At 53.4% G+C, this 47,653-nt stretch carries 47 protein-coding genes and 1 pseudogene; 28 read left to right on the top strand and 20 right to left on the bottom strand.

Translation table 11 applies throughout. From position 1 onward, the window contains the following. Positions 1 to 366, bottom strand: a 366-nt coding sequence (locus tag HQL65_04270; protein MBF0135432.1) for a tRNA (N(6)-L-threonylcarbamoyladenosine(37)-C(2))-methylthiotransferase MtaB, incomplete at its 3' end; no start/stop codon positions are given. 98 nt (positions 367 to 464) lie between these two features. Between HQL65_04270 and HQL65_04275 the strand changes: the two genes are divergently transcribed. The 4 genes from HQL65_04275 to HQL65_04290 all read left to right on the top strand — a co-directional run bounded on the left by HQL65_04275 (position 465) and on the right by HQL65_04290 (position 4,441). Continuing rightward, positions 465 to 674, top strand: a complete 210-nt coding sequence (locus HQL65_04275) for a hypothetical protein (GenBank protein ID MBF0135433.1) — start codon at positions 465 to 467, stop codon at positions 672 to 674. Then, positions 664 to 1,122, top strand: coding sequence for a PIN domain-containing protein (locus tag HQL65_04280; protein ID MBF0135434.1), 459 nt, complete (start codon positions 664 to 666; stop codon positions 1,120 to 1,122). The genes HQL65_04275 and HQL65_04280 overlap by 11 nt, the downstream gene beginning before the upstream one ends. Before the next feature lie 77 nt (positions 1,123 to 1,199). Continuing rightward, on the top strand, positions 1,200 to 2,594 hold the full coding sequence (locus HQL65_04285; GenBank protein MBF0135435.1) for a CCA tRNA nucleotidyltransferase: 1,395 nt from the start codon (positions 1,200 to 1,202) through the stop codon (positions 2,592 to 2,594). Between the two features lie 128 nt (positions 2,595 to 2,722). Continuing rightward, on the top strand, positions 2,723 to 4,441 hold the full coding sequence (locus HQL65_04290) for a sigma 54-interacting transcriptional regulator (GenBank protein ID MBF0135436.1): 1,719 nt from the start codon (positions 2,723 to 2,725) through the stop codon (positions 4,439 to 4,441). Here HQL65_04290 and HQL65_04295 read toward each other — a convergent pair. Then, positions 4,426 to 5,370 carry a chemotaxis protein CheV gene (locus HQL65_04295; protein MBF0135437.1) on the bottom strand — a complete coding sequence of 315 codons (945 nt, stop codon included), beginning with the start codon at positions 5,368 to 5,370 and terminating at the stop codon, positions 4,426 to 4,428. The two genes, HQL65_04290 and HQL65_04295, sit on opposite strands and share 16 nt — an antisense overlap. 249 nt (positions 5,371 to 5,619) lie before the next feature. Here HQL65_04295 and HQL65_04300 point away from each other — a divergent pair, with 249 nt between their 5' ends. The 5 genes from HQL65_04300 (at position 5,620) to HQL65_04320 (ending at position 11,032) form a co-directional block, all read left to right on the top strand. After that, entirely contained in the window at positions 5,620 to 6,822 is a 1,203-nt protein-coding gene (locus HQL65_04300; GenBank protein MBF0135438.1) for an aldo/keto reductase, read from the top strand. A 111-nt stretch (positions 6,823 to 6,933) separates the two neighbouring features. Further along, positions 6,934 to 7,923 carry a hypothetical protein gene (locus HQL65_04305; GenBank protein MBF0135439.1) on the top strand — a complete coding sequence of 330 codons (990 nt, stop codon included), beginning with the start codon at positions 6,934 to 6,936 and terminating at the stop codon, positions 7,921 to 7,923. Positions 7,924 to 7,972: 49 nt separating this feature from the next. Further along, positions 7,973 to 8,995 (top strand): DUF362 domain-containing protein, encoded by a 1,023-nt coding sequence (locus HQL65_04310; protein MBF0135440.1) that lies wholly within the window; start codon positions 7,973 to 7,975, stop codon positions 8,993 to 8,995. A gap of 21 nt (positions 8,996 to 9,016) precedes the next feature. Then, complete coding sequence (locus tag HQL65_04315) at positions 9,017 to 10,522, top strand: 4Fe-4S binding protein (protein MBF0135441.1); 1,506 nt, start codon at positions 9,017 to 9,019, stop codon at positions 10,520 to 10,522. A 267-nt stretch (positions 10,523 to 10,789) separates the two neighbouring features. Continuing rightward, positions 10,790 to 11,032 carry a hypothetical protein gene (locus HQL65_04320; GenBank protein ID MBF0135442.1) on the top strand — a complete coding sequence of 81 codons (243 nt, stop codon included), beginning with the start codon at positions 10,790 to 10,792 and terminating at the stop codon, positions 11,030 to 11,032. A gap of 39 nt (positions 11,033 to 11,071) precedes the next feature. On the opposite strand, the pseudogene HQL65_04325 reads toward HQL65_04320, so the two are convergent. Further along, positions 11,072 to 11,344: pseudogene (locus HQL65_04325) on the bottom strand (antitoxin). A gap of 1 nt (position 11,345) precedes the next feature. Then, positions 11,346 to 11,627 carry a BrnT family toxin gene (locus HQL65_04330; protein MBF0135443.1) on the bottom strand — a complete coding sequence of 94 codons (282 nt, stop codon included), beginning with the start codon at positions 11,625 to 11,627 and terminating at the stop codon, positions 11,346 to 11,348. Positions 11,628 to 12,167: 540 nt separating this feature from the next. On the opposite strand from HQL65_04330, the gene HQL65_04335 reads away from it, so the two are divergent. The 3 genes from HQL65_04335 to HQL65_04345 are packed head-to-tail and all read left to right on the top strand — an operon-like array spanning position 12,168 to position 15,220. Beyond that, complete coding sequence (locus HQL65_04335; GenBank protein ID MBF0135444.1) at positions 12,168 to 12,374, top strand: hypothetical protein; 207 nt, start codon at positions 12,168 to 12,170, stop codon at positions 12,372 to 12,374. A gap of 24 nt (positions 12,375 to 12,398) precedes the next feature. Beyond that, positions 12,399 to 13,760, top strand: a complete 1,362-nt coding sequence (locus HQL65_04340) for an AAA family ATPase (protein MBF0135445.1) — start codon at positions 12,399 to 12,401, stop codon at positions 13,758 to 13,760. Beyond that, the gene (locus HQL65_04345; protein ID MBF0135446.1) at positions 13,757 to 15,220 is read left to right on the top strand and encodes a hypothetical protein; all 1,464 of its coding nucleotides are present in this window, start codon (positions 13,757 to 13,759) and stop codon (positions 15,218 to 15,220) included. The genes HQL65_04340 and HQL65_04345 overlap by 4 nt, the downstream gene beginning before the upstream one ends. Before the next feature lie 121 nt (positions 15,221 to 15,341). Here the strand turns inward: HQL65_04345 and htpG are convergent, their stop codons facing one another. Further along, on the bottom strand, positions 15,342 to 17,303 hold the full coding sequence (htpG, locus tag HQL65_04350) for a molecular chaperone HtpG (GenBank protein ID MBF0135447.1): 1,962 nt from the start codon (positions 17,301 to 17,303) through the stop codon (positions 15,342 to 15,344). A gap of 215 nt (positions 17,304 to 17,518) precedes the next feature. On the opposite strand from htpG, the gene HQL65_04355 reads away from it, so the two are divergent. Beyond that, positions 17,519 to 17,932, top strand: coding sequence for a hypothetical protein (locus tag HQL65_04355; GenBank protein MBF0135448.1), 414 nt, complete (start codon positions 17,519 to 17,521; stop codon positions 17,930 to 17,932). A 127-nt stretch (positions 17,933 to 18,059) separates the two neighbouring features. Here HQL65_04355 and HQL65_04360 read toward each other — a convergent pair whose 3' ends face one another. From HQL65_04360 to HQL65_04375, 4 genes are all read right to left on the bottom strand, one after another. Next, complete coding sequence (locus HQL65_04360) at positions 18,060 to 18,581, bottom strand: hypothetical protein (protein ID MBF0135449.1); 522 nt, start codon at positions 18,579 to 18,581, stop codon at positions 18,060 to 18,062. Between the two features lie 3 nt (positions 18,582 to 18,584). Further along, positions 18,585 to 19,598, bottom strand: a complete 1,014-nt coding sequence (locus HQL65_04365; protein MBF0135450.1) for a hypothetical protein — start codon at positions 19,596 to 19,598, stop codon at positions 18,585 to 18,587. Further along, positions 19,595 to 20,584: a toll/interleukin-1 receptor domain-containing protein gene (locus HQL65_04370; GenBank protein MBF0135451.1), complete on the bottom strand. Its 990-nt coding sequence runs from the start codon at positions 20,582 to 20,584 to the stop codon at positions 19,595 to 19,597. Before HQL65_04370 ends, HQL65_04365 begins: the two co-directional genes overlap by 4 nt. A gap of 293 nt (positions 20,585 to 20,877) precedes the next feature. After that, positions 20,878 to 22,593: a hypothetical protein gene (locus tag HQL65_04375; GenBank protein MBF0135452.1), complete on the bottom strand. Its 1,716-nt coding sequence runs from the start codon at positions 22,591 to 22,593 to the stop codon at positions 20,878 to 20,880. Positions 22,594 to 22,797: 204 nt separating this feature from the next. On the opposite strand from HQL65_04375, the gene HQL65_04380 reads away from it, so the two are divergent. Together HQL65_04380 and HQL65_04385 are read left to right on the top strand one after the other, a co-directional pair. Beyond that, the gene (locus HQL65_04380; protein MBF0135453.1) at positions 22,798 to 24,699 is read left to right on the top strand and encodes a polysaccharide biosynthesis protein; all 1,902 of its coding nucleotides are present in this window, start codon (positions 22,798 to 22,800) and stop codon (positions 24,697 to 24,699) included. A gap of 54 nt (positions 24,700 to 24,753) precedes the next feature. Continuing rightward, on the top strand, positions 24,754 to 25,905 hold the full coding sequence (locus HQL65_04385) for a hypothetical protein (protein ID MBF0135454.1): 1,152 nt from the start codon (positions 24,754 to 24,756) through the stop codon (positions 25,903 to 25,905). 24 nt (positions 25,906 to 25,929) lie between these two features. On the opposite strand, the gene lgt is transcribed toward HQL65_04385, so the two are convergent. The 5 genes from lgt to HQL65_04410 all read right to left on the bottom strand — a co-directional run bounded on the left by lgt (position 25,930) and on the right by HQL65_04410 (position 31,075). Further along, positions 25,930 to 26,751, bottom strand: coding sequence for a prolipoprotein diacylglyceryl transferase (gene lgt, locus HQL65_04390; GenBank protein MBF0135455.1), 822 nt, complete (start codon positions 26,749 to 26,751; stop codon positions 25,930 to 25,932). 18 nt (positions 26,752 to 26,769) lie between these two features. After that, entirely contained in the window at positions 26,770 to 27,390 is a 621-nt protein-coding gene (locus tag HQL65_04395) for a hypothetical protein (GenBank protein MBF0135456.1), read from the bottom strand. A 69-nt stretch (positions 27,391 to 27,459) separates the two neighbouring features. Further along, positions 27,460 to 29,370 (bottom strand): Gldg family protein, encoded by a 1,911-nt coding sequence (locus tag HQL65_04400; GenBank protein ID MBF0135457.1) that lies wholly within the window; start codon positions 29,368 to 29,370, stop codon positions 27,460 to 27,462. Positions 29,371 to 29,374: 4 nt separating this feature from the next. Beyond that, on the bottom strand, positions 29,375 to 30,112 hold the full coding sequence (locus HQL65_04405) for an ABC transporter permease subunit (GenBank protein ID MBF0135458.1): 738 nt from the start codon (positions 30,110 to 30,112) through the stop codon (positions 29,375 to 29,377). 12 nt (positions 30,113 to 30,124) lie between these two features. Continuing rightward, a complete protein-coding gene (locus HQL65_04410; GenBank protein ID MBF0135459.1) occupies positions 30,125 to 31,075 on the bottom strand; it encodes an ABC transporter ATP-binding protein in 951 nt (316 codons plus the stop codon). Positions 31,076 to 31,419: 344 nt separating this feature from the next. On the opposite strand from HQL65_04410, the gene HQL65_04415 reads away from it, so the two are divergent. Continuing rightward, positions 31,420 to 31,800: a response regulator gene (locus HQL65_04415; GenBank protein MBF0135460.1), complete on the top strand. Its 381-nt coding sequence runs from the start codon at positions 31,420 to 31,422 to the stop codon at positions 31,798 to 31,800. 46 nt (positions 31,801 to 31,846) lie between these two features. On the opposite strand, the gene HQL65_04420 is transcribed toward HQL65_04415, so the two are convergent. Beyond that, the gene (locus tag HQL65_04420) at positions 31,847 to 32,359 is read right to left on the bottom strand and encodes a hypothetical protein (protein ID MBF0135461.1); all 513 of its coding nucleotides are present in this window, start codon (positions 32,357 to 32,359) and stop codon (positions 31,847 to 31,849) included. Between the two features lie 295 nt (positions 32,360 to 32,654). On the opposite strand from HQL65_04420, the gene HQL65_04425 reads away from it, so the two are divergent. Genes HQL65_04425 through raiA form a run of 6 tightly spaced genes read left to right on the top strand, consistent with a single transcriptional unit; the run spans position 32,655 to position 37,006 of the window. Next, a complete protein-coding gene (locus HQL65_04425) occupies positions 32,655 to 33,827 on the top strand; it encodes a homoserine O-acetyltransferase (protein MBF0135462.1) in 1,173 nt (390 codons plus the stop codon). A gap of 38 nt (positions 33,828 to 33,865) precedes the next feature. Continuing rightward, positions 33,866 to 34,507, top strand: a complete 642-nt coding sequence (gene metW, locus HQL65_04430; GenBank protein ID MBF0135463.1) for a methionine biosynthesis protein MetW — start codon at positions 33,866 to 33,868, stop codon at positions 34,505 to 34,507. Further along, positions 34,504 to 35,049 (top strand): hypoxanthine phosphoribosyltransferase, encoded by a 546-nt coding sequence (hpt, locus tag HQL65_04435; protein ID MBF0135464.1) that lies wholly within the window; start codon positions 34,504 to 34,506, stop codon positions 35,047 to 35,049. The genes metW and hpt overlap by 4 nt, the downstream gene beginning before the upstream one ends. Positions 35,050 to 35,053: 4 nt before the next feature. Continuing rightward, positions 35,054 to 35,779, top strand: coding sequence for a phosphoglycolate phosphatase (locus HQL65_04440; protein MBF0135465.1), 726 nt, complete (start codon positions 35,054 to 35,056; stop codon positions 35,777 to 35,779). Next, positions 35,776 to 36,657, top strand: a complete 882-nt coding sequence (locus HQL65_04445) for an ATP phosphoribosyltransferase (GenBank protein ID MBF0135466.1) — start codon at positions 35,776 to 35,778, stop codon at positions 36,655 to 36,657. The genes HQL65_04440 and HQL65_04445 overlap by 4 nt, the downstream gene beginning before the upstream one ends. Positions 36,658 to 36,700: 43 nt before the next feature. Continuing rightward, positions 36,701 to 37,006, top strand: coding sequence for a ribosome-associated translation inhibitor RaiA (raiA, locus tag HQL65_04450; GenBank protein ID MBF0135467.1), 306 nt, complete (start codon positions 36,701 to 36,703; stop codon positions 37,004 to 37,006). Positions 37,007 to 37,352: 346 nt separating this feature from the next. Here the strand turns inward: raiA and HQL65_04455 are convergent, their stop codons facing one another. From HQL65_04455 to yajC, 5 genes are all read right to left on the bottom strand, one after another. After that, positions 37,353 to 37,724 carry a response regulator gene (locus tag HQL65_04455; GenBank protein ID MBF0135468.1) on the bottom strand — a complete coding sequence of 124 codons (372 nt, stop codon included), beginning with the start codon at positions 37,722 to 37,724 and terminating at the stop codon, positions 37,353 to 37,355. A gap of 15 nt (positions 37,725 to 37,739) precedes the next feature. Next, positions 37,740 to 38,141 (bottom strand): hypothetical protein, encoded by a 402-nt coding sequence (locus tag HQL65_04460; GenBank protein ID MBF0135469.1) that lies wholly within the window; start codon positions 38,139 to 38,141, stop codon positions 37,740 to 37,742. Further along, entirely contained in the window at positions 38,131 to 39,066 is a 936-nt protein-coding gene (gene secF / locus HQL65_04465) for a protein translocase subunit SecF (GenBank protein ID MBF0135470.1), read from the bottom strand. Before secF ends, HQL65_04460 begins: the two co-directional genes overlap by 11 nt. Before the next feature lie 209 nt (positions 39,067 to 39,275). After that, entirely contained in the window at positions 39,276 to 40,871 is a 1,596-nt protein-coding gene (secD, locus tag HQL65_04470; protein MBF0135471.1) for a protein translocase subunit SecD, read from the bottom strand. A gap of 32 nt (positions 40,872 to 40,903) precedes the next feature. Beyond that, a complete protein-coding gene (gene yajC, locus HQL65_04475; protein ID MBF0135472.1) occupies positions 40,904 to 41,338 on the bottom strand; it encodes a preprotein translocase subunit YajC in 435 nt (144 codons plus the stop codon). Positions 41,339 to 41,599: 261 nt separating this feature from the next. Here yajC and HQL65_04480 point away from each other — a divergent pair, with 261 nt between their 5' ends. From HQL65_04480 to HQL65_04505, 6 genes are all read left to right on the top strand, one after another. Next, positions 41,600 to 41,881, top strand: coding sequence for a type II toxin-antitoxin system RelE/ParE family toxin (locus HQL65_04480; GenBank protein MBF0135473.1), 282 nt, complete (start codon positions 41,600 to 41,602; stop codon positions 41,879 to 41,881). Between the two features lie 11 nt (positions 41,882 to 41,892). Then, a complete protein-coding gene (locus HQL65_04485; protein ID MBF0135474.1) occupies positions 41,893 to 42,204 on the top strand; it encodes a HigA family addiction module antidote protein in 312 nt (103 codons plus the stop codon). 205 nt (positions 42,205 to 42,409) lie between these two features. Continuing rightward, on the top strand, positions 42,410 to 43,972 hold the full coding sequence (gene lnt / locus HQL65_04490; protein MBF0135475.1) for an apolipoprotein N-acyltransferase: 1,563 nt from the start codon (positions 42,410 to 42,412) through the stop codon (positions 43,970 to 43,972). A gap of 36 nt (positions 43,973 to 44,008) precedes the next feature. Continuing rightward, a complete protein-coding gene (locus HQL65_04495; protein MBF0135476.1) occupies positions 44,009 to 44,797 on the top strand; it encodes a BON domain-containing protein in 789 nt (262 codons plus the stop codon). A gap of 381 nt (positions 44,798 to 45,178) precedes the next feature. Further along, positions 45,179 to 46,780 (top strand): DUF3369 domain-containing protein, encoded by a 1,602-nt coding sequence (locus tag HQL65_04500; protein MBF0135477.1) that lies wholly within the window; start codon positions 45,179 to 45,181, stop codon positions 46,778 to 46,780. Positions 46,781 to 47,534: 754 nt separating this feature from the next. Beyond that, the coding region (locus HQL65_04505) for a transposase (GenBank protein MBF0135478.1) at positions 47,535 to 47,653 on the top strand (119 nt) is incomplete at its 3' end.

Below are 47,653 nucleotides of genomic sequence, written 5' to 3' on the forward strand. Positions count from 1 at the left end.
ATCTGGATTGTCCAACAAGGAAAACAGGCGATTTTTTTCCGTGTTGCCCAGGACCAGGGTCACCCCGGGAATTTGCGCCAGCGTTTCAGGATCGCGCTGCGCGTAACATCCCGTGATCACGATCCGGGCACCGGGATGTTCCCGCACGGCCCGGCGAATGGCTTGGCGGGCCTGCCGCTCACTCTCGCCCGTCACCGAACAGGTGTTGAAGATCACCAGATCCGCTGTTTCGCCGGATTTGGCCAGGCCATACCCCGCCTTGCGCCCGGCCTGACACAGCCCGTCGCTTTCGAACTGATTGACGCGGCATCCCAAGGTGACGAAAACCAATTTTTTGTCTGTTCTTTGATCCGGATTCGTGAGCATCGATTGATCCAGGCAATTTTGACCAGAATATGTCAAACTGCCATGCAGGCTTTGGAAGAGTTCTGGAAATATTCTTTCAGGGGAGAAAGGGGGATAAAATGCAGGCCATACGTGAAATTATCGAGGATGCACCTGAACAGTTGATCCTGAAACTGCCTTCGCACTTGCACCATCAACGGCTGGAGGTGACCATTCTGCCCTTGGATGAGGTTGTCAGTGACCACTTGCCAGATTCCTCGCCTCGTTATCAACGTTGGCCAATCAAACAGCGATCCATTTATTCTCGTGACAAGCTGCATGAACGATAAATCATTTGTAGATACAAACATTTGGATTTATGCTCACCTGGATCAGAACAGTGATGCCAAAGGGCATGTTGCTGCAAACCTGGTCGAAACAATTCCCCGATGTGTCATCACCACTCAGGTGTTGAGCGAATATTATTCTGCCATGGTGAAGCATCATGTGGAGGAGTCCTGGATCCGAAACAGCGTGGCAACCATGATGCGGCATTGTGACGTACTATTGATTTCGTTACCAGTGCTGCATAAGGCGTTTGATGTGCGTGCCCGGTATGGATTCTCGATTTGGGACAGTTTGATCATCGCCAGCGCACTGCAAGGAAACTGCACGCTCCTTTATACGGAAGATCTCCAACATGACCAATGGATTGAGGGACGCCTGCGCATTGTCAATCCGTTTCTGGAGTTCAAGTCAGGATGTGCAGACATTGACGTTGATCAAGAGTTGCTCTAGGCTCATCGGGCAGTCTAGCAGGTTCTAGCAGGTTCTTGAATTAAACTCCCTGAAGGATCCGTGCGCCGACAGAAACCATGTATCTATCGTTGCAAAGAGGTCTTTCCCCTTTTGTTCACTCTCTTCTGGACGATCTGGATCGTTTGATCGGTCCGATTTTTCTGGTCGGGGATGCGTTGCGGGATTCGTTGCGCAACAAGGCCGCACCGGATGAGCTGACGATTCTCGTTTCCCAGGCCCTGCCTCTTTGTCAGCGCAAACTCCAGGATGCAGGATATGCCAGTGCCGTGATGGGCACCAAGCAGAACAGCCTGTTGTTGCCTCTGAAACGCAAAGAAAATCCCAAAATGGTGGAAATTTCCGCTTTCCGCCACCGTCCTTCGCATCCGGCCACGGTGGCCGAGGATCTGTTCCATCGCGACATTTCGGTCAACGCCATGGCGTTCAGTTGGCCGGATGGTCCCCTGATCGATCCCTACAATGGACGGGCGGATCTCGAAAACAACGTGATCCGCCTCGTCAACGGGGCCGATACCCTGCAAGAGGATCCTCTGCGGGCGCTACGTTTTTTTCGTTTCACCCTGCAACTGGCCGGCAAACCGGATCCGGACGATTTGCAAAGCTCCGAAGCGACCGTGCCCGCACAGGTGGCCCAGGAGCGTGTGCGGGCCGAGTTTGATCAAATATTCACGCTGCTCTTGCGGGACCGTTTTTCCCAGGAGATGGTTTATCGTCTGTTTCGCTCGGTATTGGGCAGGGAGTTGTTGCCTGAATTTGCGGCCATCCACGATTGCCCGGAAAATCCGGGTGACTCTCAGACTGCCTGGGAAAATTCCCTGCGCATGCTCCTGAACATGACGGCTCCCACCCCCGAAGAAGAGGTTTCCTTCCTGGATCTGCGCTGGGCCGCCCTGTTGCACCAAACAGGCAAAGGGGTGTGCGCCAAAAAAGATGATTCGGGGAAAATTGTTGAATATCCAGGGTTTCATGAAGAAACCATGCGCATCAATGCCGGCATTCTCAACCGGTTGCAGTTTTCCAAACGCCGCCAGCGCCGGATCAATTTCATGGTCCAGCACATGGATATCCATCAAATGCCCACCGATCGGGGCCTGCGTCGCCTGATCGAACAGACCATTCCGGTGGAGGGGTTGTTCCGTTTGTTGCGGGCCAAAAAAGAGGCCGTCCCCAACCTTCCCCCCGAAGAAATACTCAAAACAGCCGAAGAATTTTCCCGTTGCATGCGTCGTTGCCACCTGACCCGTGAAGCCATGCTGCGTTTGCGGCCCATGGATCTGGCCTTGAGCGGCGGTGAAATCATCGACATGGTTCGCATTCCGCCTGGTCCATGGCTGGGACAGTTGCGCCAACGTCTGGTAGAATGGGTAGGACAGGATCCCAACCGTAACCAGCGGGAATTCCTGGTTGCCCAGGTCCGGGAATGGATTTGTCGGGAAGAGGGGAAAATTTAAAATAAAAAAACCGCACGGTGTGTTTCCTGTCAGGGGTGTCGGTTATGACGCCAGGACTTTGTTCTGGTTGGACAGTCAGGGAGTGGTGTAGGTTTTTTCTGGTCGGACAATCGGGGAGTGATGTTGGTATGGCACACAAAATTCTCGTCGTTGATGACGATTCCCAGATCCGCTTTATTTTTCAGTCTTTTTTGACCAGTTCCGGTTACGACGTTGTGGTCGCCGAGGATTACGATGCGGCGTTGCGCTCCCTGGATGAAGGTGACTTCGATCTGCTTTTCACCGACATCCACATGGTTGGCAAGAGCGGTCTGGATCTGCTGAAGGAGGTTCAGAAACGCGGTCCCAGTGCCCCTTATGTCCTGGTCATTACCGGCTTTCCCGACCTGGAAACCGTGCAGGAGGCCCTGCGCGCCGGAGCCTACGATTATCTGGTCAAACCGGTCCTGAAGGAAAACCTGTTGCGTCAGGTCAAATCCGCCCTGGATCACAAAACCATGCGCGATGACAAAGAACGCATGCAACATCGCCTGACGGCTGTGTTCAACAGTGTCCGGGATGCCATCATTACCGTGGATGCCAATCTGCGCATCATGGAATTCAATCAGGCTGCACAACGCATTTGCGGCTTTTCAGCCCATGAGGCAGGCCAGTTGCTCAACAGCGAACATCGCCATTGCCATGGACATTGCCTGGATGCCCTGGATCGCGTGTTCAAAAACAAGGATCGCGCCGAAATGGTCCGCCTGCAATGCGACAATTCGGTTCGGAAGGGGCAAATGGTGGACGTTTCCGCCTCGCCTCTGTTTGATAAAACCAACCAGTTTCTTGGGGCCGTCATGGTGGTGCGCGATGAGACCCGGCTGGCAGCCCTGGAAAAAAATCTCGGGGAGCGCCAGGGTTTTCATGGCATTATTGGCCGCAGTCGCAAGATGCAGAATATCTATTCGCTCATTGAAAATCTTGCCGATGTCGATACCACCGTTCTGGTGACCGGCGAAAGCGGTACCGGCAAGGAACGTATTGCCGATGCCCTGCATGGTCGCGGTGTCCGCAGTCGCGGCACCCTGGTCAAGGTCAACTGCTCCGGTTTGTCGGAAACCTTGCTGGAGAGTGAACTTTTCGGCCATGTGCGCGGGGCGTTTACCGGCGCGGTCAAGGACAAGATCGGACGGTTTCAATTGGCCGACCGGGGCACAATCTTTCTGGATGAAATCGGTGATGTCTCTGCCCGGATGCAGACCCGATTGTTGCGGGTCCTGCAAAACAAGGAGTTGGAACGGGTTGGTGAGAGCCGTACCGTGCAGGTGGATGTCCGCGTGGTCGCCGCCACCAACCAGAACCTGCGCGAAAAAATTGCCCAGGGCCTGTTTCGTGAGGATCTCTATTACCGATTGAAAGTGGTGGAAATTCTGCTTCCACCCCTCCGGGATCGCCGGGAGGACATTCCCCTGTTACTCGACCATTTCATCCATCGGTTCAATGGCACCTTTGGCAGATCCATTGTCGGGGTGAGCGATCAGGTCATGCAGGTCATCATGGAGTATCCCTGGCCAGGCAACATACGTGAACTCGAACATGCCGTTGAACACGCCTTTGTCATATGCCGGGATTCCTATATTGACATCAAGGACCTGCCACCCGAACTCTCCGCGTCGCCATCCCGGGGAATCATCCCGGAAAAGGTCGCAGTTTCCACAGAAGAGGATCGCGACCGGATCATCCATGCCCTGGAAAAATCTGGTTGGGTCAAGGCACGGGCCGCACGCAATCTGGGCGTGAGCCGGAGTACCCTCTATCGCAAGATGCAGGAGCTGGCCATTCAGGATCTTCAGCAGATCCCCTGATCCTTGACCCTGGCAACCTGCTCCAGAACCACCCGGGCAATGTTTTCAGGTTTGAATTTGGGAATGAAATCGTTTGCACCTACGGCGTCGGCCTTGACTTTGTTGGCTTGATTGCTCATGGAGCTGTGCAGGACAAGTTGGATTCTGGCCAGCTCAGGATTGGACTTGACCTGCCGGGTAAAGGTGAAACCGTCCATGCCGGGCATTTCGATATCCGAAATGATCAGGCAATATCGGAAACGGGAACCCGGCTCAAGGGATTTTTTCAGAGCGGCAAAAGCATTTTCGGCACTATCGAAGAGGTGATGTTGGACACCGATTTGTTCGAGGGTATTGGCCAGAAGATTGCGGGCTGCCCGTGAATCATCCACCGCCAGAACATGAAAATTGTGCAAATCAAATTTGTGTCCCTCTTCAATCATTTCTGGGGGAACAACGTCCTCGATTCCCATGATTTCAGACAGGATTTTTTCAATATCGAGAATTTGGATGGACTTTCCTTCGTCGTCATACGTCAGGGCGGTCAAGTAGCCCGAGTTCTGCGTGCCATGACCGGGACTCCGGATATCTTTCCAACTGCGGGTCAGCAGTTTGTTGGGACTGCTGATGAGAAATCCCTGCACGGAGCCACTGTATTCACAAATAATGACGTAACTGACCCCTTCATGGAAATTCACCGATTCCATGCCCAGGGAGCTGGCCAGGTCCACGACCGTGACGAGCTGCTCGCGGAAGTTGATCGCTCCGATAATGGCCGGGTGGGTCTGGGGCATGACGGTCACGTTTTTCGGCGTTTCGATCACCTCGATGATCTTGAAAACATTGATGCCGTACTGCTGCGCATCGGTGAGGAAAAACGTGAGCATTTCCATCTGGTTGGAAAAAGCCAGATTGCTCCTCTGATCAATCTCCTTCATGAAGTTATCCATGAATCATTCCTGTCTCTTTGGTATGAAAGGGTTGTTGTTTCAGGTCGTCCGGGCGCATGCACGACAGATCGGAAATGTGAGGAAAGCCGAAGAAATGCCTGCCGCCAGTATAAAGGAGATTGCAAAAAACATGCAGGAAAAAATATACTGAAGAAGCGTGTCTTGTTTATTGTCCCCTGTGTACCTGCAATAAATCATGCCAGGTGCGGTCGTGGACCGTGACCCGGAAAACCAGCAAGGAAAAATGCCATGAAACGTCGTGATTTTATCAAGTCTTCCGTGGCCATGGCGACCGTGGCTACGGTGGCAGGGCATATCACTCCATCCAATGCCGAGACCGAGCAGAAAGCCGGGGTGAAAAATTATCGTCCCCTGGGCAACACCGGCATGAAAATCAGTGATATTTCCTTCGGTGCCGGGAAAGTGCCTTCGGCGTCACTGATCCTGCGGGCCGTCGAGCGCGGCATGAACTATTTTGACACGGCCCCCGACTACGGAACCAGCGAAGCCCTGATCGGTGAAGCCCTGCCGCGTCTGCCGGACCGGGGGAAAATTTACATCGCTTCCAAATTCTGCCAGCCGAAACCCTATCCCGGACATCTCCCCACGGGCAGTACCCAACAGGAATATATGGCGGCAGTCGAAGGCAGTCTGAAAAGATTGCATACCGACTATCTGGATGTGGTATTTGTGCATGGTATTGGCGAAAATCCGGATTTTGACAAGGAACGGCAGCGGCTGTTTGACGAAAACATGCTGAAGGCTTTCGAGCGGCTGAAACAGGATGGCAAGGTACGTTTTCTGGCCGTCTCTTCCCATGGCCCCCACAATATGGAACGGCTCCTCATGGAAGCGGTCAACTCCGGACACTTCCAGGTGATCATGCCGGCCTTCAATTTCATGAAATTTCCCAAGGTTCCGGAAGTGATCCAGGCCGCCAGCAAGAAGGGGGTGGGCGTGGTGGCCATGAAAACCCTCGCCGGTGCCAAGGAGAGCGGCGTCGATTTGAGCGGGGTCAGCGAACATGCGGCGTTCAAATGGGTTCTCAAACACCCCGAGGTGGCGGGTCTGGTGGTCACGATTGCCAATACCGGCCATCTGGATCTCTATCTGCCGGCTTCGGGGCAGGCTTTTACGGCCCAGGATCAAAGGCTCCTCGACCAGTATGCCGCCCTCCATGGCCAGGATTACTGCCGCACGGGTTGTGGCGATTGCGAGGCAGGGTGTCCGGAAAAGGTGCCCATTGCCTCCATCCTGCGTTACCAGATGTATTTTGAAGCGTACCAACAGGAAAAACAGGCCATGCAATCCTATGCCGCTCTGGAAAAAAATGCGGCTGCCTGTCGAGGTTGTGACGGCGCGGCCTGCAATCAACAGTGTGCCTATGGCCTGCCCGTGGCCGCCAAACTCCAGGCCGCCCATCGGCAACTCTCTTTTGCCCCGGTTACCTGAGTCGCTTGTGAAAAAGTTCAGGAGTTCTCATCGAAACGTGGCGTGTCATGGGACACCATTTCCTTGCAAGGCTGATGTTGATCGAATGACTCCCTGGCCCATGGCATGGTGATGGCTTCTCCGGCACCTCCCTGGCCCGTTCGGGTCCTGCTGTTGTTATTGCCCCCCCTGGTGGCGCTGGCCGTCTGGATGGATGGCCAGCGCTACGATCCGGGCTTGCTGGATTTTCAAAAAGGCGGCAACCCGGGTTCTGAATTGGCCAAAATGTTTCCGGATACACTGGGGTTGCTCAAAAAAATGGGCACCATCCGGGAGTATACCGAGGCCAATCTCTATGAATATATCAATGGTCACGCCGATTTTTTCATCGGGGCGGGTTTTCGCCGGCTGACAGTGGTGGAGTATGGGCCTCCCGGGGCACGTCAACCCACCCTGGTGGCGGATGTGTATGACATGGGCAAACCCATGCAGGCTTTTGGGGTTTTCACGGATCAAAAAGGCTCCCAGGCCGAAGCCGTGAATGTCGGCGACATGGCTTTTGTTTCTGACCGGACCCTCGGGTTCATCAAGGACATCTACTATGTGCGCTTGGCAGCGTTTGCCGCCGATACACCCCTGCTGGAAGCGGCACGCCTGCTGGCCGGCAAGATTCAATCCCGGGCTGGTGCGACTTCCGGTTTCACTTTTGCCTTCCCTGATCTCGGCACGACCGGCGAAACCCGGTTCATCAAGGAAAACTATCGCGGCATGGCCTTCTTGAACAATGTCGTGGAACGGATTTTCACCGGGGAAAAGGGGGAAGTCCGTACCGCCTTTTTGGTCAATGGCACCCCCGCAACCACCCAGGACCTGGAAAAATCCATGTTGGCGTTTCTCCAGGGTGAAGGAATCAAATATCAGACCAGCGCAACCCAGGGTCAGGCCAAAATCTACCGGGTCACCGACCCCTACGAGGGGGATTGGTTTTTTGCTGTTGGCCAAGACCGGTTGCTGGGTGTGTTCGGCCCCTGCCAGCCGGAACACCTGCAACGCATGGGAGAGGCCGCCCAACCACCTGACGTGACCAGGAAAAGTCCATCCAATGTGCAGGATCTGCCATGAAACCTGATGCCAAAAAATCAGTAAAGCAGTCCGGTGTGCAGGATCCGCCATGAAACCTGATGCCAAAAAATCAGTAAAGCAGTCTGGTTTCAAACGGGCCCAACCGGTCCTGAGCCGGCGGGAGTTTGTGCGGGATGTGGCCGTGACAACGGGGATTGCGGCTGGCCTGGGAGCGGGGGGGTGGTTGGCCTACAGCACCGAACCGATCCGCCGCCAGCCGGAGGTGATTCATAAATTGCGGGATTTTCGGATTCCGGCATCCGACCTGTTTCCGGTCATGGCCGTGGTACGGGGCGAACAGGTGGAACGCATGACCCGGGAGGCCATAACCCGGCTCGGTGGTATCGACCGGTTCATCAAACGGGGTGACAAGGTCCTCCTCAAGCCGAACGTCGGATGGGATCGGCAGCCGGAACAGGCCGCCAACACCGGCCCGGAGCTGGTCGCGGCCATGGTGCGTCTTTGTCGGGAGGCCGGGGCCAAAGCCGTCTGGGTCACCGATCACTCTCTCAATGATCCCTATCGCTGCTTTTTCCGTTCCGGGATTGAAGACGCGATCCGCAAGGAGGGGGGGGAGATGCGTCTGCCGCGCCAGGAGGACTTTGTGCGGACCGACATGGGGGGGAGCGTGCTGAAAATCTGGCCGGTGTCGCGTTTTTTTTTGGAAGCCGACAAGGTCATCAATCTGCCCATCGTCAAACATCACTCTTTATGCGGCTGTACCCTGGCCATGAAAAACTGGTATGGGGTGATCGGTGGCACGCGCAACCGTTTGCATCAGGATATTCATGCCTCCATCGTCGATCTGGCGGCGGCGGTGCGGCCAACCTTGACCGTCATGGATGCCACGCGCGTCTTGAAACGCAATGGTCCTACCGGTGGGAGCGTGGCCGATGTTGGCCGGGAAAACACCCTGATTGCCGGTCTGGATGAGGTGGCCATGGATGCTTTCAGTCTGCAATTTCTGGATCTGCAACCGGACAAGGTGCCTTTTCTGGCCATGGGAGAGGCGCGGGGTCTCGGGCGTGTCAACTGGCAAACGCTTAACGTCTCCCAGACCCAGATCGGATGACCCGCCATGCAACTGCCCAATCTGCGAGCCTTGCGTCGTTACCATGCGGTTTTTTTTCTCGGCCTGTTTCTGTTTTTTCTGGTGGTGAACGATTTTCGCCACATGCGTGGCTATGAAACCTCCCTTTTTCTGGAGCTGGATCCCCTGACCGCCTTGGGCGGCTTTTTGACGAGTCATACCCTCTACAAAGGTCTGGCCTGGTCGCTGGTCATCCTGCTGCCAACCCTTTTTTTTGGACGTTTTTTTTGTTCCTGGGTCTGTCCGTTGGGGATACTCAACCAGGGCATCAGCCATTTTTTCAACCATCGCCGCCCGGTGGATGCCTACAAACTCAATGCGTATCGACCCATTTTCCGGGTAAAATATTATATATTGACCGCCCTGCTGATTCTGGCAGGCATGGGGGCACTCCAGACCGGTCTTCTCGATCCCATTGCCTTGTTGGAACGCTCCATGATTGTGGCGATCCTGCCGGCCATGCATGGCAAGGCGTGGGATTTTTATCAACATCAGCCTTATTTTCATGGCGGTATTTTAATCACGCTGCTCGTGTTGGCCATATTGTTGGCCAACCGGTTTTTGACCCGCTTCTGGTGTCGGGTATTGTGTCCGCTGGGGGCGTTGCTGGGGGTGTTTTCCCTGCGGGCACCGTTTCGCATCCGGCGCGACGTGGACCGTTGTTCGGCCTGCTCCCGCTGCCTGCAATTCTGCCAGGGAGGATGTGACCCGCATGCCGAGTTGCGGGTCAGCGAATGCCACCTTTGTATGAATTGTATTGAGGCCTGCCCGGAAGATGCCCTGCATTTTGGTCTGGCCCAGCCGCGCAGTTCGGTCCAGCAACCCCTGGATCTGGGACGCCGCCGTCTGGTGGAGACCGGCGTCACCGCCCTGGCGTTGTATCCCATGCTCCGCACTTCCCGTTCGGCCTATTCCAATCCGGCCCCGGACGTCATCCGTCCCCCCGGATCCCTGCCGGAAGCGGATTTTCTGGCCCGCTGCATCAAATGCGCCGCCTGCATGCGGGTCTGCCCGACCAATGTTCTGCAACCCGCTCTCCTGGAGTCCGGCCTGGAGGGGCTATGGACCCCGATCCTCATCAATACTCAGGGGTATTGTGAACATCACTGCGTCCTTTGTGGCCAGGTTTGCCCGACCGCCGCGATTCGCCCCGTGCCCATCGCCGAAAAAATCGGCAACAAACCCTACACCCATCCAATCAAGCTGGGCACCGCCTTTTTTGATCGGGGTCGTTGTCTCCCTTGGGCCATGCATATTCCCTGTATTGTCTGCGAGGAAATGTGTCCCACCTCGCCCAAGGCCATCTGGTTTCAAAGCGTCACCATTCCTGGCCGCGATGGAAAGCCGGTTGATTTGAAACAACCCTTTGTCGAGCCGGCCCGTTGCATCGGTTGTGGCATTTGCGAAAACAAATGCCCGGTTGTCGATCAGGCCGCCATTCGCGTCACCTCCGTCGGCGAAACCCGCTCCCAACGCAATCGTATGATCTTGAAAGGGGATATCTCTTAGTTATGAGGGGTCGCATCCGGCATCACTCTTCGATGAAACGACCTGTGGCAAACTTGTGAAACTGGTTATGAATTGTATACGTGGCAGGGGAGGGATCATGCAAGTTGGCCGTGCAAAGTCAATGGGATTTTGGTAAGATGAAGCAGACAGGGGATTCTGAAGAATGACGAACACGTTTGACACGCAGCTCGCATCAGGGAATTGCAAGCCTTCGGGTTTACCGAAAGCAGTTTTTTGTTGCACCAGGCAACAGAAGGAGCGACCAGCATGGCCATTACCTCATTTGATACACTTGAATTTGTCGAGACCCTTGAAGCATCTGGTTTTACCAAAGAGCAATCCAAGGGAATGGTCGGAGCATTCAAGAAAGCTCAAGACGACCAATTGAAAGAGTTGGCCACCAAGGGAGATACTGCAATAATCAAAAGCGAGTTGATCCTCATTAAATGGATGCTGGCCATGGTCATTGCTGCTACCGTACTCCCCGCCTTGAAAACGTTACTGGGATAAGAGGATATCCGGCATATTCACTGTATCGGTCTTGGACATTCAAGTCTGGTCAACGAGACGACCCGTGACAAACTTGTGAAGTATGCTGGACATGAAAATCTGGAAGGAAAGGCCTTTCGCAATCGCCAGGGCTCGTCATTTTTCCAAGTCACCGGATGAGATGCGAATACTCACACGTTTGTCTTTGTGTTGGGAGGCTTTGGCATAAGAGACGTATCGATTGATTTCCTGCTTGACCTGCGGAACCGAATGCCACTCATCCCGTTCATAAGAAGCAAGAATTTCTTCCTCGAATCTGCGTTCCTCGTCCATATCAATTGGCCTTGTTGGTCATGTAGATACGAGTTGCTTTGCGACTTGGAATGATTGTTTTCAGGAAAACCTCGATGTCGTTTTCTACGAATGGCACCAGGTAAACATATTCTCGGATACGCACGATAAACATTCGTTGATTTGGATATTTTTCCCCTCTAGGGTGTTCAATGGTGTCAAGAAGACCACCGTGCATCATGGCTGAAAGGACATCTTCAAACGAAACGCCACGTTCTGATATCAAACGAATATTTTTACCAGTGTCCCAGCGTACTGCTTTCATTCGCTCCATGATATGCCAACGTCTCACATGTTATCAAGCTATGCCTGGATCGACATAATTTTTTTTGGTTGGCCACCTTCATTCAACAGGACCTGATCGTACAAAATCCGGCTCAGGGGCACCACCGGAAAATGGACGTCCTGAAGTATGGATTATGGTGGTATGGCCTGATGTGGTTGATATGTTGGCATAAATATTGCTTTAAACTTTTGGACCAAATTAAAGAGGCAAAGAACATTTTCTACTGGCCAGCAAAATGACAAAATGACCCGGATCCAGGACTTCCAGTTAAATATATCACCAATCGGTTTGGATATTCACAGAAAAACATGGTTAAGAGTTGGACAATGTCATGGGCTATGATATCAACTGGGAAGAATCAGCCAATCGGCATTATGAAGATGGTGTCATTCTCCTGAAAAAAAACGATTTGACAATGCAGGATACCATTTTGGACTTGCCGCAGAGTGTGCTGTCAAGTATTGTCTGGAAGTATCTGGCGTTCATATAACGAATGATTTGCACGAGCATTTTCCAGGCTTGAAAAAAGTGGCCATGGATAATCTTGGCTTGCAATCGGGAAAGTCCGTGTACAAGATCCAATTGCCGAAAATACTTGGCAGCCAAAAGTTCATGGAAGCTTGGGATATCAAGATGCGTTATGCGGGAAACAGGTCGGTCAAGGAAAGGTTGGCTATTAAAATGCAGAGAGATGCTGATACGGCTATTGGAATCATGAAATCATGAAACGATTAAAAAGAGTGTAGAAAAATGATCTTTTTTGATGAAAGTATCGAAAAATTTTTAAAACATTTGGTCCGTTTACAAGGGATTGAATTTGTACGGGATGGTTATGTGTTGAGAGACACGACCGGAAAATTGGCGTTTATTTGTAATCAAGCAATGCCAGGTGATTCTAAAGAAAAGATCATTAAAAAAATAAAAAAAATATTGCCGAATTATTCCCGGGACAATGATTGCATTATGGATATTGAACAGCCTGGTGTTCAATCCATAATAAATAATGGCAATTGTCATTATGAAAAATTTAATTTTAATATTGGAAAAATAATTTACCCGGTTGATGTCAGAATAATTGATCATCGAATGATTGGGAGCGATTGGCTGATTGCACCTGAATGCATGCCGAAATCATCCGGGGCGGTGCGGATTGTCTTTGCCAGCATGAAAGGAGGCGTGGGACGTTCGACGGCTCTGGTAGTCCTGGCCGCAGAATTGGCCCGGCAGGGTCGGACTGTCTTGACTGTGGATCTGGATTTGGAAGCCCCGGGTCTTGGTTCAATGCTGCTTGCAGAAAGAGAAAAACCGCTCTTTGGATCGTTGGATTGGTATGTGGAAAGTGGTGTGGGTGGTGTCAAGGCAGATGATCGTGAATTTTTGAACTCCATGATTGCTGCGAGTTCGTTTGGAGGCAATCAGGGAACCATAGATGTGGTGCCGGCTGTTGGCAGAAATGCGGATACCTGTCCAGCCAATGTTCTGGCCAAACTTTCCCGTGCATATCTGGATCAACCCCAGGATTCAGGGCAATCTTTGAGTTTTCTGACCAGGACACGCACGTTGATTGACCAGCTTGCATCCTGGAAACACTATGATGCCATCTTGATCGATGCCCGGGCCGGTTTGAGTGAATTGACCGCCGCAGCATTATTGGGTCTTAATGCCGATGTGTTGCTGTTTGGAGTCAATACGCCACAAACTTTTGCCAGTTATCGTTATCTGTTGGCGCATCTGGCTCGATTTATCAAAGAGGAGAATCGTGACTGGATTTATCGTTTCCGCATGATTCATGCCAAGGCACCGGCGAATTTGGAACAACAGAAAATGTTTCGTGATCGTGCCTATGAAATCTTTTCTGAGTTTTTTTATAAAGAATACAATTTTTTTATGAAATCAGATGAAGATGCCTCATCCGTATTGGAGGAACCGGGTCTCGATGATCCATCAGCGCCTCATTATGCCTGGCCAATCTTGTCCAATTCGCAATTCATGGAGTTTGATCCATTGGCGGATTCCATACAATTGGACCGGATAGTGTATGAGTCAACTTTCGGATCCCTGATGCGTGGCGTGAGTGAATGGCTTGAAATACCGGAGGGGATTGCACCATGACACCAAATGATTTCATGGATATACGTCAAACCCTGGCCGGTATTGATTCTGCGCCTGCACACCATGCTGACAGACCGCCGAATATTGGAGACATTTTTTCGCCACGAGGCCACGCAACAGCCCTGGATCCGGAAAGAATTCTGGTCGTGGGGGGACGGGGAGTGGGCAAGAGTTTCTGGTCTGGCGTCTTGTGTAACGATGCGACCCGTCAGCATGTCAGTCAGTCTTACCCACGCTTGAAACTCGACTTGTGCCAGGTCACGCTCGGGTTTTCCGGAACGGATACCAGTGACCTTGGACCGCCTTCGCGTGAAATTCTGGATGATCTGGAAGAGAAGGATCAATTCAATTCTGAAATAATCTGGCGGGCTGTTGTCCTGCATGGTTTGCGACCATGGATTGACCTCGAACTTCCGAAGGTTTGGCGCGGTTCCGCCGGACTGGTCTCCTGGGCACATGCCGATGCCGAGCGCTTGCAGAATACTTTGCGTGCAGCCGACAAACGTCTTGTTGAACGAGGATTACGCCAGGTCATCGTTTTCGATGCCCTGGATCGTCTTGGCGGGGATTGGCCACAAATTCAACGAAGAAGCAAGGCACTGCTGCGAGTTGCCTTGCCTTTCATGGCGTATCAGGCTGTCAAATTGAAAATTTTCATGCGGATTGACCAGGCCGAAGACCAGTCTCTCTTCAGCTTTCCGGATGCATCCAAACTGGTTGGACAGAAAGTCAATTTGACCTGGGAAAAGAAGGACCTGTACGGTTTGCTTTTTTCGCTTCTGGAAAACCGTACCAAGAATAGCGGCTCGTTTCGCAACCTGATCGAAGCGTGCCTGGGCAGGGTTCCCAATCAGGAAACCAGCATGAATTTACCAGCCAGCTTGATCAATGATGAAGAACACCAGGCACGGGTTTTCAGTAAAATGGCTGGGTCCTTCATGGGCAGTAACGCCCAGCGGGGAAAAACTTATACCTGGGTTTACAATCACTTGTCTGATACTTTTGGCTCCGTGTCACCGTGCAGCTTTCTGGAATCTTTGCGTGCTGCGGCAATCACGGAAACACATCTGGACGACAAGGTGATTGATCCAAAAGGATTGAAAAAAGGTTTGCAATCCGCTTCCATCTTACGCCTGAATCAGTTACGCGAGGAGTATGGATGGATCCAGACCGCTTTGGAACCGTTGGCCGATTTGCGCGTCCCCTGCGAAGAGATTATTTTGTTTGCCTGTTGGAAAAAAGAAAAAAGCCTTGCCCGGATTCAAAAAGCTGCAAAAATCGAAGGGTTTTTGCCACCGGTGGAGTTTGATACCGGGGGTGGGTCGGATTCTTCTCTATTGAAGGCCTTGCTGCGCATAGGTGTGGCAGAAATACGACCGGATGGTCGCGTCAATATCCCCGATATTTATCGTGTGGCTGCCAAAATATTAAAGAAAGGGGGAGTGCCACCGCCGGCCTGACAATCCGGAAGGCGGCCAGGATGCTTTGTATTGGATGTTTCAGTCGTGTGGAAAAAAAAACACTCCCCCGAGCATGTCGAGGGAGCGTTGATACAACAAAAGCATCATGCGACAAGTAAAATCAGCCGCCGGCCATTTCCAGGAGCAATCCGTTCAAGCGCCGGACAAAATCGGCGGGATTTTCCAGTTGGCCGCCTTCGCTCAACAGGGCCTGATCGTGCAAAATCCGGCTCAGGTTGCCGAAGCGGGTTTCGTCCTGTTCGCCTTGCAGGCGGGTGATCAGGGGATGGGTCGGATTGAGTTCCAGGATGCGTTTTGAATTGGGCAACTTTTGGCCGGCCTCCTTGAGAATGCGTTCCATGGTGGCGGTCATGTCGTACTCTTCCCCGACCAGACAGGCCGGCGAGTCGGTCAGACGATGGCTGACCCGAACATCCTTGATCGTTTCGCCCAATACTTTCTTTACCTTTTCCACGACATCCTTGAAGCTGGCATCCACTTCCTGGTGGCTCTGTTTTTCTTTTTCATCTTCCAGCTTGCCCAGGTCCAGATTGCCCTTGGTCACGGCCTGAAGCTGTTTTCCCTGGAATTCATGCAGGTGGTTGACCATCCACTCATCCACCCGGTCAGACAGAAGCAGGACCTCAATCCCTTTTTTCCGGAAAATTTCAATGTGGGGACTGTTCTTGCAGGCGTTATGGTTTTCGCCATTGACGTAGTAGATTTTTTCCTGCTCGGGCTTCATGCGGGAGACATAATCCGCCAGGGAGACATTCTGTTGGTCGCTGTCGGTATGGGTGGTGGAAAAACGCAACAGCTTGGCAAGCCGTTCCCGATTGGCATAGTCCTCGACAACCCCTTCCTTGAAGACGGTACCGAACGTTTTCCAGAATTCGGCATATTTTTCCGGCTCTTTTTCGGTCATCTCTTCCAGCATGCCGAAGACCTTGTTGATCGATCCCTTGCGCATGGCATCGACCATGGGATTTTTTTGCAGAATTTCCCGGGATACGTTGAGAGGCAGATCCGTGGAGTCGATGATGCCGCGTACAAAACGGAGGTAGCGGGGCATGAGTTCTTCCGCCCCATCCATGATGAACACCCGCCGCACATAGAGTTTGACACCATGTTTGCGCTCACGATCCCACAGGTCGAAGGGGGCCTTTTTGGGAATGTACAGCAGCAGGGTGTACTCATACTTGCCTTCGAGACGGACATGCAGGTAGGTCAGGGGTTCTTCAAAGTCATGGGAGACGTGTTTATAAAACTCCTTGTACTCTTCTTCCTTGATGTCGCTCTTGGCACGGGTCCAGATGGCCGAGGCCTTGTTGACGGTTTCCCACTCCGGGGGTTTGGGTTCTTGGGACTCTTTTTTGTCGGCCTCTGTCTTGTCGGCGGATGCTTCATCATCCCCGGTGGCACCGGCATCGAACGGCTTCTTTTCCATCAGGATGGGAAGGGAGACATGATCGGAAAATTTGCGAATGATGGAACGCAGCCGCCAGTCATCGAGGAATTCATCCTCGCCTTCCCGCAGATGCAGGGTGACTTCGGTGCCTCGGGTCGGCTTTTCCAGGGTTTCGAGGGTATATTCGCCATCGCCGGCGGAACTCCACAACACCCCTTCCTGGACGGGTTGACCGGCCCGGCGTGTCTTCAGGGTGACCCGATCCGCGACAATGAATGAGGAATAAAAACCCACGCCGAACTGACCAATCAGGGAGGCGTCCTTGGCCTGGTCACCGGTCAAGGATTTGAAAAATTCCCGGGTACCGGATTTGGCGATGGTGCCAATGTTGCTGATCACTTCATCCCGACTCATGCCGATGCCGTTGTCGGAGACCGTGACGGTGCGTGCTTCCTTGTCAAAAGCGATACGGATGGAGAGGTCAGGGGCATCTTCGTAGAGTCCCTGATTGGACAATGCCTCGAAACGCAACTTGTCCACGGCGTCGGAGCTGTTGGAAATCAGCTCTCGCAGGAACACCTCCTTGTTGCTGTACAAGGAGTGGATCATCAGATCCAACAATTGCCGAACCTCGGTTTGGAACTGCCTTGTCTCTTTGCCGACTGCCTCGCTCATGGCTGCAACTGCCCCTCTGTCACAATAAAAAAGGTTTGAATCCGAAACAAAAATAGGGTACCCCATACAGGTGCCTGCGGGATATGTCCGTTACAGGCGATATGGGAATTCTCTGATTGTTTTGCAAGGGTTCCCAGGAAAAAAATGTGGCGTCCCGTTGCCGGACCCTGGTTGGCAAATCCTGTTGCGCGTGTTCATCGGAAAGGAAAATCAGCATGAAAGTGATTCGTTCCATCCCCATGTTTGCCTATTTATTGATTTTTTATAATGTTTTTCTTTTTCAGGGCGTGGCGGATGCGCATCTGAAAATATTGGCGCAGACCATTCTTGTCATTCCGCTCCAAAAGGCGACGGTCACGGCCACTCTGGGTGATGTGTTGATCATGGTGGGTGTGGGTGCCCTGTATGTCGAGTTGTTCAAGGCCACGCGCTCTTCGGATGCTTCCATTCTGGATCACATGTTGTCCATGATGGTTTTTGTCGTTTTCCTGGTGGAATTTCTCCTGGTGGCTGCTGCCGGAACGGTGACCTTCCTGACCTTGACGCTCATGTCGTTTCTGGACGTGGTGGCAGGTTTCACCGTGACGATTTCCGCTTCCCGGCGCGATTTTTCCAGTTCCAGGAATTGAACGTTTTCGGCAGTTCCAGGAATTGAACGTTTTCGGCAGTTCCAGGAATTGAACGTTTTCGGGGGCTGTTGCCGGGTTCAGGAACGCTGTGTTCCAAGGCGTTTTGGAAAAAACGCCCGGCAGGCGTTCATGGATTCGTGTTCAGATCGACCAGGGCATAGGTCTGCATCAGGTTTTCCATGATTTTCCGCATCATCCAGCGGATGCTGATCCAGTCGTTGAGAAACTCATCATACCGGGGGTATGCCCGTTGCCGTTCGAAGGGGGAGAGTTGGGGATTGCTTTGGTATTGCCACCAATAGCGGAAGTCGGCCTGCCATTTTTCCAGGAAAGGCCGCAACACATCCTGAAACATGCGGTTGATGAGCAATCCAAGATGATTGTTTTGCCTTGTCTTTCCTACAGGAAAGGAACGCATGATCTGTCGCGTCTCCTTGAAAAAGGTGTAGAGTGAGTCCAGGCTCTCCACCAGTACTTCACCGGAAAAATCGGTACATTCTGCATCATGTACCTTACCGGTTACGGCCACCCGGGTTGACATCTCGGTATACAGCTCCCAGGCGCATTGTCGATCCAGATCCGAAAAATCACCCTTCACTGTGAACAGACCCAGATTCAGTTGAAAGGAACCTTTTTCCAGGATTGGCATGGCTTATTGTCCTGTCGGGGGTGTGTTTGTTGAGGGTGTGGCGCATTGTTGCAAGCCTTTGATGACCAGTTGGATCATCTCCGCCAGATAGGGGGTTGCAAACAATCGTTCATTTTCCTCTTTAAGCAGACCATTGTTCAGACCGGCGGGACCTTTCTCTTTCAGAGTATGCAAAACTTTTTGATAATCAAAAACTTCTGCCAGGGGATCTCCCTTTTCCCGTTCGGTGCGATAGGTTGCCAGAAGTTCTTGCAGAGTCGAAGTTGCCGGTGGCTTTTGCAGGGGTGAAGTGGATGCGGATGTCTGCTTTGCTTGATGGGCCTTGTTGGCCTGTTCCACTTGATAGATTTCGCTGAACTCCTCGGGTGTTTCGCCCAGCAATGCCTGGGCAATGCGGGCGGTGCAGCCGCCAAAGCCACCCAATACAAACAGGGGAATGCCGGCCTGAAGTGCCAGCCAGGCCTCTTCCAGAATTCCCGGACAACGTCCCGAGTAGCCGGTCAATTTTCCTCCCAGCAGGATACGGGCCTGACAGGTGCGATGCATTTCCTGGCGCATGGCAGTGAGGCTGATGGATCGTAAATAGCGACCCAGGGCGTCATTCGGTGGGCGTATTTCAGGATTGAGAGAGGGATGCCGCAGTGAAGCCGGCGGTTGCAGGCAATGAAATATGGCCATATTTTCCAAAATTTTTCGATGATCAGGAGAAAAATCCAGATGGATGGGCCAGGCCAGATAGTTGTGGATGCGCCTGACATCATCGTGATCATCTTTTCTCCGATAGGTGGCCACCAGTTGGAACAACTGTTCCGTAAATCCACCAGGACGCAAATCACCGCCATAAGCCAAATCTGCTCCTTGAGCCAGGAGATATCGGGCCATTTCCTGCATGGCCAGTTCCAGATGAATGGGCTGCAAGCCCGAGAGTGCCAGGTCCGGACTCTCGGAGATGGAAATGGCAATGGTCCAGCCAGAGAGTGGGTTGGGACGGTGCGTGGGAGATGGATGGGCGTTCATGTTCTTCCTGCCAACTCATTGGGGGTGAGGAAAGCGACATGGGGACGCATCTTTTTTAGCAGAGCCAACTCATTGGAACCCAAAGGGGGATCGGGATAGAGGATGGTTTGAAGGCTGGGGTTGTGAAGGCGTGCAACGGTCAGAAGGGTGACCAATTCCGGCGGGGTACTCAGCCACTGGCAGGGGGATGGCATCTTGTGCAGCTCCAGGAGATTTTCCATCAGCATGGACGCATGGGTCATGCGCAATGTTTCCGTAAGGATGGCTGCAACAGTGCGTTGGCAACTTTCCTTGATGTCATCTGCCTGCCAGCGAATGGATGGTGTATTTCCCAGATAGGGAAATTGCCGCTCTTCTTCCTGTTGCACGGCATTGACCACCAATACCGGTTTTTCCAGACATTTGGCATCCAGAACTTCCTTTTGACACCAATCACGGGAGGCATAGGCATCGGTCTGGATGGCAATCAGGGCTGAATCATCAATGGCTCCTTCGATCTCTTCGGCGAAACTGTGGCCGGGAGCAATGTCTCGAGCATCGAAGAAAACGCCCATGGGAGTGAAGTGGCACAAGTGATTTTTAAGGGCCTGGGCGATGGTCAGGCCATCCTGTTTGGCATGACTGAGAAAGAGTTGCACTGGGGCATGGCTGCGTTTGTCACGGCGGTTTTGCAACAGCAGTCGGCAGAGTTCATGCATGATGCTCAGCCCCAGGTGCCGAGCCTGTTCCACGACGGCGATTTCATGCAGACGAATATAATGTATTGTATTCAACAGATTGGGGTTTATCTTAAACACCTGGGACGAGAGGGTGACCGGTATCAGCAGGTGGGGAGATTCAGGAGGGGTACCTGTCGCCTTGGCCAGTGCCACGAGAAAGGCATTCCAATCCTGGTCGCGGGCCATATTGCTGTCTACCAGGACGATCACCACCCCATGGTGGACATGATCCAGAGAGAAGCGGGCGGGGCGTCCGTGGATGTCCAATGCAGGATCCTGCCACGCAAAGCAGGGGATGTTGAGTCCTGCACGTGAAACGTTGGTAGGATTGCGCATCAGAATGTGCGTTAGATGATTCACCAAAGTGGGAGCAGAGAGGCACGCCGGGTGCCTCAAAATATGGACCGCCAGTTCCGGTTTGTAGATATTATGCATGCGGTACACCTGGGCAGAATATGAATTTCATGTCGCTCGATTCTGACGGTACACCTGGGCAGAATATGAATTTCATGTCGCTCGATTCTGATTCGTCCCCGACACAGGGTGCATCATGGCGTGTTTCAGGGGCATCCCAGGGCAAAGTCGCTCGTGATCAGGAATATGTTTTTCCGGTCTTCCTGGACGGTGCGCACCACCTGGATGGCGATCTCGAATCCGGTCTTTTTGAGTTGGGGATCGAAGCCGGCATTGGGCAGGCGGATACACCCTTTGCCGGTGGCCTTGTCCAGGCGCAAATGACGTTGATTGACATACCATCCCACTTGTCCCCGGGTCGGGTCGGCCTGGATGCCGGTCAGAAATGTTCGCATCCAGGTGGCCGTCGTTTGGGATGTCAAACTGCCCAGTTGCGGAAAAATCCAATACGCCTTGCGGGGAGTCGCCTTGCCCATGACGATGGTTTGCTGCAATTCGTTCAGGAACAAAGGGGCACCCTCCGGGTTTTCGATCAACAGGTGGGTGATCTCATTGGGGAGGGAGGCAACCAGGTTGCGAAAGCGGAACGGATCCATGTAGCTGTCTGGATTCAGAAGAAACTTGAGGGCATGGGTGACGGGCCAGATGACAATGAAAAGGCAGAGAATCCAGAACAGAACCCGCCTTTTCCCGGCTGTGATCCTGGTGCGCAATCCGAGGAGCCAGCGGTCACCGTTGGAGTGGGCCAGAAGCCAGGCCGCATAAAAGGCGATCAGGCCGTCAAAATTGCGCATGTCATACATCAGGACCAGAATCAGGGGTATGACAAGCCAGATGACCCATTGAAAAGGTCGGAGTGTTTTGGCCAGAGGGGTTGATGCAAGAGAGGTTTGTTTATCCTGACGCCAGCCCACGGCCACGGCCAGGGGCAGAAGAACAAACAGGGGGAGATAAAAGAATATATCCAGGATCCGGGCTTGCCAGGGTGGTCTCATTAAAAAAATGCGATATACCCGGTTTATGAAGCCGGTCAGCAACACCCTGGCCTGGGCGTTCTGGCTGGTCAATTCCTGGCCGTGAGTCTGGAATTCGGCCAGGGAGTCGGGGTAGTGCGACCAGTAAAAGGCGAGCAGGGCCAGCAGAGGCAGCAGGGCACTGGCAAGCAGAAACAGGGGAAGCAGAAGTGATCCTGGCCACCGTTGCCAGAGTTGCCAGGCGGCAATCAGGGACCAGACCCCGGCGGGCAGGGCAAATACCGGATGCGAAATGGCGCAAAGGCCGAATAAAATTCCGGTCAGTGCCAGGTGACTCCAGCCCGGACTCTCCCGGCCCAGATGGCGTTGGTGTACCAGCAAGGATCCAAAAAGAAAAAAGAATCCCAGATATTCCGGGCGGACCGGCAGCAAAGACATGGAAAATGGGGTGAAAGCCAGAATGCCAAGAAACAGTGCCCGACGGTTGGCATTGCCCTCGGTATCATCGGGATGGGCGAGCCGCAGACATTGCAAGGCCAACGTCAGGCTGCCGATGACCAGAAAGGCCTGAAACAAACGGTACGTAAAAAAATTGACCGGCACACCCAGCAGATTGGTCAGGAAAAGAAACAGGCCCTGAAGGAAAGAGTACGTGCCAAACAGGGAAAAAATGTAGACGTTCGTCTCCGCCATGGGTATGGCCAACGCACCCTTGTGAAGCAGACCGAGCCCCGGTCCGAAGTAAAAAATATCGTCGGAGTTGGGGACCAGCAGGAAGAGCGATGCAAGCAGGGAGACCACCCAGGCCAGCAACAAAATGCCCCAGGATGGCAGCAGGGAGGGGCTGGCAGAGGGCACGGCAGGGCTGGTCAAGGGGATATTGTTCATGCCTGAGTGCTGAAATGGATTTGAGAGAAGGGAAAGAAGTGGTATTTTATCGGATCGACTGCCATCCATGCTCCCAGTTTCCTGGAAAGGTCTGAGTTCGCCAAGGAAAAAAGTGTCTGGTTCAGCCGGGATTTTTTTTGAGCCGGGGAATGGAGAGAAAATGAAAGGGTTGGAAGGTTGAAAAATCACAGGTTCTGGAGGGAAATGCGATCTTATCTGTTGACACGGTCGCGACGCACCAAGCAATCCATCCTGCTCTATTATGACATGTTGGCCATCCTGGCGAGCGTTTGGGGGGGATTTTCGGTCCGGTATGATGTATGGGTTCCGGATGCGTTGCGGGTCAGTTGGGTTTCCATGCCCCTGGCCATGGTGGTGTCATTTCCGATCTTTCAACATTTTGGTCTGTATCGGTCCATCATTCGCTTTTTGGAAGCCCAGGCGGTCTTCAGCATACTGAAGGCCGTCTTTTTCAGTGTCCTGTTCACGGTGATCGGTGCGAAGCTTCTTGATATTCCGCTTTTTTCTCCAACAGTCTGGATGGTCGAGGGGATGCTGCTGCTGATCCTCATCGGTGGCAGCCGCATGCTGGTTCGTTTTTTACTGATGACCGATCCGGGTTCACCGCGGAAACGCATACCCACGGCTGTGTATGGAGCCGGTGATGCGGGTGTGCGTCTGGCCATGGCCATCAAGCACAGTGTGGAAGCGCAACCCATCATTTTTGTTGATGATAACAGGGAAATCCAGGGGCACGAAATTTTGGGTATGCCGGTCCACGCCCCCAAGGATTTGCCGGAACTGATCAAACAGTATGGAATTCAGCGCATCATGTTGGCCATGCCCTCTGTCAATCGGGTGCGACGCTCGGAAATCATCCGCAGTCTGGAAAACATGCCGGCGCAGGTCATGGTCGTTCCGGACCTTGAACAGATTGCCAGTGGCAACAAGCGGGTCGAGGATGTCGAACAGGTTGGCATCGAGGATTTGCTGGAACGGACTCCTGTCCAACCCAATCGCGTCCTGATGGATGCCTGTATTCGTGGCAAATCGGTCCTGGTGACCGGTGCCGGGGGTTCCATTGGTTCGGAACTGTGCCGCAAAATCATGCAATTGGCACCCAAACGTCTGGTCCTGGTCGAACGGACTGAATTTGCCCTTTATACCATCGAACAGGAATTGCGGCGCATCCTGGAAGGTTTCCCCGAAAAATTTGACCTGATACCGATCCTGGGTTCCACGGAACATCGCAAACGCATGCAATCCGTCATCGAATCGTTTGACATCAACACGGTTTATCATGCCGCAGCCTATAAACATGTTCCCATCATCGAACGCAATCCCATCGAAGGGGTGCAAAACAATATTTTCGGGACATTGAGCCTGGCAGAGGCGGCCAATTCCGAGAATGTGGAAACCTTCGTCCTGATCTCGACCGACAAGGCGGTCCGTCCGACCAACGTCATGGGAGCTACCAAGCGGTTTACAGAACTGATTTTACAGGGAATGTCTCAGTTGCCCAATGTCAAGACCCGCTTTGTTTCCGTGCGGTTCGGCAATGTGTTGGCCTCTTCCGGTTCGGTGGTGCCCTTGTTTCGGGACCAGATCAAGCGGGGTGGACCGGTCACGGTGACCCACCCGGATGTGGAGCGGTTTTTCATGACCATCTCCGAGGCTGCTGAATTGGTCATCCAGGCCGGTTCCATGGGCAGGGGAGGGGATGTGTTTGTTCTGGATATGGGAAAACAGGTCCGGATCGATGATTTTGCCCGGCGCATGATCCGCCTGGCCGGATTGACCGTCAAAGATCAAAACAATCCCTTCGGTGACATTGAGATCAAGTATACGGGTTTGCGGGAGGGGGAAAAACTCTACGAAGAGTTGCTGATTGGCAATAATCTGTTGCCGACAGAACATGAAATGATCCTCCATGCCCAGGAGGAGTCCTTTCCCTGGGAGCGTATCCAGAAAGATCTGTCCCGACTTTCCCAGGCTTCCAAAGATTTTGATTATGCTGAAATACTCAAAATTCTTGGCGAGTCGGTCAGTGGTTATCATCCCTCGGGTGGCATTCAGGATTGGGTCTGGATTCACAAGGCCCCATGATCATGCCGGGTTATCCATCAAGACACATGCGACAGTGTGAAGGTGTACGTTTCCATGGATTCTGAACAAAACAAGCCGGAAAATTCCAATCAACTACCTCCATTTCCGTTTCCTGGGGTTTTTCCCCCACCAGGCTTTCCCGGTTTTGATGTAGAAGGTTTTGGAGATAAAAAAGAGAGCAAGCTGGATTTAAGCGACCTCATGTGGGGTTTGTTGAAATATTCATGGGTGACGATTATTATCACGGTTATCTTTACCTATAATGCCTATCAGAAGGCCAAGAATACTCCCTATTTATACAAGGCCATGACGTCGCTTATTTCTGCTGATGAGTCAGGGGGTACCATGACGCAGATGGCAGCTACTTCCGTGGGAACCAGCAATGTTACCAGTGCCGGTTTTGTATCTGGATTGTTGGGACCTCTTTCGGGTTTGTTGATGGGTGGAGGTATCAGTGGTCCTGGTGGTGACCTGGCGAATGTCAATTTGAAATCGCGCACGTTCATGACAAGCCTGATCCGGGAGGAAAACCTGCTCCCTGAACTCTATCCGGATCAATGGGATGAGGTGGCTGGCAAGTGGAAAAACGGCAAGGAACCTGATTTGTTCCAGGCTGCCCAGAAGTTGCGGCTGATGATCCAGCTTGGTCCCGATGCCGTCACCGGGACGTACAGTCTCTCCGTTACCACAGAAGATCCTGTAAAAGCAGCAAAATGGGCCAATCTGCTGGTCGATGTTCTCAACAGAAGATTACGGGCCAAGGCCATCAAGGAATGCGAAGAAAAGATGGAGTTCTTGACCAATCAGATCAAGCAGACATCTTACGTGGAGTTTCAGCAAGCCATCGCTGGCTTGATGGAAGTGGAGATTAAAAAGATGATGGCGGCCCGCTTGCGCAAGGAGTTCATTTATCGCGTGATTGATCCTGCCATTCCGCCCAGGATTGGTGACCACGTCAGTCCCGACAAGGGACGCATGGTTACAACAGGTCTTGGTATTGGGTTCATGATTGGTTTTGCGGCAGCCGTTGTCCTCCATTTTCTGGAGACACTCATCAGAAAACGCTTGCGCCAGCGACGGGAAATGAAGGAAGCCAAGATGCAAGCGGAAAAACAGACCAACGGCGAAGAAATGACGGATGCCGGGAAGATTGAGGAAAAAGAAAAAATCGGGGAAGGACGCAAAACCGAACCCGCCATGGTCTGAAAAGGTTGCTGAACAGGGAGGCCCTTATTCAGCAGACCGGCGGATATTGCCGGGCCATGTCTGTCTGAGGAGGATGACCCCGGCCAGAAAGAACGGCAGGGAGAGGATTTGTCCGATGGAGAGGGGAGAATCGGCGGAGAAGACCATGGGTTCCTTGAAAAATTCTGCCACAATACGCAAGCCGAAATAGCTGGAGGCGAAAAGAGCCAGGAGCATGCCGCGGGGGCGTTGTTCCCCGCCGTGCCGTCGGTCTGCCCAGAACAACAGGCCCAGCACCACGAGGCTGAGAAGGGCTTCATAGATTTGAACGGGGTGCCGGGGAACCAGTCCGGTACGGTCATGGTGCGTCAAGCACAAAGCCCAGGGCACGGACGTTGTCTTGCCGACAATTTCGGAATTGGCCAGATTGCCGAGGCGCACAAAAAACGCCACCAGCGTTGTTCCGAAAGTGATCCGGTCGGCCAGATCCAGAAATGGAATACGGGACCATTTGTGGTAAACATAAAGGGCCAGCAGAATGCCCACAGCGGCACCGTGACTGGAGAGTCCGACGATGGGTCCCTTCAGGTTGAAAGCCGCCCATGGATTGGCTGCAACCTGATCCCAGGCATAAAATACCCGATGTCCGGTGAAAGCCCCGATCAGCATGCCCAGGGCCAAGGCCCAGGTCAGACGAATGTCGGTGTTTTCCGGGTAGCCGGCGCGGGCAATCTGCCAGGAGAGGAGGGTATGTCCCAGGATGATCCCCAGGCCAAACAGGAGTCCATACCAGCGGACATTCATGGACCACAGAGTGATGGTGGGATCCAGATTCCATATGATGCAGGGGGGGGCGATTTCGTTCAAAAGGCGTTCCTGTGAGGTTCATTCATCCGTGGCATTTTTGGCTTCTGCATCAGGTGGCAGGAAGCTTTTCTTTTCGGGATTGATGCCCAGCATGATCTCTCCCAGATAACGCAGAAACGCCTCCCCTTTGGGTGTCAGGGACATGGGTCCTGACTGATGTCGGGCACCCAGGGGCTGATCGAACTGCACAAGTCCCATGGCGGCATGGCGGCCATGGGGGGGTTCCTGGAAATCCTGAAGATCCCACATGGTGACCAGACGGGATTTGCCGACATCCTCTGCCAACAGGTTCATGTCCACCTCCGAGCGGTTGCCCAGAATGGCAAAGGCCAGGATGGCATGCAGTTGAATATCCGGCTTGAGTTCCCGGAAGGCCTGCAACAGATTTTCCAGACGTTTCAGGATGACTGCCGGATCCTGGGGAGGTTCCGGATTTTTTTTGGCGGAACCCTCGACCGTCTGCAACAACGCCCGACTGAGAACGGAAGAATCGGTTGCCCCGATCTCCCCGGATTTCAGGCGTTCCAAGGCTTCCAGGGCCTCGGGACCGAGCCAGACGGCAATGCGTTTTTGTCCCTCTTTGATGCGACGTTCGCGGAAACGTTTTTGGCGTTTGAGGGTTGCTTCGTCGGTGACCATTCACTCCCCCTTGCTTGTCGATTACCGGGCCGACCGGAGAAAAATGATCCCAGGCAGGCAAAAAAGCAATCAAAAATGCAATTGGGTTGTTTGAGCGGCGCGATGTGCCCGGCGTATCCGGCGCATGCCGACGAGGATCCCGCCGATACCGACCAACAGAGGTATCAGACCGATGTTCAAAAATTTGATCCAGGTTTGCAGGTGTTCCACTTCCAGATTCAAGCGTCTGCGGGCTTCGCGCTGCTCCTTGCGGATGGTGAGCAGCTCTTGACTGAATTTTTCAATCTCAGCCTGTTGGCTGGCATTCAGGGCAGAATTGTTGCCTTTTTGTTGCAGTTCGAGAAAATGTATTTGTGTTTCCTGGAGGCGTTGATTCAGGACTTTCTGGATTTCCTGTGCCTGGAGTTCGGCTTGCTGACGGATGGCCAGCAGGCGCACGAAAGGTCGTGCGGCCTGGGAGCGACTTTGATTGCGGGCACTGATCAAATCGGGACGGACCAGCAGATCATCGAGAATGTTCATGACCAACCGGCCATTGGCGGTGTAGGGTACATCGACGGGCATATCCTGAAAATCCATTCTGCGGACCCAGAACTGGTCCTGGAGCAGATCGCAATCAGCCACCAGGACCAGCCTGACAGGTTCCCGGGAGGTGTTCAGATGTCCGATCTTGCGGTCGGTGGTGGCGTCATCCGTTGTTTTTGCAGGACGACCATCGGGGAAGGCCGAGGGAAGGGGACCATGCAGACGGGCAGCCAGAGTGGCAGGACCTTCGGGTTTGTATTCCTGGATCAGGCGTTGGGGGGAAGAGGCAGGTCCAAGCATGCTGAGATCAAACCGGCCTCCCTGGTTGCCGGTCGTAAACAAGGGACCGATTTTGGTGGTTTGTCCGGGTTGAGCGGCGATGATGCCAGCCGTGGCCAGCGTGAGGTGATCCAGATTGGTCGTGATCGGATCCTCACGGTGCATGTTCCGAGGGCCGATATCGATCCAGACAGGATAGTTGACCAGGGTGCTGCCCGTTTCCACACTGTTGAAGCGAATTTTTCTGGCTGCGTACAGGTCGGCGGCAACCTGATCTTTTTCTGTTTTGATGCCCCAGCCGGACAACAGGGGATTGGGCAGGGAACTGGCCAGCCAGGGGGTGGCATTTTCCTGGGCCTGACAGAAGGGGTCTGCAAACATGACGGTCGGTTTGCCACTCAGGACGAATTGATCGGCGGCGTACAGAATGGGATTGGGCAGATCACGCGGGTGGACCACCATCAAAAGATCCACATCCGGGTCGATCTTGTCGTCGCCGGGCAGGATTGATTTGATGGTGAAAAATTTGGCCAACTCCTTGTGGATGGCCCAGGAAGGTTTTTCCAGGGGGGCACCGGGCACGGTCGAGGAGGGGATGCCGGCCATGGGCAGGGTGGTCAGCAGGCCCAGAACGGGCCGTTTGGCGTGGGTCAAGCGGTAAATCAGGGCTGTAAGGTCGTATTCCAACTGTTCGCCCCATGCCGGGAGCAGAAAGGGAATCATTTCCATGCGTTCCTGGCTGTTCTGCGCCACCAGTCCCAGATACACCTTGCCGGTGGCATTGGGAATGGCAATGCCGCGCAGACCGGCATCCATGGCCATGTCTTCTTCCACCGAAAATGGCTCGGGGTTGACGACGGTCAAACGCAATTTATCGGATCCGGCCATGCGGACATATTCATCCAGCAGGTCCTGAATCCGGGTGACATGGGGTCCCATGCCGGGAATATGGCTGGTCAGGGAGCGGGAGACATAAAACCATAAATGGATTGGTTCCTGGAGATTGGCCAGGATGCGGCGAGTTCCTTCCGACAGGGTGTAGAGCTGCTGGGCGGTCAAATCCAGACGGGCTGATTTCAGGTGCTGATTGGCCAGAATGTTGACCAGAAGAAAAACGGCCAGGGCCAGCAGCAGGCGACTTCCCGAGCGAACCTGTGTCAGAATCCGTGTCGGCATGGATTCACGCTCCTTTTCGCTGTTCGAGAACCAGGACGTTGACGTAGAGGCAGAAGGCCATCAACGATCCGAAGAAGATGCCGTCCCGCAGGTCGATCACCCCTTTGCCAATGTTGGTAAAGTGGGTCAAAAAACTGAACGAGGCGACGGTGTCCCGCAACAGGAGCGGTGCCCAGCCGCTGAAAAATTCCAAAACCAGAGGGTGCCCGCTCAAGATGAAACAAAGTCCCACAGTGACGGTCATCACAAAGGCGATGACCTGATTGTGGGTCAGGGCGGAAAGAGCCGACCCCATGGCCAGAAAGCCGCCGGCCAGAAACAGGCTGCCGACATAACTCGCCAGGATGACGCCATTGTCGGGGTTGCCCAGATAATTGACCGTCAGCCACAAAGGAAAAGTGAGACCCAAAGCGATGGCCGCAAAACACCAGGCGGCGAAAAACTTGCCCAAAACCGCCTCCAGGGGGCGTATGGGCAGCGTCAGCAACAGTTCGATGGAACCGCTTTTTCGTTCTTCAGCCCACAGGCGCATGGTCAGTGCCGGGATGAGAAACAGATAGAGCCAGGGGTGATAGGTGAAAAACGACAGCAGATCCGCCTGTCCCCGCGGGAAGAAATTTCCCATGTTGAAGGTGAATATTCCGGAAAGGGAGAGATAAATCACCAAAAAAACGTAGGCGATGGGGGTGGTGAAATAGCTGGTCATTTCGCGGTGAAAAATGGTGGCGACAGAATTCCACATGGCGTGATCTCTTCAGGGGGGGTGTGGATCCGTGGCTTGGGTCAGGGTGCGGAACGCCTCATCCAGGTGTCCGCGGTCCACAAACAGTTTTTCCAGTGACCAGCCGTGGGTGTGAGCCATGGCACCCACCAGCGCGGCGAGGTGAACACCGGGTTTTGGCAACAATCGGATTGTCACGCGATCCGGGTTTTCTGTCAGGGTTTCCAGTTCGGCGACTTCCGGCAGATTGGCCAGGACTTGCCTGGCTGCGGCGGCCTGGTGCGACGGCAAGGTCAGGGTTACGGCATCATGCTGACGGGAACGGCTGGCAAAGGCCTCGGGGGTTTCATCGGCCAGGAGTCTGCCCCGGGCAATGACGACAACCCGTGTACAGAGTGGCTCGACCTCTTCCAGAATGTGGGTGGACAGCACAATGGCCTTGTGCGGGGCCATGTGTCGGATCAGGGTGCGGACTTCCTGTTTTTGATTGGGATCGAGACCATCCGTGGGTTCATCAAGGATCAGGATATCCGGGTCATGCAGAATGGCCTGGGCCAGTCCAACGCGCCGTTTGAAGCCTTTGGAGAGGGTTTCGATGGGTTGGTGCATGATTTTTTCGATATGGACCTGGGCCACGGTGGCATCGATGCGCTGTTTTTTCTCCGGGCCGCTCAGTTTACGGATGCCAGCCACAAAGTCGAGAAATCCGGCGGGTGTCATGTCGGCATAGGCCGGGGAGCCTTCCGGCAGATAGCCCAGGCGACGTTTTCCTGCCAGGGGTTGGCGGACCATGTCAAACCCGGCGACCTCGACCCGGCCACCGGTCGGGGATAGAAAACCGGTGATCATGCGCATCGTGGTGGATTTGCCGGCACCGTTGGGGCCAAGGAATCCCAGCACCTCACCTCTTTGTACTTGAAAGGAAATATTGTCAACAGCCTTGATCCGGCGAAACTCCTTGCGCAGATTTTCGACCTTGATCAGAACGTCCATCGATTCCTCATCTCCACGACAGGTCACCGGTTCACTCATGGGCGGTTTCAACAGGCAGGGAACCTCTCTTTTTCGGATTGCACAAGTTTCTGATCATCCACGTTTCCATGTCACAATCGCTCGGCAAGTGCAACCACTGACCCATTTTCTCAAACGGTTTCCCTTTTGGCAACCAGGCTGGATGCGGATACATCTGAGAAGAGGATATCAGTGGAAATTTTTGTGGATATGGGTCTTTACCGGAAATGGCAGGTGGTGTACTCTTGACGTTCAGAGTCCGTTCTGGATTTTATCAGGGGATCTGGATATTTCATGCAATGATTGCGGAATAGAAAATGTGTAAGCAAAACAATCCCCAGAGAATATTGATAGTCGATGACGTACCAGCAAACGTCAAGTTGTTGGCGGGTTTTTTGCATGGAAGTTATTCACTTTTTCTTGCGACAGATGGTGCGAGTGCCTTGGAAATTGCAGGTATGGAACATCCGGATCTGATTTTGTTGGACATCATGATGCCAGGCATGGATGGTTACAAGGTTTGTCAAGCTTTGAAATCTCATGGGAATACGAAAGACATACCGGTCATCTTCACGAGTGCGATGAACGATGAAGAGGATATATCCAGGGGATTGGCATTGGGCGCGGCAGATTATATCGTCAAGCCGATCAGAAAAAATATTCTTTTGGAGTGTGTCCGGAAGCATCTTGATGGATGATGCGAAAAAGTCAACCAACCACTTGTAATAAATATAACCGTCCGTGTCAAAAGAATCCGTCGGGATCTCCGGTGTTGATCAAGTAGTTGTATTGGCCATCCCCACATACTTTATGGAGTTGGTTTACTCTTTTCCTTGAATCAGCCTCGGTATCATTTGGCCCGGATACGTAGAACGGCTTGCCGTCCCTGCCAAATTGATACTGGGATGGGCAGAGATCTGATTCGATATCCCCCAGCAGCAATTTTCCAAGAGTAAAGTCCTGATGGGGTTTGAACCCAAGGGCATCGGCATACGACACAGCCGATTCCACAATTTTTCGAAGACAGGCAGGATGGACATGTTCCATTTCGTGCGATGTTTGCACCTTTTTGACAAGATCGTCATACTGAACTTTTGAAATGAAATTGTAAAAACAATCTTTCACGCCAAGACACCACGCATCAATCAAGAATACAGAGAAGGCGATTTCTCCGTTTGGCATCTTTCGGCTGAGGATCAGCTCTCCCATGCCCGTTTCAAACAAGTCAGGGTTCATCGGGCTTTCAAAAATGGGCATGTTCACAGCAATGGCAAACTTGCGAGCGACAGAAAAAATGCCCGCTCAGTAAAAACATTCGAGACGATACAGCATTTTCGCATGGTTCGGACTGTACACGCAACGCATGTCTTTTTCAATGGTACATCCGGCTGATCCCGGGAAGGGCAAGTCCCATGCGAATCCGGCATGGCCAATGTCGGCTGGCTCCAATACCCTTGACAGGGAATCCCATGTGGTACAGAATCCCGGGTTCCTCGGAAGATACAACTGTTTGACTGCGCAACAAAAGCCACACCCATTCTGGAAGCAGGGAATGACGCTGGAAAGCCAACCGGGTTCGGTCGGTATCGTGACCACCCACCATGCTGAATTATTCACCCGGGACAAGCCGCTCCCCCTGGATTGTGGTGCCACCCTGGGGCCGGTCGGCGTTGCTTATGAAACCTACGGCGAACTGAATGCGGACGTCTCCAATGCCGTACTGGTCTGCCATGCACTCTCCGGCACAGCCCATGCTGCGGGACGTCACCACCCGGATGATCGCCGTTACGGCTGGTGGGATGATTATATCGGTCCCGGGAAACCCTTCGATACCCGCAAATTTTTCATCATCAGCACCAACAATCTGGGCGGCTGCAATGGGACCACAGGACCTTCCAGCGTGAATCCCGCAACCGGCAAGCCCTACGGCCTGCGCTTTCCCATGATCACCTTGGGCGATATGGCCCGCCTGCAAAATGCCTTCGTGGACCATCTGGGTATCAAAAAACTCCTGGCCGTGGCCGGCGGCTCCATGGGCGGCATGATTGCCCTGCAATGGGCCTTGGATTATCCAGATCAGGTTGCATCGAGCATCATCATTGGCTCCACCCCCCGGCTCACCGCCCAGAACATTGCCTTCAACGCCGTGGCACGCCAAGCCATCATGTCCGATCCCCATTTCAACAATGGCGATCACTACGACGGCCCGCGTCCGGAAAAAGGGCTGGCCCTGGCCCGCATGATGGCCCACATCACCTATCTGTCGGAAAAAGGGTTGCACGAAAAATTTGGTCGCCGTCTCCAGGATCGGGAAAATCTCTCCTATGGCTTCGAAACCGACTTTGCCGTGGAGAGCTATCTGGCGCATCAGGGGTCATCCTTCGTGCGCCGCTTCGATGCCAATACCTACCTCTACATCACCAAGGCCATGGACTATTACGATCCCTTTCCGGATCCGGAAACCACGGCCAGACGGCTCCAACCGGTCACGGCCCGTTTTCTGGTCATGTGTTTCGATACCGATTGGCGTTTTGATACCAGCCGCTCCAAGGAACTCGTCAAAATTCTGAACTGGAACCGTAAGGAAGTGACTTTCCAGGAGTTTTCCTCTCCGCATGGCCATGATGCCTTCCTGCTGGATGCTCCGCAATACAAAGAGTCACTGGCCGGATTCTTGAACCGCCTTCTGGAAGAAACCAGTCGTCGGGAGACCAGAGTTGCCTGATTTATACAATACAAAGGCTCATGTCAGGGAGACGCCTGGTGCCTGATCTGCGCGTGGACCTGGAGGTGATCGCCGGCCTGGTGGCACCCGAGTCCCGGGTCATGGATCTGGGATGCGGCGATGGATTGCTGCTCGACCATCTGATTCGCAAAAAAAACGCCCGGGGTTTCGGTGTGGAAATTTCCCTGGAAAAAGTGCGGACCTGCATCGAACGCGGTGTCCCGGTCTATCACGGTGACCTCGATCAGGGTTTGTCGGACCACCATGACAACGCCTTCGACTATGTCATTCTGTCCCACACCCTGCAAACCGTCACCCGACCCCGCTTCGTCATCCAGGAAATGCTGCGGGTCGGCAAAAAAAGCATCGTTTCCATGCCCAACTTCGGCCATTGGCGCAACCGTCTGAGCCTGGCCATCGAAGGACGCATGCCCCAAAATCCGCAATTTCCCTTCGAATGGCACGATACGCCCAATATTCATGTCTGTACCATCCTGGATTTCCAGGATTTGTGCCAATCCATGCGTGTCCGGATCATCAAACAAATCCCCCTGGGTTGGGCGGGCAACCGACCCCAGGGAGTGTTCAAACGGTTTTTTTCCAACCTTCTGGTTCCCATGGCGGCGGCCAATTTGTTGGCTCCGATGGCTGTTTTTCTCCTGGAAAAGAGAGAGCCGTGAATCACCCGATCACCACCTTGTTTACCGAAAGCCAGATTCAGAAAAGAGTCGCGTCCCTGGCCGTTGAAATCGCTCCCCATCTGCAACCAGAGCCAATCCTGGTCGGACTGCTCAAGGGTGCCCTGGTGTTCACCGCCGATCTGTTGCGCGCCCTCTCCCGACTGGGAGTCAATCCCCTCCTGGATTGCATGCTCCTCGCCTCCTATGGCAAAAAAACCGTCTCCAGTGGCCATGTCCAAATCCATATGGATTGCACCCTGGATTTGACCGGTCGGCAGGTGCTGTTGCTGGAAGATATTCTCGACAGTGGTAACACCCTGACCTGTGCCGTGCAACGCCTGCGCGACAAGGGCGCGGCCCAGATTCTGACCTGCGTTTTGCTTGATAAACCCTCCCGCCGGCAAGTTCCCTTTGTCGCCGATTTTGTTGGTTTTTCCATTCCGGATGCCTTTGTAGTTGGCTACGGTATCGACTACGCGGAACGGTACCGGGAGTTGCCCCATGTGGCGGTCATGCGCACAGAGGCCCATGGGAATGAGTGATACAATGAGCTTTTCGACGCGGCGGCCTCTGGCCTGCCATGCCATCCTCTTCGATCTGGACGGTACCCTGGTGGATACCTCGCAGGATTTATGGCGGGCGCTGAATCATGCTGTTGAAAAACGTGGATTTTCCACCTTGAGCCATGCCCAGGTCCGTGATTATGTCGGCCATGGTGCCCGCTCCCTGCTGGCCAGGAGTTTCTGGGGCATGAACGCCTTGCCTCCGGAAATCGGTCAGGATGCCGATTTCGATCAAGCGCTGAAAGATTTTTTACTCCATTACGCCGCCCATCTGGCCGACCACTCCCGACCCTTTCCCCAGGTGATGGAAACCCTGCAACATCTTCGGCAGGAGGGATATCTGTTGGGTATCGTGACCAACAAGCCCCTGCACCTGACTCACTCATTGCTGGACCAGTTGGCCATGACCCCCTTTTTTTCCGCCGTGGTGGGTGGCGGTTCGTTGCCCCAGTTCAAACCGGAACCACAACCCCTCTGGCATGCCCTGGATATTCTGGGTGTTGCGCGGGAGCATGCGGTCATGGTAGGGGATTCGGAACCCGATGTCGCTGCGGCCCGGGCTGCGGGATGCCCGGTCGTGGCCGTCGCCTACGGATACAACAGTTGCATTCCGGTCCAGGATCTGCACCCGGACCGCGTCATTGATCACTTTTCACAGCTTTTGACCCACCTGGTCCGCGCCCCCCACAAAGGAACCCCATCGACATGACCAGACAACTGAAACTCGGCATCCCCAAAGGCAGCCTGGAAAAGGCCACCATGGAGCTTTTTCTCCAGGCCGGCTGGAAAATCGATACCCACTCCCGCAACTATTTTCCCTCGGTCAATGATCCCGACCTCTACTGCGCCCTGGTCCGCCCCCAGGAAATGGCACGCTATATCGTGGATGGTACCCTGGATCTCGGGTTGACCGGCCAGGACTGGATCATCGAACGGGATTGTCAGGATGAAGTCGCCGCCATCTGCGAGTTGGAATATTCCAAAAGCTCCAATAAACCCTGTCGCTGGGTCCTGGTCGTTCCCAAGGACTCCCCGATTCAATCCGTTGCGGACCTGCAAAACAGGAAAATTGCCACGGAACTGGTCAATTTTACTCAGAAATATTTGAAAGAACGCAATATTCAGGCCGATGTGCAATTTTCCTGGGGTGCCACCGAAGCCAAAGTGGTCGAAGGTCTGGTCGATGCCGTGGTGGAAATCACCGAAACCGGTTCGACCATCAAGGCACACGGCCTGCGCATTGTTGCCGACCTCCTCGAAACCCGCACCCAGTTGATCGCCAATAAAAATGCCCTGCGCGATCCCTGGAAAAAAAACAAGATTGACCAGATTGCCTTGTTGTTGCAGGCTGCCCTGGCGGCGCGACACCATGTCGTCCTCAAAATGAATGTCCCGGAAAATCTGGCCGAAGCCGTCGTCAAAACCTTGCCCTGTCTGCGGGCACCCACTGTGAGTCACCTCTATCGCACCGATTGGGTGGCCGTGGAAACCGTCGTCCATCGCAATCTGGTCCGCGACCTCATTCCCCGCCTCAAAGAATTGGGGGCTGAGGGTATTCTGGAATATGATCTGCAAAAGGTGGTATGATTTTCTTGGCAACCAACCTGGATGAACATGAAGCGGAGAATCCATGGATATAAAATTTGAAGGTCGAAATGTGGAGTTGGGTGACGAGCTGCGGGAGCGCATCAAAAAACGCCTGGAGGTCATGGACCAACGGTTTGGTCCCATCACCCATGCCCGTGTGACCGTGCAGAAGAATGCCCACAAAAATGAAGGACGTGCCGAGGTGACCGCCGTCCTCAACGTCGTTGGCAACACCCTTACCGCCAAAAAAGAGTCCGCCACCGTGGTTGCTGCGGTCAACGATGCCCTGGAAACCCTTGATCTGGAACTGAAACATTTCGTCGAAAAACACAGGGAACATCGCCGGTAGCCCCGTCTTCGCCGGTACCCTGCGGTATCCTGCCCTGAAGTTCGCGGTGTCACTTCCGAGCAGCAGGGCAATTCATGAACAAAGACAGAGGGAAACCTCTCCGATCCGTCAGGATTGGGTGGTTTCCCTCGCTGTTCCGGCTGTATGATATCTTTTGTTTTTCGACAGGGCAAATCCAGCCGGCAGTCGCACGAATCATGCGGGCTTGACCAGAGAGAGTATTGTTTTCTGCCCGATCTGCTCTGTGCAGGATGAAAGGCGTTAACCGGCTACATCGACGACAATGACCGGGACTGCATCGGGCGGATTTCAGGGGTCGGAATGGAACATGGGAACCGACCGGTCTTCAAGGGGGCAGAAGATCCTTGATCACCTGCAAGACCTGTTGGCGGGAAAAGGGTTTGGCCAGGGTACGGATGGCCCCGAAATCCCGGGCAATGCCGAGATTGTAATCGGCTTCCAGACCGCGCCCCCCGCCTGACATGGCGATGACCTTGATGGAAGAGTCCATTTCCATCAATTCGACAATGACCTCCACGCCATCTTTTTCTGGCATGACCATGTCGGTGATGACCAGGTCGGCGGAATTTTCACGATAGCGCTTGATTCCCAGCCGTCCATTGGGGGCCTCGACAACCACATGGCCGGCATCTTCCAGGATGACACGCATCAGTGCCCGGACGCCGACATCGTCGTCGATAACCAGAATGCGTGCCACTTGAGGATCCTTATCTCAATGCTGTTTTGTACCGGTCGGGATATGGTTGGATTCTGCCATTCCCTTTGTCAAGTGGTAAACCTTGATGGAGGCTTCTTTGACCTCTTCCAGCATCTCTTTTTTGGCGGTGACGAGACGCTCCCTGTCCACACGCAAGGATTTTGCCAACACCTTCAAGCTCTCCTTGCCATGGAAATGACGTTCGGCGATGGCCATCTTGAGATAATCATCCAGGGCCAGGAGAAGGATTTCCGGGTCTTGCAGGCGAAGATTTTTTTCTATCCAGGCAAAAGTGCGGCCCTGGGCCAATTCGCGCTGAATGGCCTCCATGGCGGCAGCGTGGAGCTGGTCATCCTCAGGGGAGAACCCGCTCTGGACGACCTGATGCCGCATGTGAATGTCATCATCACTGGCCATTGCTTGTTTCCACGGCAGGAATTTGGGATGTCAATTTTTTTTCGAGAAGGATCACGATGGGACTGGCCACGAAAATGGAAGAATAGGTACCGAACACCACTCCAATGAACAATGCCAGGGAGAAATCCCGGATGACCTCACCACCGACCAGCAGCAGAGAGACCAGAACCAGAACGACGGTCAGAGAGGTGATCAGGGTGCGGGAGAGGGTTTCATTGACCGCTGCATTGATGATGACGCTCAGGGGCTGCTTTTTGAGGCGCTTCATGTTTTCCCGGATGCGGTCGAAGACGACGATTGTATCGTTGATGGAGTAGCCGATCACGGTCAGGACAGCGGCCACGACCACCAGGGTAAACTCCCGGTGGAAGAGGGAAAAATAACCCACCGTGATGATGACGTCGTGGAAAAGGGCAATGACGGCACCCAGGGCAAAGCGAAACTCAAAGCGCCACCCCACGTAGGCCAGTATGGCAAACAGGGAGTAGAAGACCGCCATAAGGCCCTTCCAGGTCAGTTCCTTGCCAACCTGGGGACCGACATATTCCACGCGGCGCACCTCAATCTTGCCATTACCGGCCAGAGGTTGCAGCACCTGGGTCAATTTTCCGACCAGTTCCGATTGGACTTTTTCCCCTTCCATATGGCGTTCGACACGGATGATGACCTCTTCACTGCTGCCGAACTCCTGGATAACCAGCTCGCCCAGACCAAGTGGGGTCACATGCGAGCGGATGTCCTCGATTTTGGTGGGACCCGGAAAGCGCATCTGGATCAGGGTGCCACCGGCAAAGTCGATACCAAAATTGAGTCCCTGAAAAATGAAGGAGAGGACGCTGATAAGGATCAGAATCCCCGAGAAGGCAAAGGCGTAGTTTCGTATCCCAACGAAATCAATATGGGTCTTATTCCGAATCAGTTCCATGGACTCGCTCTTGCCTCCCAATGGATGTTCGCTGTTGCCCCGTCATTTCCGGGCGCGGACTGTGTTTTACAGCAAACGACTTGGACACTCGGTTTACGGCGCTGCGGCCTCATCATTTCAGGGTCGCAGGGTGCATTTTGTGGCAAACTTTTCAGGTACGCAGGCTTTTGGGACAACGGTATTTCAGGGTCATGGCAACAGAAAACGGGTCAGATACTCAGGCTCTTGGGACGGCGATTTTTCAGGATCAGGGCAACGCTGACGCGCGTCATGAACACGGCGGTAAACATGGAGGCGGCCAGGCCGATGAGCAGGGAGACGGCAAAACCCCGCACGGCTCCGGTGCCAAACTGATACAGCACCAGACAGGTCACCATTGTGGTGACGTGGGAATCGACGATGGTCAGAAAGGCCCGATCATAGCCATAATCGATGGCAGCCATGGGATTTTTGCCCAGGCGCAGTTCTTCGCGGATGCGTTCAAAGATCAAAACGTTGGCATCGACGGAGATACCCAGGAGCAGGACAGCGCCGGCAATACCCGGCATGGTCAACGTGGCCTGGAGCATGGCCAGGGCTGCCATGAGAATGAAGAGGTTGACCGCCACGGCCACATTGGCCAGCATGCCGAACCCCTTGTAATAAAAGCCCATGAAGAAGAGAACCAGGGCACCTCCCAGCCAGATGGCGGCCAGACCCTGGCGAATGGAGTCGTTGCCGAGGGTGGGACCGACGGTGCGTTCTTCCAGAATGGTAATGGGGGCTGGCAGGGCACCGGCCCTCAGGACGATGGCCAGATCGTGGGCTTCCTCAGGAGTGAAGCCACCACTGATCTGGGCGCGTCCTCCGTCAATTTTTTCGCGGATGACAGGTGCCGAGTAGACTTTGTTGTCGAGGATGATGGCCATGCGCTGTCCGACGCTTTCACCGGTCAACTGGCCAAATTTGCGCGCTCCCTGGCGATCAAAGGTGATCATGACGTAGGGTTCATTGTACTGCTGCTGGTCGATGCTGGCCCGGGCATCGGTGAGGCGGTCACCGGTCAGGACCGTGCGCCGTTTCAGGAGGTACGGCTGTTTGGTTTTGTGGCCGGTACGATCCACACGTTCTCCGTAGAGAAGGATGTCTCCAGAGGGGACCCGTCCGGCCAGGGCCGCATCCAGGTCGCCCTTTTCATCGACCATCTTGAATTCCAGACGGGCGGTACGACCGATCAGGCTTTTGGCGCGACCCGGATCATCCAGACCGGGTAATTGGATCATGATGCGGTCTTCGCCCTGTTTTTGGATGGTGGGTTCTGTGACTCCGAACTGGTCCACCCTGGAGCGGATGGTTTCAATGGCCTGATCCAGGGCCAAGCGACCGATTTCCTTTTTGTATTCCGGGGTCAACACCAGATGAAACGCCGTTTTGTCGGGTACCCAGGTCACGACCACATTGGGGAGCTGTTTGGTCAGGGGTTGGCGGATCTTGTCCTGATCGGCAGCGTTGCTCAATCCCAGCTCCAGGGTATCAACCCCGATCCTTTGCAGGGTGCGATGGGTCAGTTGTTCCGTGCGCATGACGAGGCGAACTTCATCGATGAGGTTTTCCGTGGTTTGTTCCACGGCCTTTTCCACTTCGACACGGTAGAGGAGGGCAAGACCACCTTGCAGGTCCAGCCCACGCTGCACGACCTGGGACGGCAACCAGCCGGGCCACCAGGCGGGCAACTTGCCTCCCAACATGGACGGCACGCAGTACAGGAGCGAAATCAGGGTGACCGCCAGGACCAGGAGTGGTTTCCAGAGGGGTAGTTGACGCATGCTGCTTCAGGTTCCCGTTGCAATTTCTTGATTTATGACTTGTCGATCTTGACGACGTTGCCGGTATTCTTCTCTTTGTCTTTGCTGTCTGGAGCATCCGCCGAAGGTGAACCGCTTTTGGCCGTCACGCTGGCGATTGTACTTCTTCGCACCCGGACACGCACGGGTTTGGGTGTCTTGCCGCCCACATCCACCTCGCCGATATCCAGTTGGATGACATCATCTTCGACCCGGTGAATACGGCCCATGATGCCGCCTCCGGTAACGACGGAGTCGCCGCGTTGCAGATTGGCGATCATGTCGCGATGCTGTTTTTGCTGTTTTTGCTGGGGTCTGATCAGCAAAAAATAGAAGACCGCGAACATCAGCACCATGAAAAGAATGTTCAGCATGGTGGCGCTGGCACCTCCCGGACCTGGTCCCGGACCACCGTTTTGGGCCAGTGCGGAATTGACGAGATCAAACATGGCCTCTCCCTTCTGCTCGTGATGGTGGCGGCTGCTGCCGATTGAACCGAAAGTCTGCACAGTCCGGTTCCTGGTCAGATCAACCCGCAAACCCTCATTTAAAGCACATTACCCGGTGCCACGTCAAACAAACTTCGGCAACCCGGACAAGCTTCCTGTGCTTGTGATTCATATGGACACGAAAAAATTTTTTCTGGCCATTCATGACGCGGCACGTTACTATGGTTCCATGACTGGACGCCAAGTTACGTTATCAGACCCATGATCAAGAGCTTTCGCTGTAGAGAAACCGGGAGAATCTTTCGGCGACACCACGCCAAATCTTTTCCACGCGAAATCCAGAAACGAGCCAAAATGCGACTTGATCGGATAGACGCAGCCTTCAATCTCCTTGATTTGCGTGTACCCTTTTCACACCAACTCGAAACTCTACAAGGAGATCGGCTGGGACAACACAGCATCCGCATCAATGATCAGTGGCGCATGTGTTTTGTCTGGAAGGATGGCGACGCATACGACGTAGAAATCGTGGATTACCACTAAGGGAACAAATCATGAGAGAGATTGCACTCATCCATCCGGGGGAACACCTTGCCGAATTTTTGGAAGAGTATCACATTACCCAATACCGTTTGGCCAAAGAGATCAACGTACCACCACGTCGGGTCAATGAAATCGTGCATGGCAAACGCAGCATCTCTGCTGACACGGCCTTGCGTCTTGGCCGATTTTTCGGAACAACACCAGAATTTTGGATGAATCTTCAAACCCATTATGCCCTGGAAGCGGAACGGGAACGGTTGTCCGACGATTTGAACGGGATCCATTCCGTTCAGGAGATCAATTCCGCTGCCACGCTGGCCTGAACATCCATCTGACCGGGTATTGTCGGATTCACGTTTCATGTGTTCAGATTGATCTGGATGGCATCCTCCCAATGGTGTTTCCGTGCCACTGCCCAGGAGTTGCCTCGACTTTGCCGACTTTGCCATAATTGGAATTTGCGTCGCATCAAAGGTTCCTGTTCGAAAATCGGACATGATTCGGATGTAAACATATGGGGCAATCTGGATGAACACACGGATGGTGCAACTCTGGGGCAGACCGATCCTGGCTTTGCTGGCTGGCGTGGTTGGCGTGGGGGGATTTGCGCCTGTTTCCGAGCCGGTATGGCTGATTCTGGCCATGGCTGTTCTCATTCGTCTGCTCGCCGGACTCTCCTGGCGGCGCGGGGCAGTGGTGGGATTTTGTTTTGGCCTGGGTCACTTTACCCTGGGTTTTTCCTGGCTGTTGACGAGTCTGCATGACAATGGCGGCATTTCCTGGATTCTATCCTACCTGATCCTTGTACTGCTGGCTGCAGTCATGGGCATGTATCCTGCCTTGTTTGGGGGATTGCTTGCCGTGAGTGTTCGCCGGCCTTTGCCGACCCTGTTTGCTGCGCCGGCCTTGTGGACCCTGACCGAATGGCTGCGCACCTGGCTCTTTACCGGATTTCCCTGGAATCTGGCCGGATATGCCTGGTCACCCCGGGAAACGATCCTTCAGATTGCCGATCTGGGCGGGGTATTTCTTCTCACCTGGTTGACGGTTTTTGTGGGTGCTGCCCTGGCGGTTCCCTGGCGACGACCGGTTCCCTGGCTGGAATCTTTTCTGGCTTTGGTCTTGGCAGTGACCCTCCTGACCGGTGCCCATGGCTATGGCGTCTGGCGTCTTGACCACCTTCACCAGCTCATGGCTGCACCCGGAACCACCCCCCTGCGGGTTGCCCTGGTTCAGGGCAACATTCCGCAGATCACCAAATGGGTGCCGGAAAATCAAGACCAGACCATGAAAATCTACCTGGATCTGACCCGCACTCTTGTGCCCCCCCTGGACCTGGTAATCTGGCCAGAGACCGCTGTGCCGTTTTTTCTGCAACTCAACACGTCCTATCAAGAGCGTATTGGACGCATCAGTGCCAAAATCGGCGCTCCCATTTTGACCGGTGTTCCCACCGCCAACCCGGAACAACACAACGGGCAACGCACCTGGCGTTTTTTCAACAGTGTTGTCCTGATGAACGAAACCGGTACCATGGACCGTCGCTATGACAAGCATCACCTTGTTCCCTTTGGTGAATTCATTCCAGCCCGCTGGATGGTACCCAGATCCATCGAAAAACTCACCGGTGGCGGCGACGATTTCATTCCCGGTCCTGGTCCTTTTCCTCTTCCTTGGGAAAAGGGAGATTTGGGTATTCTGATCTGTTACGAAACCATTTTTCCGGAAGAGGTGCGGCAACTGGCGGAGGCCGGTGCCCGTTGGTTGATCAACGTGACCAACGATGGCTGGTTCGGGGAGTCAGCCAAACCTCAACATCTGGCCATGGCTCGCATGCGGGCCGTGGAAAACCGACTTCCCATGCTTCGGGTTGCCAACACCGGCATTTCGGCGGCCTTCGATGCCATGGGTCGGGAGGTGGTTCGCATTGCACCCAACCAGAGGGACCACATCCAGGCAACCATTCTGCCGGGACCGACCGGTTCAACGCTCTATCGGCGTACCGGTTCGGCCTGGATTCTGGCTTTTGCCTTCATGGTGCTGCTTGCCCGGCTCAGCGACCGTCCGCCACCTGTTACCGATCCGGTTTGATCTTATTTCCGACTCCAATGCATGTGTCCAGGATTCATGATGAAAATCCGTTTTATCAATGATTTCTGCCGGGGCATGCTGCTTCCCGGTTTCCTGTTCTTTGGTGGGTGCAATTTGCCGGTTAAGCAGGTGACCGGGCCTGAACTTTCTTCGGAAAGTTATTTTGATCCCAGCAATAATTCAGTTGGCATGGGAAGCGTAACAGATGGTGCGGACGTGGAGAATGATGAGAGCAGCCATGCCAATCAGGACTCCAATCTTGAATTGATTCAAGATGACCGGTTGCCACGCGACCGGCTGGCCGATACAAAAATGGAAGAGACCATCAAACGTTTTTTCCAGGAGCGGGTCACCACCCCGGAAGAATATGTCCATGTCGATGTCTGGGAAGGACGGCTTCTGCTGACTGGCCACCTGAACAATCCCACACCAGACTTTCAAAAAACTCTGCGTCGTTTTCTGCGTGCGCGTCCCCACATTCGAATTCTGTACGATCACACACAAACGATGCCTGTAACCAATTCCTTTCCCTTTTCGCAAGCATCCCAGGCATCCTCTGTACGTCATTCACTTTCCCGAGAACCTTTACCATCCGTTCAGGTACCAACGAACGTGGCCCCGGCGGACCTCACCGGTATTGAAGAACGCCTGGCCATGGCTCGGGGTATCCGTCCGGCCAATTATCGTTGGCGTATCAAAGACAATACGGTCTACCTCCTGGGACGGGCTGTCAGCCAGACCGAACGCGATATCGTCGTGAATCTGTTTCAAAAAGCACCAGGTGTTTTGAAGATTGAGGATTATATCCAGATCAAGGGGGAGTAAAAAATCGAATACACCATCGGCAAATCAGAATCTTGATTGGACACGACTGAATCATTTGGCCATTGAATTTTCCAAAGCCGAAGATTTTTCGGGCTTTGTGGAAATTTTTTTGGTCGTGTGCTTCCTGAGTGATGCTTTGATGATTTTAATATATTATATATATTATTAATTAAAATAAATTTTTCCATAAATTGAATCCGTGCTTGCAAAATATTGCTGATCACCCCGATTTCAATGTATGCTATAAATAAATATTTGTCACGATCAATACAATAAATGGTTACAATCTTGTGACATTTTTGTTGCAAAAAGTCGGATGGTGTTTTAAGGTTTAATATTGAGGCGTGGAAGCGTCACCCCATTTCGGGAAGGAACTTACATATGGGTGCGATAGAAGGCCATGATGCGGATCAGATGGAGTACTTCGACGACGACGAGAGTCGAGTTGGCAAACCATCGGAATCCAAGGAAGCTGTCCCACACGCCGTCACCTTGGGTCGTCCTTGGAAAATCATCTCGGTCGATGATGAAGAGTCCGTCAACACCTTGACCCAGTTTGTCCTCAAAGGGTTTGTTTTTGAAAACAGGGGTCTTGATATCGTCACAGGAAGTTCCGGGATGGAAGCCAGACGCCTGCTGGTGGAACATCCGGATACAGCCGTCATCCTGCTCGATGTGGTCATGGAGTCAGACAGCGCCGGCTTGGATACAGTTCGTTATATACGCGATGTATTAAAAAATCCATTCATCCGTATCATCTTACGTACCGGGCAACCCGGATTGGCACCCGAACCAGATGTCATTGCCAATTACGATATCAACGACTACAAAGACAAGGTTACTCTCAGCAAGCAGGGACTGGTCACCTCCATCACGGCCTCACTCCGAGCCTACAGAGATTTGCGCACCCTGGATATGACGCGCAAAGGCTTGAAAAAAATTATTGACGCAACCGGCAATTTGTTTGAGCCTCAATCCCTGCGCAACCTGGCCTCGGGTATTCTGACCCAGTTGTCCTCCTTGATCGGCCTGGAAGAAGATCGGAACGTACATCAGACCTCCAGCCTTGCCTTTACGGAAAAACGTGGCAAACATATTGTTTTTGCAGGTTCTGGACGCTACGAAAATGCCATTGGATCAACCCTCGAACAACTCATCAATGGCGAGGTGATCAAGCAGATCAAGGAAGGAATTCAATCAAGGAAGAGCATTTTTTTCAACAATTCCTACCTGGGGTGCTTTCAATCAAAGACAGGCCGTGACAATTTTGTCTTTGTCGAAGGGGGGCAGCCCCTGGATGCTTTGGAAAAAGATTTGCTTGAGGTGTTTTCGACCAACGTCTCTCTTGCCATCGACAATGTTTTTCTCAATCGTGAAGTCTTGAATACCCAGAAGGATGTCACGTTCACTTTGGGTGAGGTGATTGAAGTCCGCTCGCATGAGGCCGGTCAACATGTCCGACGGGTAGCGGAAAGTTCACGTTTGCTTGGCTCGAAATGCGCCCTGTCAGAGAAAGATATTGATGTTTTGACCATGGCTTCGCCACTTCATGATCTTGGAAAAATTGCCATTCCCGATACCATTTTGAACAAACCTGGGAGATACGATGATGAAGAGAGACGCATCATGGAGCAACATACGGAGATTGGTTACAACATTTTAAAAGAGTCCAAACGTTCCATTCTTCAGGCCGGTGCCATCATTGCCCATGAACATCACGAAAGATGGGATGGGAACGGTTATCCGCGACGCCTCAAAGGCAAGGAAATTCATGTTTTTGGTCGCATCACGGCCATTGCCGATGTCTTTGATGCCCTCTCGCACAAACGTTGCTATAAAGACGCCTGGCCCCTGGACCAAATCATCGATTTGTTCAAAAAGGAGCGTGGCCGACAGTTTGATCCGGAATTGATTGATGTTTTCATGAAAAATATTCAGGACATTGTCGAAATTCAAAGCGCATTCAGGGATTCGGGCACTTGAGGAACAGAGCCGGCAGAGTCAACAGGCGACTCTGCCGGCCTCATGACTGGTATGCATTGGACGCGACCCGGGAAGGCCACGTCGCTGGGGGTGTCACCCTCAAAGGATGACAACTTCCGGGGTGCCCCTGTGGTGCGCAACCCCACAACCATCTGGTACGGGCCAATAGACTCTGCCCCAGGCAGAATCAAACCCACACCGGCGTCCATGGCGCGGACGACCTGTCGGCAGATGTTGACTGCCATGTTCGGGAAACTTCGAGAACCAGAGGCCGGTAAATCCATCATGCACTGCAAAAGACACACCGTCCCTCTTTCTCCCTGTCTGTTTTACACTGCCTTCCTTTCAAGAGGAATATGGAATTTAGCGCACCTCCTTCCGTAGAAATGGACGTGAACAAGATCCAACTGGCCATGTAAATCCTTTTCTCCCGTTACCAAAGAGGGTTTACCAATGAGGGGCGAGCAGAACAAAACCTTGCCAGCAAATGAAGGGACTGTTCTGGCCTTTGCCCTTTTGTAAACTTGGAGTGATCGTGTGGGAAAAAGTTCCATTTTGATTTTTTTTTCCGGACGACATCACCCGCTTCGTTCGTCCACACCTGCAACGTTTCACGCTTGGCAAACAGTACTTGTGCTTCACCCGGGCAGGCGGGTAGGGATCTGACCAGAATCATGGTTGCAGCCGCTGGGTGACGGGGTATAACCTGTCTGTCATGCGTTTTCAGGCATATTCAGGGGAGAGATGGATTGACATGGGCGATCATGACAATGGCTACAAACGGCTTTTTTCTCACCAGACCATGGTCCGGGATCTCATGCTGGGATTCGTCAAAGAGGCCTGGGTCAAAGAGGTCGATTTTTCCACCCTGGA

It is taken from the genome of Magnetococcales bacterium (assembly GCA_015228935.1).
Lineage (GTDB): Bacteria > Pseudomonadota > Magnetococcia > Magnetococcales > DC0425bin3 > HA3dbin3.

Excerpts from the sequence above, each read along its gene's own strand:
- HQL65_04275 (MBF0135433.1), top strand. The coding sequence starts at position 465 with ATGCAGGCCATACGTGAAATTATCGAGGATGCACCTGAACAGTTGATC.
- HQL65_04280 (MBF0135434.1), top strand. The coding sequence starts at position 664 with ATGAACGATAAATCATTTGTAGATACAAACATTTGGATTTATGCTCAC.
- HQL65_04285 (MBF0135435.1), top strand. The coding sequence starts at position 1,200 with ATGTATCTATCGTTGCAAAGAGGTCTTTCCCCTTTTGTTCACTCTCTT.
- HQL65_04290 (MBF0135436.1), top strand. The coding sequence starts at position 2,723 with ATGGCACACAAAATTCTCGTCGTTGATGACGATTCCCAGATCCGCTTT.
- HQL65_04295 (MBF0135437.1), bottom strand. The coding sequence starts at position 5,370 with ATGGATAACTTCATGAAGGAGATTGATCAGAGGAGCAATCTGGCTTTT.
- HQL65_04300 (MBF0135438.1), top strand. The coding sequence starts at position 5,620 with ATGAAACGTCGTGATTTTATCAAGTCTTCCGTGGCCATGGCGACCGTG.
- HQL65_04305 (MBF0135439.1), top strand. The coding sequence starts at position 6,934 with ATGGCTTCTCCGGCACCTCCCTGGCCCGTTCGGGTCCTGCTGTTGTTA.
- HQL65_04310 (MBF0135440.1), top strand. The coding sequence starts at position 7,973 with ATGAAACCTGATGCCAAAAAATCAGTAAAGCAGTCTGGTTTCAAACGG.
- HQL65_04320 (MBF0135442.1), top strand. The coding sequence starts at position 10,790 with ATGGCCATTACCTCATTTGATACACTTGAATTTGTCGAGACCCTTGAA.
- HQL65_04330 (MBF0135443.1), bottom strand. The coding sequence starts at position 11,627 with ATGAAAGCAGTACGCTGGGACACTGGTAAAAATATTCGTTTGATATCA.
- HQL65_04340 (MBF0135445.1), top strand. The coding sequence starts at position 12,399 with ATGATCTTTTTTGATGAAAGTATCGAAAAATTTTTAAAACATTTGGTC.
- HQL65_04345 (MBF0135446.1), top strand. The coding sequence starts at position 13,757 with ATGACACCAAATGATTTCATGGATATACGTCAAACCCTGGCCGGTATT.
- htpG (MBF0135447.1), bottom strand. The coding sequence starts at position 17,303 with ATGAGCGAGGCAGTCGGCAAAGAGACAAGGCAGTTCCAAACCGAGGTT.
- HQL65_04355 (MBF0135448.1), top strand. The coding sequence starts at position 17,519 with ATGAAAGTGATTCGTTCCATCCCCATGTTTGCCTATTTATTGATTTTT.
- HQL65_04360 (MBF0135449.1), bottom strand. The coding sequence starts at position 18,581 with ATGCCAATCCTGGAAAAAGGTTCCTTTCAACTGAATCTGGGTCTGTTC.
- HQL65_04365 (MBF0135450.1), bottom strand. The coding sequence starts at position 19,598 with ATGAACGCCCATCCATCTCCCACGCACCGTCCCAACCCACTCTCTGGC.
- HQL65_04375 (MBF0135452.1), bottom strand. The coding sequence starts at position 22,593 with ATGAACAATATCCCCTTGACCAGCCCTGCCGTGCCCTCTGCCAGCCCC.
- HQL65_04380 (MBF0135453.1), top strand. The coding sequence starts at position 22,798 with ATGCGATCTTATCTGTTGACACGGTCGCGACGCACCAAGCAATCCATC.
- HQL65_04385 (MBF0135454.1), top strand. The coding sequence starts at position 24,754 with ATGGATTCTGAACAAAACAAGCCGGAAAATTCCAATCAACTACCTCCA.
- HQL65_04395 (MBF0135456.1), bottom strand. The coding sequence starts at position 27,390 with ATGGTCACCGACGAAGCAACCCTCAAACGCCAAAAACGTTTCCGCGAA.
- HQL65_04400 (MBF0135457.1), bottom strand. The coding sequence starts at position 29,370 with ATGCCGACACGGATTCTGACACAGGTTCGCTCGGGAAGTCGCCTGCTG.
- HQL65_04405 (MBF0135458.1), bottom strand. The coding sequence starts at position 30,112 with ATGTGGAATTCTGTCGCCACCATTTTTCACCGCGAAATGACCAGCTAT.
- HQL65_04415 (MBF0135460.1), top strand. The coding sequence starts at position 31,420 with ATGTGTAAGCAAAACAATCCCCAGAGAATATTGATAGTCGATGACGTA.
- HQL65_04420 (MBF0135461.1), bottom strand. The coding sequence starts at position 32,359 with ATGCCCATTTTTGAAAGCCCGATGAACCCTGACTTGTTTGAAACGGGC.
- HQL65_04425 (MBF0135462.1), top strand. The coding sequence starts at position 32,655 with ATGACGCTGGAAAGCCAACCGGGTTCGGTCGGTATCGTGACCACCCAC.
- HQL65_04440 (MBF0135465.1), top strand. The coding sequence starts at position 35,054 with ATGAGCTTTTCGACGCGGCGGCCTCTGGCCTGCCATGCCATCCTCTTC.
- HQL65_04445 (MBF0135466.1), top strand. The coding sequence starts at position 35,776 with ATGACCAGACAACTGAAACTCGGCATCCCCAAAGGCAGCCTGGAAAAG.
- raiA (MBF0135467.1), top strand. The coding sequence starts at position 36,701 with ATGGATATAAAATTTGAAGGTCGAAATGTGGAGTTGGGTGACGAGCTG.
- HQL65_04460 (MBF0135469.1), bottom strand. The coding sequence starts at position 38,141 with ATGGCCAGTGATGATGACATTCACATGCGGCATCAGGTCGTCCAGAGC.
- secF (MBF0135470.1), bottom strand. The coding sequence starts at position 39,066 with ATGGAACTGATTCGGAATAAGACCCATATTGATTTCGTTGGGATACGA.
- secD (MBF0135471.1), bottom strand. The coding sequence starts at position 40,871 with ATGCGTCAACTACCCCTCTGGAAACCACTCCTGGTCCTGGCGGTCACC.
- yajC (MBF0135472.1), bottom strand. The coding sequence starts at position 41,338 with ATGTTTGATCTCGTCAATTCCGCACTGGCCCAAAACGGTGGTCCGGGA.
- HQL65_04480 (MBF0135473.1), top strand. The coding sequence starts at position 41,600 with ATGATCAAGAGCTTTCGCTGTAGAGAAACCGGGAGAATCTTTCGGCGA.
- HQL65_04485 (MBF0135474.1), top strand. The coding sequence starts at position 41,893 with ATGAGAGAGATTGCACTCATCCATCCGGGGGAACACCTTGCCGAATTT.
- lnt (MBF0135475.1), top strand. The coding sequence starts at position 42,410 with ATGAACACACGGATGGTGCAACTCTGGGGCAGACCGATCCTGGCTTTG.
- HQL65_04495 (MBF0135476.1), top strand. The coding sequence starts at position 44,009 with ATGATGAAAATCCGTTTTATCAATGATTTCTGCCGGGGCATGCTGCTT.
- HQL65_04500 (MBF0135477.1), top strand. The coding sequence starts at position 45,179 with ATGGGTGCGATAGAAGGCCATGATGCGGATCAGATGGAGTACTTCGAC.